Below are 55,695 nucleotides of genomic sequence, written 5' to 3' on the forward strand. Positions count from 1 at the left end.
CCGCAGGTTCATCCCGCCCCGGCCCGTGTGCCCCGTGCCCGTGGCCTCCGACACGGTCGGGGTCGGCAACAGCGCCACCACGTTCGGCAGGCCGTCCGCGAACCCCCGACCACGCGAGTCGCGGGCCCCGGGGGTCGGAAGGCCAGGCCAGGACGAAGACCCGGTTGCGCTCGTGGGCGGCGCCGACGTCGGACGCGCGCACGCTCGTCCATTCCGCATCGAACCCGAGGCCGGCCAGGTCTCCCAGAACGGCTCCGAGAGCGCGAAGAGCGAGGGCCGTCCGGTCGCCGGGTCCAGATCCGGCGCTGCGGGTCCCACTCCAGCAGCGTCGCCTCGGTCGGCTTTCGCCGAGAGGAGGCCTTGGACATTCTCGATCACCACCAGGGAGGGCCGGAGTTCACGGACGGCGCGGACGACCTCGACCCACAGGCCGGAGGCGGCACCGGGGACGATCCCGGCCCCCTTGCCGGCCAGGCTGACGGACTGGCAGGGGAAACCGGCGGCCACCACGTCCACCGGCCCGGCCTCGACCCAGTCCACGGTGCGGATGTCGCCGAGGTTCGCAACGGTCGGGAGGTGGTGGGCGAGGATCGCCGACGCGCCCGGGTCGGGGTCGGCCACCCACGCCAACTCCCCACCCAGCACGGTCCGGATGGCCATGTCCAGGCCGCCGTACCCGGAGCACAGCGACCCGATGACCGGCCCGCTCACCTCGGTCCGCCGAGCAGATCGGTGACCAGGTGGGCGTGGGCGTTGGCCCAGATCGTCAACTCCTTGACCACGGTCATGGCCTCGTCCGTCATCCGCAGGCAGTGCCGGCCGTCGGTGGGTTCGAGCAGCACGTGCCCCGGCACGGGCAGGAACAGGGTGGCGGTGGTCAGGAGCAGGGCCTCGTCGATGTCGGGCTCGAAGAGGCGCCGGAAGGGTCCGCGGTCGGTGCTCCACCGGTCGGGCTGCCAGTCGCCCAGGCGCCGGTCCGGGCGGTGGGCGAGGGCGGTGTGCCGCAGGGGCACCTCGACGCGCAGGGCCACGCCCTGGTCGTCGGCGGCGGGGACGACGGTGATGGCGTGCAGGTCGGGGCGGATGCGCACGTAGCCGGGGGACATGATGGGGCCGGTGGCGATCTGCCAGGCGCTGCACGCGAACTCGGCGGCGGTGAGCGGCTGTCCGTCCTCGTGGAGCAGGTGCTGGTGGCGGGCGAGGTAGGTCGCGTAGCGCGACCAGCCGCCGGAGGCGTGCTCGCGGTCGTACTCGTCGTCGACAACGGCGAGCGTGCCGTGGGTGAACTGGGGCATGCTGGAGTCCTCTGATCTCACGCGAAGGGATCGGACGGGCCCCGCAGCGCCGTCTCTCTGCCAAGATTCGGCGGCTGCTGCGGGGCCCTCTGTGCTGCTCGGGGATGCGGTCCGGCTAGAACGGGGGCTCGGTCGAGCCGCCGACCGGGGCACCGCCCCATTCGCCGCCGGGCGCGGCCGGGGCGGCGGTGGACCACTGGTCGGCCGGGCGTGCGGCCGGGGCGCCGCCGCGCTGGGCCTTGGTGACCTTGGCGGTGGCGAAGCGCAGGCTGGGGCCGACCTCGTCGACGTCGAGGCCGAGCATGGAGCGGTTCTCGCCCTGCTCCGTCTGCCAGTTGTGCTGCACCAGGCGGCCGGTGACGACCACGCGCATGCCCTTGGTCAGGGACTCGGCGGTGTGCTCGGCCATCTCGCGCCAGGCGGTGGCGCGCAGGAACAGCGCGGTGCCGTCCTTCCACTGCCCGGTGGCCTTGTCGTAGGTGCGCGGGGTGGAGGCGACGGTGAAGCGCGCCATCGCCACGCCCTGCGGGGTGAAGCGCAGCTCGGGGTCGTCGGTGAGGTTGCCGACGACGGTGATCGGGGTGTCTCCCACGGACACGGTGCCTCCCAGGGCATCGGTGGTGTCGGGAGCGGGTCTGCCCGTCCCCCGCACCGCCCGGACTCCGGCCGCCGGCTGCGGCGGTGGTCCGGGCGGCACGGCGGTCGGCACAGGCCGGTCAGAACTCGCCGGTCTGGTGGGCGATGTAGCCGGGGCAGTACGAGTCGGGGCAGTCGCAGCCGGCGCAGTCGTTGCAGAGGTTCTCGCCGCACTCCTGGCACCACTCGTGGCCGGGGCAGTACGGGGACGCGCAGTCGTCGCAGTAGGGCACGGGTTCCTCCGTTCAGCGGTTGCGGTTGGTGACGTTGACGTGCACGTTCACGGGGCCCTGCCCGCCCCGGCCGCCGGCCCCGGAGCTGTTCTTGAGGAGGTAGAGGGCGCCGAGGGCGGCGACGAGTAGGGCGAGGCCGGTGGTGGCGGCGGCGAGGGCCTGGAGGAGGAAGCCGAGACCGAGGCCTGCGCCGCCGATGCCGATGCCGCCGGCGAGCAGGCGGGCGGGCCACGGGTCGCGCGCCGGGTGCTGCTCGGTGGCCTGCTGCTGTGCGGGCGGGGCGGGCAGGTAGACCACGGTCGGGGCGAGGGGCTGGGCGGGCACCGGGGCCGGGGCGTAACTCTGGTGGAGGGCGGGCGGGTTGGTGAGCGCGGCGGGGGCGGCGTAGTAGGGGGTGCCGTCGGGGCCGTAGGCCACGGGAGCGGGCGTGGGCTGAAAGGGCGTGGTCACGGGCTTGTCCTTCTGGTCAGTGGAGGGATCCGAGGGCGGTGGCGATGGTGGTGATGAGGTGGTCGATGGCGGTGTGGAGGCCGGTGGAGGCCAGCGCGTAGCCGAAGAGGGCGGCGACCACGGCGGAGCCGACGCGCACGTAGTGGTGGCGCATGAGGAAGAAGAGCGCGATGCCGCTGAGGGCGGTGAGGGAGACGGAGAGGATCACGGGCGCACTCCAGGGGTCCGGGTGGGCGTGCGGTGGCTGTCAGCGCAGGTTGCTGAGGGCGTTGCGGATGCTGCCGAGCTTCACCGGGCGTCCGCCGTCGGCGTTGACGGCTTCCAGCAGGGCGTGGGCGTCCATGTCGCTGTCGGCACCCTCCAGGGCGGCCTGGACGCGGTCGGCGACGGTCAGCCGTGCGGCGCTCTGCGGGCGGCCCGGTGCGGCCGGTGTGCTGGTGTGGGATCGGCCGCCGCCGCCCTCGTCGCTGTCGGGTTGGGGGAAGGCGGCGTTGTAGGCGTCGGCGCCGTCGAGTTTTTCGGCGTAGGCGCGGCCGGCGGCGGGCCAGGAGGCTTTCTCCAGGACGGCGTGCGGGCCGTCGCCGTACAGGGCGAGCATCTCGGGGTCCAGGCCCTCGGTGGGGGTGGTGGAGCCGACGTTGAAGGCGCGCATCTTGGCGCCGGGGTAGGGGCCGGAGAGGTGGTAGCCGGTGCCCTGGGTGCCGGGGCGGTCGTTGTCGGCCTCGGTCTCGAACTGGGAGACCAGGCGGGTGGCGCCGGCCTTCTTCGGGATCGGGGCGAGCTTCTGTCCGGCGGGCATCAGGCCGTCAGCAACAAGTTGCTGCATCATCCTGGACGTCCAGCGCAGGAGCAGGACTTCGCCCTCCTTGAGCATGGCGCGCATGGTGTCGGACCCGCCGAGTTCGTCCAGCTGGCTCGCCTGGGCGAGCAGGGCGATGCCGACGCCCAAGCTCCGGCCGGTGCGGCCGATGTCCTTGATGTAGAAGGTGGCCAGGTCCCGGTAGGGCGCGCCCCGTTCCAACAACCTGTTGGCCTCGTCGATGACGACGTAGAGCAGCGGGTCGGGGCGATCGCGCAGGAACTTGGAGCGGCCGGCCGCCGCGTAGCGGGCGGCGCGCTCGCGCATGACGCACCAGGCGGTGTGGAGCTGGGCCAGGACGCCTTCCTGCGAGTACACCGCCCAGTCCACATGGCCCCGGGCTTCGGGAGCGGACTGGCCCTCTTTCAGGTCGCCGTAGAGGGTGGCGATCCCGGAGCGCTTCATCGCGGCCAAGAGGATCTGGCCGAGCGTGGACTTCCCGGCGCCGGTGGTGCCGAACAGCAGCAAGCGCTGGGCGGAACCGGAGGCAGGATCGTAGAGCTGGACGTGGACTCTGCGGCCGTTGTGGTAGAGGCCGATCCAGATCCGGCCGCGTTCGTCCATCTCCAGGAACTCGGGGCCGGGCAGGCGGACGTCGGCGAGCGGGTCGGTGGGGTAGATGGTGACCAGGGCCTGGCTTCCCATGGCTTCGATGGCGAGGCGGGAGGGGTCGTCGATGCGCATGGCGTCGGCGAGGCGGACCGGGTCGTAGGTGATGATGTCGCCCGGCGGCGCTTCGAGGGTGAGTTCGTAGATGCGGCTCACGCGTCGATCTCCCGCCCGGCGTCGGTGTCGACGATGCGGATCCCGGTGATCGTGGTGCCGGGCATGCCCTTGGGGGCGATGTGCTGGGTCCAGTGCGCGTACATGTCGGCGGCGTCCTGGGGGGCGTGGCCGACGGTGAGGCGGCGGACTCCGGCGCCCCGGCCGGGCATCTTCGTGACGGTGATCTCCTCCTCGTCCCAGTCGATCAGGGCGGACAGGCGGGTGGTGGAGATCGTGGGGACCGGGGTGCCGTGGTGGGCGGAGCGGATGACGGCCCGCATGGACTGCGGGCCGGTCCGCTCGATCTGCTCCAGGACGGTGCCGGGGGCGACTCCCCCGTCGACGGCGGCGTGTTCGGACCACCAGACGGCGAGCGGGTGCCGGTCGCCGGCCTGGTCCAGGCCGGTCGGCGCCTCGTGTCGGGCCTGCTCGACGGCCTCAGGGGTGAGGGAGGGCTCCCGACCGGCCATGACGCGGGCCATGCGGGCGGGGCGGATGAACCAGACGGCGGCGGCCCAGACGGCTCCGGCTGCCAGTTCCCACCAGTGCAGGCCCGGCACCAGGCGCTCGACGACGAGCACCCCGGCCATCGTGACGGCCGGGGCGAGGTAGAGGGCGGTGGCGGTGTCCCGGACGTGGTCCCTGGGGAGGGTGGCGGACCAGATCAGGCCGTAGGCGATCGCGGCTCCGGCGCCGCCGACCGTGGCCGGGAGGAAGTCGGTGGTGACCGCGCCGGCGGCGAGGCCCGCGGTGCCGGTGAGGGTGGCGGCGCGGCCGAGGTGACTGCGGGCGGTGGCGACACGCCCGCGGATCGGGCCGAGGGACATCATCAGCGTGCTCTCCTTCGCGTTCCGGATCGGGCGAAGGGGCGGCGGAACCGTCCAACGGGGCGGCGCCGCCGCCCCGTTGAGGGTCAGCGGTTGCTGTAGAAGGTGCGGTCGGCCATCTCGACGGGCATGGCGTTGGCGGCCTCGGCGACCGACCCGTAGTCGGCCTCGTGGTCGGCGGCGGCGGCCTTGAACGAGACGCTCAGGTCGGCGAGGTCGGCGGCCATGGCCTCGGCCTCTTCCAGGACCGAGCGCATGACGGTGGCGGCGTCGTGGTGCTCGGCGACGGTGTCGCGGTCGACGGCCAGCGCGGCGGCCTGGTCGGCGAGTTGGTCGACCGCCCGCGCGCACTTCTCGACGTACTTGTAGGCGCTGGTGACGACGTCGGACACGAGCGCCAGCTTCACGCCGGTCTCGACGAGTTGGGCGATGACGATGCCGTAGCGCACGGCTTCGGTGAGGGCCCGGCCGGCGGTGGCGAGGGCCGACCCGACTCCGCTGCCGGTGCTGTCTCGGTCGGTGGGCGCGGCGGACTCGGTGAGCGGCTGACTGCTGGTGACCTGCTCGGAGCTGGTGCTGTCGGACACGGTGCCTCCTACTCGTTGTGGTAGTCGCGCTCGGCGGGGGCGGTGTGGCCGGCGTCGCGCACGGCGTCCGCCAGCGGCTTGTGGCGGGCGGCGGCGTTGTCGCCGGCGGCGGTGATGGCCTCGGCGGCGGCCGGGATCTTCTCGGCGATCGCCTCGGCGCGGGCCTTGACCTTCGCGGTCTTCTCCATCAGCTTGACGACGGCGGGCGCCAGGATGCCGGGCACCTTCAGGTCGAGGACCTTGGCGTAGAGCCGCTCCAGCTGTCCGGTCAGCTCTTCGCAGTCGGCGGCGGCCTGCTTGGCCTCGGCGGCGCCCTGGGTGATCTCCTCGCCCATGTCGGCGTCCGCCTCGATGACGTCGTAGATCGTCAGCTCGGCGTCGACGTACTGCGCGCCGCGCGTGGCGCGCGGCAGGGGAATGCTCACTAGCTGTCCTCCAACAGGCTTCGGGGGTGGGGGAGATGGGGGCCGTGTGGTGCCGGGCCGGGCGTGGGCGGTGCGGTGCGGCGCGGGAGGCAGGGCCGCCTGGCCACGGCCGAGGGCGGCGGGCGGGCGGGGCTTGCGGGGGCCGCCGTCGGCGCGTTCGACCGTGATCGTCTCGCCCTCGGTCCAGGCCCAGCCCGGCGGCGGAGCGAACCCGCCGCCCGCTCCGGTGGCCGAACCGGCGGGCGGGGTGGTCTCTTCGGTCCGCCAGGTGCGGTACCGGCGGAACCACCACGCGTCCCAGGTGCGCTGTCGCCGGCGGTCTCGGCGGGGGCGTTCGCGACTGGACCGGCCCTGTCCGGGACGGCTCCGCCAGGGCCGGGCCCCGGTCGCGCCGCCCGGCGTCACCAGCCGCCGCTTACGGCGCGGGCGCTTCGGCGGCTTCACCCGGCCCCGCCGGGCACCACCACCGCCGGGCTTGGCGCCGGCGGTGGTGCCCGGCGCGACGGCGAGATCCGTGCCGGGCGGCCCCGCCGGTGTGGCCCGGTCCTCCGGCGCGGCCGGGTCACCCGGGCTGTCGGGCTTGGGCTTGCGGCCGTTGAGGATCCGGTCGGCGGCCCGGGCCCGCAGCGCCGCGCGGATCGTCGTCGGCGTCGAGCCGGTCGAGGACTTGTGGGCGCCGGTCGGCTTCCATGAGCCGCTGGTGATCCGGTCGGCGACCCGGCGACCGGCGGCCCCCCGGATCGTGTCCGGCCCCGCCGGGGACCGCTCCGGCTTGTCCGGACGGTCCTTGGGACCGTGGGTGATGCGGTCGGCCATGCGGCGGCGGGCCGCTCCCCGGATCGTGTCCGGCCCGGCGGGCTGCCGCAGTGGACGTCCCCCGGAACGGTCCGGGGCGGGGGAAGAAGTCACCCCGCCGCCACCTGAATTCCCGCCGCTGGAAGGCCGATTCTGGCGCCCCGTCGACCCGGAGCCCTCCAAGGCCCTTCTACGGGCCTCCCGCACCCGATCCGCCCCCGGGCTGCCACCGCTCCCCGAGGGGCCGTCAGAACGGCCGTGGCGGGGCTTCTCGGGCGCCTTGCTGCCCGGTGTGCCGCCCGGGGTGGTGGGGCTCTGACGGAACGTCGCCGGGACCTGCGGGCCGGTGTGAGGCGAATGCGGCGCCGAATGGCGCGTGCTCCGCCCGAATTCCGGACCGGACTGCACCCGGCCCCGGGACGCCGGTCCGGGAATGTGCGTCCGGGAATCCACAGCCTGTGGATTCCCGGCAGAGGTGGAGGGCGTCCGCTGCCGCTCCACGGTCTTCTGGTGTTCGGCGCGGGCTTTCATGTAGGCGACGAAATGGGCGGCGCCCCGCAGCGCGGCCACGGTGATCCCCGCCATCATGACCGCCGACATCGCGGCGACATTCGCCGGGCCGCCCGCCGAAAGCGGCGGCCCGGCCGGTGCGGGGTATTCGCTTTCGCGGGAAAGCTCGGGGTTTTCGGGGATCGACAGGGACGCGGGCGGGGCCAGGTCGGTGGCGAGCGGCGCCAGCGCCGGAGGGCCGGCGGGCGGCCGGTCCTCGGCCACGACCCCCGGCACCGTCAGCCGGGGGAACCCGAGCACGGTCCCCTCGTTGTCGGCCATCGGGCCTCCAATCGGGTGTCACGCTCCGTCACGGGTCCGGGGGTCCTCACGCGTACGCGTGCACGCGTACGTGGGACCCCCGGATTCACGGAGCGGCGTGATGATGATGAGCGCGAAGCGTCACCAAGGGAGCGTGCTCAGGACGCGGCGTGGTGCTGGGTCCAGGCGCTGAGCATCCGCACCAGATCGGCCCACGACTCCTCGTCGGCGCCGGCCAGGGTGCGGGCCAGGTCCCACAGCACCCGGGCCCGGTCGGCGTTCGTCGTCGTCGCCGCCAGGCGCTTCTGCCAGTAGGCGACCTGCCCGGGGGAAAGCGCCATCAGGCACTCTCCTTCAGGAAGTCGAGGAATGCCGGAGACTGCTTTTCTCCGGAATTCCCGTCCGCCTTCTCGGAAAGCGCGGAAGAAATTCCGTGGAGGGTAGCGGCGGTGTCCACCGTGTCTGCGCTCCGGGCCGCCTGGATTCCCGCCTTGCGGTCATTCCTCAGGGCCTTCTCGGCGGCGCGGGCCTCGCGCTTCTTCGGCAGCTCGACGTAGCGGCGGTTGTATTCCGTGTCGAGCTTTCCGGCGGCGTTCACCGCCTCGCGCAGGTGGTGCTCCAGATCGGCGAGCGGCCGGGTCGCGAGGTAGGCGCGCATGCGGCGCTGGCCCAGCCAGTCGCCGTCGATGCGCACCGACTCCAGGTCGGCGCGGTACTCGCGCAGCAGGGCCTGGACCTCGTCCGCCATCTGCCGCAGCCGCTCGCGCTGCTGGGCGGCGTAGATGGCGGTCCCGCCCGGGGCCGTCAGGTGGTCAGACGTCCACCTGTTCGTGCTGTTCATGGTGTTCCTCCCGTTCCGGTCTCGTTTCGGGTGGCGGTGGGTCAGGCGGAGGCGACGAGCGCGGCGAGGGTCTCGGCGGCGTGGTGCCAGGCCTGGTCGAGGCAGTAGCTGCCGTTCATGCCGTGGTCGGCCAGCCGCGCGAAGTCGCCCTTGCCGGTGGCGTCGGCGAGGCGGCGCAGGGGCTCGCGCCGGTCGGCGACGTAGTGGGTGACCGCGCTGAGCGCGAGGGCAGCGGCCACCGGGCCGGGCCGCAGACGGATTCCGAGCAGGCGGGCGCCGCCCAGCAGAGCGGCGCCCTGAACGGCGACGTAGGAGGCGACGTGGGCGGCGCAGGCCTCACGCCCGGCCACCCCCGGCAGGCCCTTGGTGGTGGCCTGGTGGTCGGTCTGGATCCAGTGGTCGGCGACGTCCGCCGCCGATCGGAGAAGGGCGTAGGCAGCGGCGAACCGGGCGGCTCGGATGCTGTTCATGGTGTCTCCGTTCCAGGTCAGTCGGTGTAGCCGAGGTCGGTGGGGTTGGCGCCGTTGCGGATGGCGGCGGCGTCGGCGCGCATGTCGTGGGCCTGGCCGCGCAGGATGCGGGCGGCGGCGGACGCCTGCCGGCGGGTGAGGTCGTCGTTGGTGGGGTCGGCGGCGACGGCGTCGCCGGAGCGGGCGGCCTTGGTCTTGTCGGCGGCGCCCCGGTCGAGGGCGGCGGCGAGGGCGTTGGCGTCGGTGCGGTTCATGGAGGACTCCTGGTCAGCGGTCGACGACGGGCTTGTCGAGGTCGCGGTGGGCGAGGCTGACAGTCGCGCCGGTCTTGGCGAGGCGCTTGGCGAGGACGCTGGCGACGGTGGCGGCGCGGTGCCGCCCGCCCGCGCAGCCGACCGCGATGGTCAGCGGCGCGTCGGACGGACCGGCGTCGAACGAGTCCGCCACCAGCGCGGCACCGGCGATCAGCTCCCGGACGCCCGGGGTGGCGAGCACGGCCCGGCGTACCGGCAGGTCGTGGGCGCTCTGGTGACGCAGGGCCGGGTCGATGTGCGGGTCACGGAAGTGGCGGCGCAGGTCAAGGGTCAGGTGCGCCTCGGGCGCGGCGCCGTGCAGGTAGCCGAAGGAGACGACGGTGATCTCGGTGACGGACACGTCCTGGACCCCTGTCAGCCCTGGTGCTTGCGGCCGGAGACGGTGTGGGCGGTGACGTCGAGGCGCCCGGTGCCGGTCAGGGTGATGTCGCCGGAGACCGTGCGGACGGACACGCTGCCGGTGGCGCGGGTGCCGGCGGTGAGCCGGACGTCGCCGGAGACCGTGTCGATGTTGGCGGTGTGGCCCTCGTGGACGCCGATGCGCACGTCGCCGGAGGTGGACATGATCTCGGCGTCGGCGCCGATGCGCTGGGCGGTGACGTCGCCGGAGACCGTGGTGACCGTCAGGATGTCCGCGGAATCGACGCGGACGTCGCCGGAGGTGGAGGTGGCGGCCAGCAGGCGGTGGTGGCCGGTGGCGGTGAGGTCGGCGGAGATGGTCTTGAGGGCCATGGCGCGGGCGGTGGGCGGCATGAACACGGTGGCGGTGACCGGGCTGACGCCGACGTGCACATCGCCGGAGGTGATGACCCGGCCATCGATGATCATCGTGTTCCTGGTTCCGACGGAGTGGAACACGACGTTGCGGCCGCGGGCGGTCATGGTGATGCCGCCGCTGTCCACCTGCGGGACGTCGATGCTCAGGGTGTCGCGCCCCTCCTGCACCCAGACCTGGTTGACGGCGTCGGCGGCGGGGCCGTGGTCGTCGTCGGTGGCGAGGATGACGGTGATGGCCGTGGCGTTGGGGTCGGTGCAGACGCGGACGTCGCCGGTGGGCAGGTCGAGGACGAGCTTGGTGGCGTCGGTGGCGCGGAAGGTGCGGACGGTGCGGACGGTGCTCATGGCTTCTCCTCGGGGGTCAGCGGGTCTGCTGGATCAGGGAGCCGATCAGCTCGGGGCGGTTGGTGGAGCCGAGCGAGCGCCCGGCGAGGGTGAACAGGTGCCACCAGCGCACGGAGCCGTCCTCGTTGCTGGTCTGGGCGCACATGAAGCCGTGGAGCGGGAAGACGTCCACGACGCGGGTCTGCTCGAACTCCGGCTGCGGGGCCGGGATGCGGTCGGTGCTCATGACGGGTCCTCTCGTGGTCTCAGGCGGCGTCCGACGCGGTGGCCTCGTCGGCCTCGGCCGGGACGGAGTGCAGGGCGGGACGCTCCGGGGCGGTCGTGCGCAGTTCCTGGTAGCGGGCGGCGACCCAGCCGGCCGACCAGCCGGTCAGCTCGGCGGCCCGGCGCTGCGGGACAGCGAGCTTCACGCAGGCCTGGATCTTCAGGCGGGCCTGGTCCTCGGGCAGGCGCACGTCCGTGGCGGGCGCGGTCAGGAGTTCCTGCCGCTGCCGCTCGGCGTCCTGAGCGGCGGCCTGCTCACGCTCGTGCTCACGGCGCTCACGCTCGCTCGCCTCGTGCTCACGGCGCTCACGATCGGTCCGCTCGGCGTCATCCAGGCGCCGCTGTTCCTGGCGCTCGTCGTCGGCCATCCGCAGCTCGTGCTCTCGCTGCTGGGTGGCCATCCTCTCGTCGTGCTCACGGCGCTCACGCTCGCGCTGGTCGGCCCGCTCCTGCTGGGCTTGCCGCTCCTCGCGTTCCTCCTGCTGGCGCTGCTCGGTGCGACGCTCGCGTTCGGTCTGCTCATCGCGCTCATGGGCCTTATGGGTGGCCAAGGCGGCGGCGATCGCCCGCCGGTAGGCGAGTGAGGTCTCTGCCGTGACGATCAGCAGCAGCGGCGCCACCGAGTGGACCGCCACCCCGACCTTGTCGTGGTCCAACGCGGATTGACCCACGTTGAGCAGCACGGTCATGGCGCCGGTCATCCAGCGCAGCACGACCGGCCACCAGCCGCCGTCGCCGCCGAGGCGGGCGAGCGTGCTGTCCAGGCGGACCACGATCACCACGGCCGCGTCCACGACCAGCGGCAGGATCGGGGCCGTCCACTTCCAGCCGTCCGGGCTGTGCTTGGACATGAGCGGGGTGACCGTGAGCATGCTGTAGATGACCGCGCCGAGCGTGATCGTCCACGTCCCCACGGCCAGCGCCACCTCGGCCGAGCGGATCTGTTCCTTGCTCATCGGCGCGCTCACTGCGACCACCGCCGGGTGCGCGGTGAGCGCGTCGTGAGCGCGGTGAGCATCGGGGCGGTCATCGGTGAGCACCCCCGGCGGCGGCGCGACGCTCGCGGGCCGTGTCCTGTCGGCGGCGGTGCAGCGCGGCGCGCTCGGCGGCGTTCAGTCCACCGAAGATGCCGTGCTTCTCGTGGCGCTCCAGGGCCAGCTCCAGGCACATCGTGCGCACCGGGCATCCGGCGCAGAACATCTTGGCGCGGCGCTCGGCCCACGCGGCCGCCGCACGAGCGACCTCCAAGTCCGGGGCGTCCTCGTCGACCTCCGGGTAGAAGAGGGTGCTGTCGACGCCGGCGCAGGCGGCGCCGCGCAGGTCGCCCCCGCCGTCCGGGCGGTACTCGGCGAGCACGGTGACCGCCGGGCCGGCGGTCAGGTGCGGGGTGCGGGTGGCGGTGAGGAACTGCTGCCGCTTGAGGGTCATCACGCGGCCGCCTTCCAGGTCAGGACCCGGCGGCGCTCGGCCGTGCGCATCAGGGCGGACGCGAACCGGGCCGCCGGCCCGTCCAGGTCCTTCAGGACCGCCCGGGCGACGTCGAGCCGGACGATCCGGTCCTCGTCGGAGCTGTCGGCGCTGCCGTCGAACAGCTCGACGTCGACGCCGAAGCCGAAGTCGACGCCGGTCCCCCACGCGAGTTCCGCGAACTCGGCGGGGGTCGCGGCCTCCTGGCCTGCGACAATGAGTTTCATGGGTTCACCTCGTCCAATCTGGGGGTGAGCCCGCAGGGCCGCCGCGCGTTCCTTGGCCGGAGCGCGGCGGCCCGCTTCGCGGGCTCAGCTTCTCGTCGTTCACGAGCAGCCGCGGAACCCGACGCGTACCCGCCGCCACGTGGGCGGTCGGCACGCGCCGGGGACCGTGATCGCTGGTAAGCGACCGGGATCGGTGAGCCCCGCCCGCTGGTTAGCGGCGGGGCCGGATACAGCTCTGGGGCATGCCCATGGGCGCGCCCTCCTCGGCTCAAAGCCCTTGGTGGGGCCGATGATTGGGGGTTGCCCGTCCTACGGGCGTCAGGTCTCTCGGGCCTGGTCCGGTGCTTCCTCTCTGCTCAGCACTAGCAGGGCGGCGCACCCCGGATCGGGGTGCTGCGTGGCTCGCAGCCGCCGGCGACATCACCCGGTCGCCCCGGGGGCGGTCTGTCTCATCCCGCCACGTGCTTTGAGACTCCGCTGGTCCACTCGACTCGCCATCCAGCCGTACGTAATCGGTCTGGTCAGCGTCCGTCCGGCCCCACACCCCCGAAGGGATGGCATGCCACGCGTAGGGGGAGAGCGCGTGTCGCGGTGGTTCAACTCCCCGGCGGGCCCAAGCCCCCTAGGTGCCTTCCGCAACCGCCGCCCTCGCGTCGGTCTCGCACGATCGATATGAAGCCGGCGCCTCACGGCGGACGACGATTCTCAAGGAACTGCGCTTCCCTGGCCGACCCTCGCGAGCCGACTTCCGGACGTACTTGTGCAGCTCAGGGCAGCCCAAAGAAGGGCCTCAGGAGCTGATGGTGTTCGCAACGGCCCCACTTGATCTCGGGTCCGCTCTGCTGCGACAAGCCTGCTCCGACGCACAGCGCCAGACCAATGACGGCCTGTCATATGAGGCCTTCCGCCGGGGCGTTGCCCTCACAATGAACATGGTGCACTTAGTGCGCCAAGTTGGCAAGCGCTTCGCCGCAACGAGCCTGCGGCACACTGGTGCACTAAGTGCGAGACGTCGACTGGAGGATCACTGGTGACCGAGTTCCAAGGCGAGCCGGCCTATCTCCAGCTAGCCGATGACCTGCGGGAACAGATCCGCAGCGGCAAGCTGGCCGCAGGTTCCGCACTGCCGTCAACGCGGAAGCTGATGGACGACTACGGCGTGTCGAGCACCGTCGTGAAGGCTGCTATCTCGCTGCTTCGCGCCGAGGGCTACGTGGTCGGACATCAGGGCAAGGGGGTGTTCGTCCAGTTCCCGCCGCGCTTGGCGGGGCACTCCCGGGGCGCCGCCGACTGGGCCGTACCGGTGCTGCAAGCCGGCAATGCGATCGAGCAGGCACTCCGCAGCTTGACTCACGCCGGAGGCGAGGCCAAAGGCGCCGAAGCGGCCCTTCACCGCTGGCGGGACGCGTTCGACGCGCTTCCCGACAGCGTGAAGAGCCGCCTGGCGGAGTAGGTCAGAGCCCGCCGCGGCTGGTCGCCGCCCACCCGTCTCGGATCAGGTCCTGGAGGCCGGACCGCTCGGGCTTCCATCCGAACTCGGTCGTGATTCGGGTGAGGTCGGCGACCAGCCGGGGCGGTTCTGGCTGCGGAGGGCGGTGAACCACCGGCACCGGCCGCCCAGTGACCTGCTCCACGGCATCGACAATCTCGCGCATGCTCGCCGGAGTCGCGCCCACGTTGTAGGCCCGGTACGCGAAGTCCCCAGCGCGCAACGCCAAGACGTACGCGCGGGCCAGGTCATCCACATGGACAAAGTCCCGGACGGCACTCCCATCGCCGTTCATCTCCAAGTGCGGGTAGCGGCCGGCCGCCACGGCAAGCGCCTTCGGGATGATCCGGGACTCATCGGTGTCCCCCACCCCACCCACCGAGCCTGCGATGTTGAAGCACCGCAAACTCACCGCCTGGACGGTGCCACGCTCCCCCTCGCGCTTGAGCAGCTCATCCGCGGCGAGCTTCGAAGCACCGTACGGGTTGCTCGGAGCAGGCACGACGTCCTCGCCGATGGGCTGCTGCTCAGGGGCACCGTAGATCGCGGCCGTCGAACCGAGCACGACCACCGGGCGATCCACGGCAGCTCGACCGGGCAGCGCGGCCAGCAGGGTCGCGGTGCCGTTGACGTTGACGTCGTGGTACTCGTCAGGCATCTCGAAGGACTCGCGCACCCGCGTGAGCGCGGCCAGGTGGCAGACGGCGTGCACGCCGCGCACGGCCGACGCAACGGCCTGCTCGTCGCGAATGTCGCCGTGGACCACCTCGGCCACCGGCAGCTCGGGGAGCGGGGCCCCCGGTGGCCGATGGGTCAGGGCAACCACCTCGTGGCCCGCCTCGGCGAGACGTCGGACAACGGCGTTGCCGACAAACCCGAAGGCGCCCGTCACGAGTACGCGCACGGATTTCCTCCTCAGTTCAGGATCAGTCCGCGATGCTGCCACGCCAGGTCGAGGCACGCGGCGGCGGCAGACGCGAGCGGTTCATTGTCCAGCAGGTGGCGAACGTTGGCCGCGGTGAAGTCGATCCCCTTGGCGTTGCCTGCGCCGGCAATGACGCTGCCCTCGGTGTTGCGGGAGACCATGCCGGAGAACACCGAGTCGTAGACGTCGGCGTCGATGACCACGACGCTGAGGATCTCGCCCGCCAGCGTGAGCGGGTCCAAGCCGATCCCGAAGCAGTACGGTCGGACCTTTCCCGCGCGTCGGGCCTCGTTGAGCGTGCGGAACGGCTCGACCCCGTCGTAGTCGATTGGCTCGCCGCTGCTGCCATCGGCCTCGGGGTCGCCCAGGAACTCCTCCGCGTACTCCCGGAGCACGTTGCGCCAGAGGTCGAAGTCGTTCGACTGGTCCCATGGCATCACCGAGGACGGCTGGAACACCCCGGCGGGCATGATGTGGTACGTCCCGCCGGCCAACGCCACGTTGCTCGCGGCCCGGTGGTGCAGCGGGAACGACGCCGTGCCATCCGGCGCCAACCGGATGGTCAGGGTGTCGATGGACGGCAGCAGCGGACGACGACCGAGGTCGAACGGGTCGCCGACCAGCGAGCGGAACGGGAGTGCGTCCCAGTCCGGCTCACCGATCCATGCGGGGTCGCTGCCGGTCGCCAGCCACGCGCCCGCCAGCTCATGGGCCACGCCCTCGCAGACGTCTGCCATGTCGAAGTAGGTCGTGTAGCCGAACGACAGCTTGGGCCGGCCGTCGACCTGGGTAACGTCGAGCAGCCGGAAGCTCGGCCGGTTCACGAATAGCGACGGCCGGTCGACCATACGGATGGCCTGCGAGTACCGGGCGAACCGCCCGCCGGTCGCAGCCAAGGGCCGGACGCCCTCGGACTCGACTTCAGCACCCACGACCTCCGGCGGAACCGTCTGCGTCATCCACGTGAGGTCGATGTCACCGAAGTCCAGGGGGCTCGGCCACATCCACCCGGCCCGCGTGAGCACCGGGCTGGTTCCTGCCCGGTCCACGCCGGGGTAAAGCCGGGCGGCGGCCTTGGTGAGCTGACTCCGGTGCCGGTTCAGGTCCCGGCGAGTCATCCGCCAACGGCGCTGTTCCTCGACCGCGACCTGCGGGCCGCTCTCGTCGCTGGGAACCGAGACGACGGCTGCCTCGGCGGCCGGCAGCAAGCCCAACTCGTCCTCGGGCAGTCCCAGCACCTGGGCCAAGCGCCGAAGCTCGTCCATGTCCTTGATCACCCGCTTCCCGCGCTCCAACAACGAGACGTACGACTGGTCGTAGCCGAGCAGGTCGGCGAGGTCCTGCTGCTTCAGCTTGTGGAGCGCGCGGTAGGCCTTCAGAACGTCGCCGAGGTTGGACCCGTCCGGCGGCGCGGTGCGCTCAGCCGAGGTGGAGAGCCAGCTGACAGGCTCGGCCGTCGCGGCACCCGGAGCGACCGGGCCGGCGGGTCCGATCGCCCGGCGGCACGGGCTGCACACGGTGTCGGTGTTGCTGCGGCTCAGCCGGGCGCCGCATCGGGCGCAGACGGCGGGCGTCTTCGCTGCAATGGTCATGAGGCATCTACCCCTTCAGGGATCGGCCGATCACGGGCCGGAGAACATTCAACTGCACCTGCGGCGCAGGAGATCTGTGTTTGATCAAGACGGATAGCCCCGACTGAGGCGCCGGGAGAATCTCGGGAGAAGATCTTGAGATTCACCCCTTGCCGATCCGGCGAGAACCAACGAATACCAACGCTCTGACCAGGGCGTTCGCGCGTCTGCGCAGGTCGGCCGCCGCCCCGGACCTCATTCGGGACGAAGAGGCCGTGGGTTCAAATCCCGCCACCCCGACCCACTGCAGAGGCCCTGCCGGAGAAATCCGGCAGGGCCTCTGTCGTTGTGCCCGGCCCACCGGGTGACCGTGCCTCAGCCGACCCGGCGACGGGGATCCGTCCGAGCACCTTCCTCCTTCCGTGGCGTTCCGCCGATCCGGGCCCGCGCGTGGTTCACCCGCGTCGTGGCCGGGGTCCGGTCAGAGGACGGTGGTGAGTTCGGTGCGGGAGGTGATGTCGAGCTTCGGGTAGGCCCTGTAGTGGTGGTGGGCGACCGTACGGGGGCCGAGGAAGAGCCGGTCGGCGATGTCGCGGTTGGTGAGGCCCTGGGCGGCGAGGCGGGCGATCTGGAGTTCCCGGGGGGTGAGGGGGGGACTGCGGGGTGCCGGCCGGGGTGCCGCCGGCCCCGGACGCGGACACCCCGCCGGTGCGGGCGGCGGGCAGCAGGACGACCCCGCTCGGCCTGGAACCGACGGGCGGCCGGCAGCAGCGCGTCCAGTGAGGCCCGGTCCAGCCACTGGTTGTCGTCCAGGAGGCACAACAGCGGCTGGTCGGCGGCGAGTTCGGTGAGCAGTCCAAGTGCGGCGAGGCCGGCCGGCAGCCGGTCGGCGCGCGCCCCGCCGCCCGCCGGGCCGTCACCGGCCGCGCTGCCACCGGTCTCGCTGCCTCCGGCTCCCCCGTCGGAGAGCCCGAACGCCACCTCCAGCGCCACCGGTCAAGGCGCCACCGCCGGCACCCCGCCGGTCGACACCCGGCTGTTCCGCAGCCGTTCCTTCAGCGCCGGTCTGCTCGCCCAACTCGCCTTCTGGCTCGGCCAGGGCTCCTTCTTCCTGGTGCTCGCCCTGCACCTCCGGTTCGGCCGTGGTCCGGACGCCCTCGGCGCCTGGCTGGTCTTCACCACGCCCGCCGACGCCCGGGTGGGCGGGCCGAAGCCCGCCCGCCCGTTCCCTTCCCTCCCCCCGATCGGGTTGGATGGTCGGATGAGCGAGGAGAAGAGCGCCGTCCCGGCGTGGGAGCAGAGGTTCAGGGCGGCCCGGGTGTCGCTGCCCGACTGGGCCGAGGACGCCCCGGACCGGGCGCTGTACGTGTCCAACGCGACCGGCACCTACGAGGTCTACGCCTGGGACCGCGCCACCGGCGCCCACCGCCAGGTCACCGACCGTCCGAACGGCACCACCGACGCCGAGCTGTCCCCCGACGGCGACTGGGTCTGGTGGTTCGACGACCACGACGGCGACGAGTTCGGCGTCTGGCGCCGCCAGCCGTTCGCGGGAGGCCCCGACGAGGAGGCCGTGCCCGGCCTCGCCGCCTCCTACTCGGCCGGCCTGGTGCTCGGCCGCGACGGCACCGTGGTCGTCGGCCGCTCCACCGACGAGGACGGCACCACCCTGCACCTGCACCGCCCCGGCAGCGCCGAGCCGGTCGAGATCTACCGGCACGAGGAGTACGGCGGCGTCGGCGACCTCAGCCACGACAGCACGCTGCTCGCCATCGACCACACCGAGCACGGCGACGCGATGCACGCCGCGATCCGGGTCGTCCGGATCACCAGGGAGGGCGGCGTCGAGACCGTCGCCGAGCTGGACGAGGTCACCGGCCGGGACGAGCCGCGCGGCGTCGCCTGCCTGGGCTTCGCCCCGGTCGAGGGCGACACCCGCCTGCTGGTCGCCCACCAGCGCACCGGCCGCTGGGAGCCGATGATCTGGGACGTCGCCACCGGCGTCGAGACCGCCCTCCCGCTGCGCGACGAGCAGGGCCGCGAACTGCCCGGCGACGTCTCCGCGCAGTGGCGCCCCGGCGCCGGGGAACTGCTGGTGGAGCACGAGTACGAGGCGCGCAGCGAGCTGTTCTCGTACGGACTCGCCGACGGCCTGCTGACCCGCCTGGACACCCCGCGCGGCACCGTCGGCGGCGCCACCGCCCGCCCGGACGGCACCGTCGAGTACCTGTGGTCCTCCGCCGCCGAGCCCTCCGCCGTCCGCTCCACCTCCGGGACGGTCGTGCTGCGGGCGCCCGGCGCGGTGCCGCCCGGTTCGGTGCCGGTCGAGGACGTCTGGGTGGACGGCCCCGGCGGGCGGGTGCACGCCCTGGTGCAGCGGCCGACGACGCCCGCGCAGGGCCCGTACCCGACCGTGTTCGAGATCCACGGCGGCCCGACCCACCACGACAGCGACTCCTTCGCCGCCGGCCCGGCCGCCTGGCTGGACCACGGCTTCGCGGTGGTCCGGGTCAACTACCGCGGCTCGACCGGCTACGGCCAGGCCTGGACGGACGCGCTGCACGAGCGGGTCGGCCTGATCGAGCTGGAGGACATCGCGGCGGTCCGCGCCTGGGCCGTCGACAGCGGGCTCGCCGACCCGGCCCGGCTGGTGCTCACCGGCGGCAGCTGGGGCGGCTACCTGACCCTGCTCGGCCTCGGCGTCCAGCCCGACAGCTGGGCCCTCGGCGTGGCCGCCGTGCCGGTCGCGGACTACCACACGGCGTACGCCGACGAGATGGAGGCGCTCAAGTCGCTGGACCGCACGCTCTTCGGCGGCACCCCGGAGGAGGTCCCGGAGCGCTTCACCGCCTCCTCGCCGCTGACCTACGTCGAGCAGGTGCGGGTGCCGGTGTACATCAGCGCCGGGGTCAACGACCCGCGCTGCCCGATCCGGCAGATCGACAACTACGTCGAGCGGCTGGAGCGGCTCAGCAAGCCGCACGAGGTGTACCGCTTCGACGCGGGGCACGGGTCGCTGGTGGTGGAGGAGCGGATCAAGCAGCTGCGGCTGGAGATCGACTTCGTCCGGCGGCACCTGGGCGCGGCGCCGGCGGAGGCCGCTGCGAGCGGCGCCGGAGGGGAGGCGTGAGACGCCTGCTGATGCTCGCGGGGGCGGCGGTCGCCGGGGCCCTGGTACTCACCGGTTGCTCAGGCTCGCAGCAGAACGACGCCTCCTGCCCGCCCCCGGCGGGCCCGGTGGTGCCGAGCCCCTCGGCGGTCGTGCCCACGAGCTCGGCCGCCACGCCGCCCGCCGCACCCGCTGCCACACCGCCCGCGGCACCGCCCGCCACCGCGACCAAGGCGAGCGCACCGGGCGCGGGGAGCACGGGGAGCACGGTCGGTGGCGGGGCCGCGGGCACGTCCGTGCTGCTGACGGCGTACGAGCCGACCGACCCGGACGGCACCGTCGAACTCGCCAAGGGATCGAAGGGGTCCAGCGGCTCCAAGGGTTCCTCGGGCTCGAAGGGCTCCAAGGGGTCGAAGAGCGGTCGCACCGTGCACCACCACATCGACCACTACGACTCCGACGACGACCACGGCGGCAGCGGTAACGGCAGCGGCAACGGCCACTGCCACAGCGACCCGACGCCGCTTCCCAGCGGCTCGTCCTCGCCGACCCAGTCGCTGCTCCCGACCCAGCCGGCCCTCCCGACGCCCACTCCGACGCCGCCCCCGCCGGCGGTCAAGCCGACGCCGGCGCCGGCCCTGCCGACCAAGCGCTGAGCCGGGGGCGGAGCGGGACTCCGCCGGTCAGTCCAGGACCGGGTCCAGTCCGAGGGCCCGGTCCTGCTCCGCCTCCGCCTCGCGGCGCACCAGGCGGAACCACATGAAGACGACGAACCCGGCGAAGACGAACCACTCCAGGGTGTAGCCCAGGTTCTGGAACGCGCGCAGGGTGAGCCCGTCCCCGCCCTGCGGCTGCACGCTCGGTACGGAGGCCAGCCCGGCGGGCACGTCGTCGGCGGCCACCCAGCCGTCGTACCAGCCGTCGTACTCCAGCACGTTCAGCAGCGACGCCCGGTTGATCATGCCGAGCTGCCCGGCGGGCAGGCCGCCCGCCACCGCGCCGTTGCTGCCCACGGCCTCGTTGGCCTGCAGGCGACCGGTCACCGTCACCTCTCCGCCCGGCGGCGGCCCGGCGACGGCCGGGGCCCCGGCCGCCCAGCCGCGCACCACGGCGACGGCGTGTCCGTCGGGGGTGCGCAGCGGGGTGAGCACGTAGTAGCCCTGCTTGCCGTCCACCACGCGGTTGGGAACGAGCAGTTGGTGTTCGGTGTCGTAGCTGCCGGTCACCGTGACGGTCCTGCCGACGGTCTCGGTGGTCACCTGCGGGGTCGCCTGGTTGAGCAGCGCGTCGAGCGGCCGGGCATCACTCGAAGCGGTGATCGCCTGCTTGGTCTCCTGGTGCGTGGACACCCGGTCCTCGAACCGGCCGAGCTGCCAGGAGCCCAGGAACAGGCAGACCGCCACGGCCGCCACGGCCACGACGGTGCCGCCGAGCCAGCGCGGAGTCAGGAGGAACCGGTACACACCCCCACGGTATCCACTCCTCACACCCGGCCCGCCCCCCGGGCCCCGAACCCGGCGGCCTCCGGCCCGCTACGACCCGCCGAGCACCGCCGGCACCGCCGGGCACCGCCGGGCGGTCACCCCGCCGTCGGTGAGCCCGACGGCTGCGGCGCCGGGCCGCCCAGGCCCTGGACGCCGCCGCGGTAGACGGTGCCGCCGCACGACACGGGCAGGGTCGCCGTGGCGACCGCCGGGCTGCCGGGGGCGGGGGTGTGGGCGATGGTCACGGTGGGCGCCGCGGTGGGCGGGTTCCCGGTCGGGCTGGCGCTCGGGCTGGGGGCCGTGGTGGGTTCCGCCGACGGGGACGAGGAGGCCGGCGGGTTGGCGCTGGGCGCGTCGCTGGTGACGGAGGCCGGGGCACCGGACTCGACGGCCGGGACGTCCGAGCGCAGGGCCACCTGGTTGACGCCGTTCGACGCCGGGGTGGTCAGGGGACCGGAGCCGGTGCAGGTCCGTTCGGGGACCCAGGCGAACGGCACCCGGTACCCGGCCCGCGGCGCGAGCACCGGCGGCTCCCCGTCCATCGCGGGCAGGTCGGCGGCCGGGTCGCCCGGGGCGTGGTCGGCGGAGTGGACGCGGCCGCGGTCGCCGCCGCTGACGGCGGTGACCGCCACCGAGCCCGGCCCACCGAGCCGGCAGCTGTGCCCGGAGACGTTGTAGACCGTGAAGGAGCCGTAGATCCGCCCGGTACCGTCGGCCGCGCCGACCTGCGAGACGCCCTCGCCGAGGTCCGTCCGGGTGCAGAGCGGGACGATGCCGCCGCCGTCGGCGCCACCGGTGCCGGAGGGCGCGACGCCGCCGTCGGTGTGCGTCAGCCCGCCGCCGGGGGTGTGCGGGGCCGTGGCCGAACCGGACGGCGACGTGGCCCCGCCGGTACCGCTCGGGTCCCCGTGCGAGGCCCCGCCGGTGCCGCCGGCGCTTCCGGTGACACCGCTGGAGGAGGTGGCGGCCGGGCTCTTGGCGTCCGCCGATCCGGGGCCGACGGAGAGCCCGAGGTGCTCCCCCTCGTGCAGGACGGGCAGGCCGATCGCGACGACGAAGGCGAGCGCGGCCACCCCGGTCCAGGCGCCGCGCCGGGCGGCCTGACGGCGGGGCACCGCCCGGCGGATCCGCGGCAGCGCCTCGGACGCGGGCTGGATGCCGGAGACGGCGCCGTGCAGCAGTTCGCGCAGTGCCCGTTCCTCGGTGGACAGGTCCGGCAGCTCCGGGGTCAGGGAGTCGGACTCGGACGACGACGCGTTCGCGGCGCCGGGCGCGTTCGGGGCGGGCACGTTCGCGGCGGGCACGTTCGCGGCGGGCACGTTCGCGGCGGGCGCGTTCGGGATGGAGGCGTCAGGCCCGTTCGGGTCGGAGGCGCCGTCCGCCTCAGCCATGTCCGGCCTCCATCTGGACGCGGAGGGCGGCGAGTCCACGCGAGCCGTAGGCCTTCACCGAGCCGAGCGAGATGCCCAGGGTCTCGGCGACCTGCGCCTCCGTCATGTCCACGAAGTAACGCAGCACCAGAACCTCCCGCTGACGGCGTTGCAGACCACGTAGCGCGGCCTTCAACTGGTCGCGCTCCAGGGCATCGTAGGCACCTTCTTCTGCACTGGCCATGTCAGGCATGGGCTTCGGCAGCAGTCGCAGCCCGAGGATGCGGCGGCGCAGCGTGGAGCGGGACAGGTTGACGACCGTCTGCCTGAGGTAGGCCAGGGTCTTCTCGGGCTCGCGCACCCGGCGCCGGGCGGCGTGCACCCGGATGAACGCCTCCTGGACGACGTCCTCGCAGGTCGAGAGGTCGTCGAGGAGCAGCGCGGCGAGCCGCAGCAGCGAGCGGTAGTGCGCCTGGTAGGTCGCGGTGAGCAGGTCCTCGCTGGTACCCGCGTCGGTACCCGCGCCGGAGTCCGCCGCACCGGGTGCGGCCGCCGTCATCTGGTCTTCTTCCGGCCTACTCGCAGGCCACGGGGCGCGCGACGGGAAGGACACCGCGGCTCTCGCCGGGATGCCCGCCCTTGCCCCCACCATCACGTTCGCCACGCACGTTGGACACTCGATCCCCTGTCATGGTTGCCCGGCCCGGGGCCCATTCTTCCGCATCGGCGGAAGCGGGCTCCAGGGGATTCCCACGGGATTCCGGACAGATTGTGTCGAGGAGCGGACACAGGTATGGACAGGTGGGGAAAACCGGCGCCTACTCGGCCGGTTGGCCCGCCGTCAGCTCCGCCGCCACCAGCTCGGCCAGCTGCACCAGGTTGAGCGCCGCGCCCTTGCGCAGGTTGTCCCCGCACAGGAAGAGGTCCAGCGCGTCCGGTTCGTCCAGCGCCCGCCGGACCCGCCCGACCCAGACCGGGTCCGTTCCGACCACGTCGTTCGGCGTCGGGAACTCGCCCGCCGCCGGGTCGTCGTAGAGGACCACGCCGGGCGCGTCCCGCAGGATGTCCTGCGCGTGCTCCTGGGTGACCTCCCGTTCGAACCGGGCGTGCACCGCCAGCGCGTGGGTGCGGACGACCGGGATGTGGACACAGGTCGCCGAGACCTTCAGGGCGGGCAGGCCGAGGACCTTGCGGGACTCGTCGCGGATGCCCATCTCCTCGGCGGACCAGCCGCCCTCGCGCAACCCGCCGGTCCAGGGCACCGCGTTGAACGCGAGCGGGGCGGCGAACGGACCCTGATCGGCGATCAGCGCGCGCAGGTCACCGGTCTGCCGGCCGACCTCGGCGCCCGCCACCAGAGCGGTCTGCGCGCGCAGCGCCGCCTCGCCGGCGCGGCCCTCGCCGTCGGCGGCCTGGTAGGAGGCGACCACCAGCTGCGCCAGCCCGTACTCGGCGTGCAGCGCGCCGAGTACGGCGATCATCGCGAGGGCGGTGCCGGCCGGACTGGAGACGATCCCGCGCGGGCGGATCCGCAGCGCGGCCGCGTTGACCTCGGGGACGACCAGCGGCACGTCCTCGGCGGTGCGGAAGACGGCCGAGTCGTCGATCACCACGACGCCCTTGGCCGCCGCGATCGGCGCCCACTGGGCGGAGACCTGGTCGGGGACGGCGAACACCGCCACGTCGACCCCCTCGAAGGCCTCCTCGGCCAGCGGGACGACCCGGACGGACTCCCCGCGCACCACCGCCGTACGGCCGGCCGAGCGCGGGGAGGCGACGAGGCGGATCTCGCCCCAGACGTCCTGGCGGAGGGAGAGCAGCCCGAGCAGCACCTCGCCGACCGCGCCGGTGGCGCCGACGACGGCGAGGTTCGGACGCCAGGTCATCGCCCGGCGTCCCGGCCCGGTGCCCGGGTCATCGCCCGGCGCTCCCGCTCCGCTCCCGGGTCATCGCCCGGTGCCGCCGTAGACGACGGCCTCGTCGCTCTCGCTGTCCAGGCCGAAGGCGCTGTGCACGGCCCGGACGGCCTCCGGGACGTCATCCGCGCGGGTGACCACCGAGATGCGGATCTCCGAGGTGGAGATCAGCTCGATGTTGACGCCCGCGGCGGACAGCGCCTCGAAGAAGGTCGCCGTGACCCCGGGGTTGGAGCGCATGCCGGCGCCGACCAGCGAGATCTTGCCGATCGCGTCGTCGTAGCGCAGCGACTCGTAGCCGATGCCCTCCTTGACCCGGCCCAGTGCGTCGATGGCCTTCTGGCCCTCGGTCTTGGGCAGGGTGAAGGAGATGTCGGTCAGGCCGGTCGACGCGGCGGAGACGTTCTGCACCACCATGTCGATGTTGACCTCGGCGTCGGCGATGGCGCGGAAGATGCGCGCCGCCTCGCCCGGCTTGTCGGGCACGCCGACGACCGTGACCTTGGCCTCGGAGGTGTCGTGGGCGACTCCGGAGATGATGGCCTGCTCCATCTCGCCCCCTTCGGGCTGGTTCGGGTTGTCGTTGCTGACGATCGTCCCGGGAAGACCCGAGAAGGACGAGCGTACGTGAATCGGGATGTTGTAGCGACGGGCGTACTCGACACACCGATCGAGCAGGACCTTGGAGCCCGACGAGGCCAGCTCCAGCATGTCCTCGTAGGCGATCCAGTCGATCTTGCGGGCCTTCTTCACCACGCGCGGGTCGGCGGTGAACACGCCGTCCACGTCGGTGTAGATCTCGCAGACCTCGGCCTTGAGCGCGGCGGCGAGCGCCACGGCGGTGGTGTCCGAGCCGCCCCGGCCCAGCGTGGTGATGTCCTTGCTGGTCTGGGAGACGCCCTGGAAACCGGCCACGATCGCGATGTTGCCCTGGTCCAGGGCGGTGCGGATGCGGCCCGGCGTCACGTCGATGATGCGCGCCTTGTTGTGGACGGAGTCGGTGATGACACCGGCCTGGCTGCCCGTGAAGGACTGCGCCTCGTGCCCCAGGGATTTGATCGCCATGGCCAGCAGCGCCATGGAGATGCGCTCTCCAGCGGTCAGCAGCATGTCGAACTCACGGCCGGCAGGCAGCGGTGACACCTGCTCGGCGAGTTCGATGAGCTCGTCCGTCGTGTCGCCCATCGCGGACACCACGACGACGACCTCATGGCCGGCCTTCTTGGCGTCAACGATTCGGCGGGCCACGCGCTTGATGCCTTCGGCATCCGCAACGGATGAGCCGCCGTACTTCTGCACGACAAGGCCCACGTGCGCTCCTCGACTCGAAGTCTTTTCCGGGGGCTACGGGCCCCCGTACCCCCCTGGGGAGAGGGGGGTGCGGTCGTCGTCAGTCTACCGAGCAGGGGTGCCCCGACTGGCGCTTTCCATATGGTGAGACGGTAGTTTCAGCACGTGAGCGGCCGTGTGGGTGGCTCCGCCGCCAGGTCTGCGGGCGATTCGGCGCGGTTCCGAAGAATCGGCGGATCGGGGGGCGGCGATCCGGCCGGATTTCCTTTTCCGGCCGGGCCGCTGAGGCATCCGTCACAATCCGGGCCGGCCATTGCGGAATTCCGCCTGTCGCCTGCCGCCTGTCGCCTGCAGACGTTCCTGTACCGGCTGCGACCTGCTGCCTAGCGGCCCAGACCGAGCTCGGCCGCCATCAGGTCGCCCGCCTGCTGCTCCAGCTGCTCGTCGGTGAGCCCGTCGTCGTCGGTGTCCGCGCCGTCCGGCACCGCGCCGATCGGGCTGTCCAGCCGGACGTGGGCGATCAGCGACTGCAGGGCCCGCAGCACCGCCGTACAGGTCGTGCCCCAGTTGGAGAGGTACGAGAACTGCCACCACCACAGCGCCTCGCTGACCCGGCCCTCGCGGTAGTGGGTCAGGCCGTGCTGGAGCTCGCTGACCACACCGGCCAGGTCGTCCGAGATCCGGAAGGCGTTGGGCTTCTCCGGCGGACCGTACGGGTCGAAGACCTCGTGGTAGACGTCGATCGGCGCGAGCAGCTCGGCGAGGCGCTCGCGCAGCTGCTCGCCGTCCGGCTCGGGGCCCGCGTCGGGCTCGAAGCGGTCCTCCGGGAGGACGTCCTCGATCGCGCCCAGTCGGCCGCCCGCCAGCAGCAGCTGCGAGACCTCCAGGAGCAGTAGCGAGACCGCGCTGCCGGGCTCGTCGCCCTTGGCGACCTCGGTGACGGCGAGCACGAAGCTCTCCACCGAGTCGGCGATCTGCACGGCGAAGTCGTCCGGCTCCGAACCGTGGCCGTGGGTGTGCGGGGCATGGACCTCCGCGTGCGGGGCGTGGGCCCCTGCGTGCGGGGCGTGGGCCCCGGGTTCCCCGTGGGACTGCTGGCGGGGGGTGTGGGGCTGCTGGTTGATCGTCCGGTCAGACATCGAGCAGTCGTCTCCCTTCGAAGGCGCGGCCGAGGGTGACCTCGTCCGCGTACTCCAGATCCCCGCCGACGGGCAGGCCGCTCGCCAGACGGGTCACCTTCAGGCCCATCGGCTTGCAGAGCCGGGCCAGGTAGGTGGCGGTCGCCTCCCCCTCCAGGTTGGGGTCGGTGGCCAGGATCAGCTCGGTGACCGTGCCGTCCGCGAGGCGCGACAGCAGCTCGCGGATGCGCAGGTCGTCCGGGCCGACGCCCTCGATGGGGCTGATCGCGCCGCCTAGCACGTGGTAGCGGCCGCGGAACTCACGGGTGCGCTCGATGGCGACGACGTCCTTGGGCTCCTCGACCACGCAGATGACGGCGAGGTCGCGGCGGGGGTCCAAGCAGACCCGGCACTGCTCGGCCTCCGCGACGTTGCCGCAGACCACGCAGAAGCGGACCTTGTCCTTGACCTCCAGCAGGGCGTGCGCCAGCCGGCGCACGTCGGTCGGGTCGGCCTGCAACACGTGGAAGGCGATCCGCTGGGCGCTCTTGGGCCCGACGCCGGGCAGCCTGCCCAGCTCGTCGATCAGGTCCTGAACCACGCCCTCGTACAACGTCGCGCCTTCCCTCGGATGGTCGGTGGTGCCGGTCGTCCGGCGGTACCGGTTGGTCGGTGGTGCCGGACGGCCGTGATGCCGGTTGGTCGGTGGTGCCGGACGGCCGTGATGCCGGTTGGTCGGTGGTGCCGGACGGCCGGCGTACCGGCTCGCCGATGGCACCGGATGGCCGGTGGTGCTCCGGTGCCATCATCCAACGAATCGGGCGTCGGACACAGCGCCCGACGCCCGACTCCCACATAAATCACATGGGTCTGTCGTCTGAACTTCAGACCTTCTGGAACTCGAAGCCGAGGTTAGAACGGCAGACCGGGGATGCCGCCGCCCAGGCCCTGGGTCAGCGGGCCCATGCGCTCGGCCTGCATCTTCTGCGCGGTCTGGCTGGCGTCCCGGACGGCCGCCAGGATCAGGTCGGCCAGGGTCTCGGTGTCCTCCGGGTCCACGGCCGCCGGGGCGATGGTCAGCGCCACCAGCTCACCGGCGCCGGTCACCGTCGCCTCGACCAGGCCGCCGCCCGCCGTACCGTTCACCTTCGTCTCGGCCAGCTCCTGCTGGGCCTTCGCGAGATCCTGCTGCATCTTCTGCGCCTGCTTCAGCAGCTGCTGCATGTTGGGCTGGCCACCACCGGGGAACACGGCTGTCTCCTTGCTGTCACGGCTGTCTTGCGGTGCTTCGTGCGTCACCGCCGAGCCTACGTGCTGCCCGCTGCTCCGGGCCCCGGAAAGGGGCCCGGTTCAGGGTCCGCTCAGGGGCTCCGCTCAGGAGCCCTGGTGGTGGATCTCCTCCAGCACCGTCGCCCCCAGCTCGCGGATGATCAGCTCCTGGCCGGAGAACACGTCCTCCTTGAGGTCCGGGTCGTCCGCCTCCGGGATGTCGTCCTCCGGGGCCACCGACTGCACCGGACGGGCCGGCGCCGCGGGCGGCGGGGCCTGCACCGGCGCGGGCTGCACGGGCTGCACCTGAACGGGCGCCGGCGCGGCCTGGACCGGCGGAGCCTGCACGGGCGCCGGCGCGGGGGCGGGCATCGACGGCGCGGCGGCCGCCGGATGGGCCGGGGCTCCCCAGCCACCGCCGCCCTGGGCGCCACCACCCGGCGCACCGCCACCCGGGCCTCCGGCGCCGCCGGACGGGTCCACGATGCACTCGATCCGCCAGTCCACGCCCAGCGCGTCGGCCAGCGCGGAACGCAGCACGTCGTCGCTGTTGCTGCCGACGAAGCTGTCCCGGGCGCCGGCGTTGATGAAGGACACCTGGAGCACGCTGCCGTCGAACCCGGCCACCTGGCCGTTCTGGCTGAGCAGGATCCAGGTGAAGCGCCGGCGGTTCTTCACCGCCTCCAGGATCTGCGGCCACAGCTGCCGGACCTGCGCGGCCCCCTGCTGCGCGGAGGCCGAAGGCTTCCCACCCGGAGCCGCCGGGGCGGGGGCAGGAGCGGGCACGGGAGCGGGAGCCGGCGCCTGGGCCGGGGCCGGGACGGCCTGCGGCTGCGCCACAGGCGGCGCCGCGGGAGCCGCGGCGGGGGCACCGCCGGCGGGGGCACCGCCGGCGGGCGGGAAGCTGCGCGGGATCGGCCAGGCACCCGGCGCAGGCCCGGCGGGCTGCGGAGCCGGTGCGGGCTGCGGAGCGGGTACGGGCTGTGCGGCCGGCATCGGGGCGGGAGCCGCCGGAACCTCGGCCACCGGCGCGACCGCCATCGGGGCCGCCATCGGCATGCCCACCGGAGCCGCCAGCGGCGCGGCGAACCCGCCCGCCGCGGCCCGCCGCTCCAGCTTGTCCAGCCGCGCCTGCAGCGACAGCTCGTCGCTGTACGCGCCGGGCAGCATCACCCGGGCGCAGATCAGCTCCAGCTGCAGCCGGGGCGCCGCGTTGCCGCGCATCTCGGTCAGCCCGGTGTTGACGAGGTCGGCGGCCCGGCTCAGCTCGGCCGCGCCGAACGCGTCCGCCTGCGCCTGCATCACCGCGACCCGGTCGGCCGGGGCGTCGATCAGCCCCTTCTCCCCGGCGTCCGGCACGGTGGCCAGGATCACCAGGTCGCGCAGCCGCTCCAGCAGGTCGGTGACGAAGCGGCGCGGGTCGTGCCCGCCCTCGACCACCCGGTCGATCACCTGGAACACCGTCGCCCCGTCGTGCGCGGCGAAGGCGTCCACCACCTCGTCCAGCAGCGCGGAGTCGGTGTACCCGAGAAGCGCCGTGGCCATCTGGTACGTGACGCCGCTCTCCGCGGCCCCGGCCAGCAGCTGGTCCATGACCGACATCGAGTCGCGCACCGACCCGGCGCCCGCCCGTACCACCAGCGGGAACACGGAGTCCTCGACCTGGATCCCCTCCCGGCCGCACACCTCCGCCAGGTAGTCGCGCAGCGTGCCGGGCGGAACCAGCCGGAACGGATAGTGGTGCGTCCGGGACCGGATCGTCCCGATCACCTTCTCCGGCTCGGTGGTCGCGAAGATGAACTTGAGGTGCTCCGGCGGCTCCTCGACCACCTTCAGCAGCGCGTTGAAGCCGGCCGAGGTCACCATGTGCGCCTCGTCCAGGATGAAGATCTTGTACCGGCTGTGCACCGGCGCGAAGAACGCCCGCTCGCGCAGCTCGCGCGCGTCGTCCACACCACCGTGCGAGGCGGCGTCGATCTCGATCACGTCGATCGACCCGGGCCCGCCGGTCGCGAGGTCCCGGCAGGACTGGCACTCCCCGCAGGGCGTCGGCGTCGGCCCCTGCTCACAGTTGAGGCAACGGGCCAGGATGCGCGCGCTCGTCGTCTTGCCACAGCCGCGCGGCCCGCTGAACAGGTACGCGTGGTTGACCCTGTTGTTGCGCAGGGCCTGCTGAAGCGGGGCGGTCACGTGCTCCTGCCCGATGACCTCCGCGAAGGTCTCGGGGCGGTAGCGGCGGTACAGGGCTAGGGACACACCACCGACGATATCGGGACGGGCCGACAAACGCGTCGCCCCTCACCCCCTACCGGGCCCCGGGAACGCAAAGACCCCCCGTGCACCCGCCAGAGCCCTCCTACCCTTGCTGCCTTCCGGCCCTGGGGGGGTTCAGAGAGATAACGCCACACGAGGGGCTGACCCCCACACTACCGGATCCACGCCCCGACGATCCACAGGCCACCCCCACCCTCCCGCCTGCGGGATAGGTGGTCGCGAGCACCCCGAAACATGTACTAAGCTCTCCCTCGGAGGATTCGCCTAGAGGCCTAGGGCGCACGCTTGGAAAGCGTGTTGGGGGCAACCCCTCACGAGTTCGAATCTCGTATCCTCCGCCTTCACGAAGGCCCGGACCGCATCACGCGGCCCGGGCCTTCGTCGTTCCGTGGTCCCGGATTTGTTCGATCCCGCTGCGGCCCGTCATCCGACCGTCAGCCGATCCTCGTCCCGTTCGCCGGGTGCCAGCAGGCGGCGCAGGGCGGTCGGGGTGTGGCCGAGGTGGCGGCGGAGGGTGCGGGTGAGGTGGGCCTGGTCGGCGTAGCCGAGGTCGGCGGCGAGGACGCTGAGGCTGGTCTCGCCGGCCTCCAGGCGGTCGAGGGCGCGGCCGATGCGCACGCGGTGGCGGTAGTGGGTCACCGAGACGCCGAGTTCTCGCGGGAAGGCGCGGCTCAGGCGGTAGGGGGAGGCACCGAGCAGGTCGGCGAGGGACATGAGGCTGACGGAGGCGGGGTGCTCGTCGGCGATCGCCTCGCGGGCGGCGGTGACGAGCGCCCGGTCGCGGGCCGAGGACCCCGCCGTGGGCGTCGGCCCGGGCACCGTGCGGGTGACAGCGCTCGCGAGCAGGGTCAGCAGTTCCTCGGTGACGGCGTAGTCGACGTCCCCGGAGCGGGCGGCCGCGAGCATGCGCCGGTGGGCGAGGTCGAGCGGGGGATCGACGTAGACCGTCCCCGCCGAAGGCCCGTTCCCGTCCCCGGCCAGGGAGCGCCAGAGCGCCGGCGTCACGCTGATCGACGTGCAGTGGTCGCCGCCCGCGGGATGGGCGAAGCTCTCCTCCTCCCCGGGGGTGCCGACGTAGGCGAGGCTCGTGTCGAGGTCGACGGCCGCCCCGGCGGCCCGGCGGCGGAAGCGGCCGCTCCGTACCAGCACCATGCGGTGGTAGCCGCGGACCTCGGGAGGTGACCAGCGGGTGTGGTCGCTGCGGCAGGCGACCGCGCTGATGTCGAAGCCTGGCCGGGTGGCGACGGGTTGGACGGAGAGCACGGTCCGTACGGTACGGGGCGGGTCCGACAACCCCACCCCCGCAAGGATGTTCAAGACCCGGGCGGGGCGGCCGGGCGAGGCTCTTCCCCGAAGCCCGCGGGGCTTCCGGTCGTTCACGATCTCGCGATGTCAGGAGTCCGCTCATGCCCGCTCTCGAACAGCTCACCACCGTGGTCGTCGACTGCGCCGACCCGGTCGCGCTCGCCGACTTCTACCGGAAGGCCACCGGCTGGGAGCTCACCCACAGCGACCAGGACTTCTGCTCCCTCAGCGCGGGCAGTGCGGGGCCGGGACTGGCTTTCGTCCGCGTCGAGGGCTACCGAACGCCGGGGTGGCCCGAGGGGAGCACCCACCTGCACCTCGACTTCACCGTCCCCGACCTGGACCGCGCGGTCGGGGAACTGCTCGCCCTCGGGGCCTCCCGGCCCGCCTTCCAGCCGGGTGAGGGTCAGTGGGTCGTCCTCACCGACCCCCAGGGCGGCCCCTTCTGCCTGATCCCCGCCACGACCGCCACGGCCCCCACGGCCCCCACGACCGCCGCCAACTGACCGTCCGAGACGAACGGAGAATCCCCGTGGCAACCATTCACCGAGCTGTCCCGATCGACGCCACCCCCGAAGAGATCTGGGCAGCGATCCGCGACTGGGGTGAGGTCCACCGCAGACTCGCCCCCGGCTTCGTCACCGACACCCACGTCGAAGGCGACGTCCGACGGGTGACCTTCGAGGACGGCACGGTGGTGCGCGAGCTCATCGTCTCGCTGGACGACGACGCCCGGCGCATCGCCTACGCGGTGGTGGACGGCTCCCTGAACGTCTTCCACCACCACGCCTCCATGCAGGTGTTCGCCGACGCCGGCGGCCGCGGCCGCTTCGTCTGGATCACCGACGTGCAGCCGCACGGCCTGGCGGAGCCCATCGCCGCGATGGTCGACCAGGGAGTCCGGACGATCCGCAAGACGCTGGAGGCCACTGCCGCCCCCGCTTCCCGATGACGTCGGGGGCCGATGTCCGGGCGCCGATCCGCGGCTTCGCCTCCGCGGCAGACTGACGGGCTCCTCCGGGCCACGCGCCCGAGAAGCCGCGGTCTCGGTTCGGCTCTCGTGTCCTCCGCCTCCACGAAGGCCCGGACCGCACCACGCGGCCCGGGCCTTCGTCGTCGCCCGCCGCGCGTTCCGGACGTTCCGGCAAGCGGCACGCGGGGCCGCCCCGGCCTCCTCGGGGTGTTGCGGACATGCTCAAAGCGCCCCTAGCGTGAGTGGCCCCGTTGATCCACTCACACGGAGAGGCACGCCTTGATGATCCGTCATGTCAGAACCGCGGCACGAGCGGTGCTAGCAGCCGGCCTGCTCGTCACCGGCGCGCTCGCCGGTGCGCCTCCGGCGGCGGCCGCCACGGCGCCGACGGCCCTGACCGCGTCCGACTACACCCTCACCGCGGACTACCACCGGTTCGACACGCTCAACTCGGCCCTCGTCACGACGTTGGGCACCTCCGCCGTGCACACGGTGATGGAGAACGCGAACCACACCCGGCAGGCGCTCCCCTCGTCCTTCTCCGTCGCCGGCCTGTCCACCGGCTTCCGGTTCGACGACGGCGACAACTCCGACTGCCAGAGCGTCCCGCAGGGCATCACGACGAGCCGGGACGCCGTGGGGACGGCGAACAGCGGCAACTACGACGGCCACCAGCTCGTGCTGGTGAGCTGGTACACCAAGGACGGCTGCGACGGCGCCCAGCAGCGCAGCCGGATCACCCTGGCCGACTGGGACGCCACCTACCCCAACACCTACCGCAAGATCCTCCTCGTGGAGCCGACCGGCACCGCGGATGCGCCGGACTTCAAGGACATCCCGATCCACGCCGGCGGCGTCTCCTGGTACGGCGACTACCTCTACGTCGCCGACACCGGGCGCGGGATGCGCGTCTTCGACATGCGCAAGATCCTGAACACCGACACCGGTGGCACCGCCGACCAGATCGGCCGCCAGTCCGGCACCACCTACTACGCCCACAACTACGCCTACGTGCTGCCCCAGGTCGGCACGATCACGGCGCAGACCACCGCCGCCGACAAGCTGGTGTGGTCCTCGGTCTCCCTCGACCGGGTCAGCAAGTCGATCGTGATGGCGGAGTACACCTGCCAGTCGGGCTGCACCGACTACCCCAACCGCCCGCCGAGGGCCGTCCGCTTCCCGTTCGCGACCGGGGCGACGACGTTCGCCGCGACGACGACCGCCAGCCAGGCCCTCCAGCTGCCCTGGTACAGGCTCAACGGCGTGGCCTCCCACAACGGCCGGTGGTGGTTCAACTCCTCGGGCCAGAAGCAGCTCTACTACTGGACCCCGACCGCGGGCCCCTCGACCTTCGCCTGGGTGAGCGGCGGCGAGAGCCTCTCCTACTGGGAGGACGCCACCAACCCCGACCTGCTGTGGTCGCTGCAGGAGACCACGGGCGGACGCAACGTCTTCGCCGTGACCCAGAGCACCTACGGCGGCGGCTGAGCCCCGGGCGCGTGACGTGGCTGGTCGGGCCCGCGACCGGTCCCCACGCCCCCTTCGTCGTGTTCCAGGGGTGTGGGCTTCCACAACCACGGCTCCCTCTCGGGAGGGAGCCGCAGCCCCGCCGGAATCCGCCGTGCTCGCCGCGCTGGTTGACTGGGGCCGTCGACGAACCGGAGAGGCAGTCACCGCGACGACCCTCCTGACCCGCACGGCTGCGGTGCCGGCCGCGGCGGCGCAAGAGACGGGGCCGGCCGACATCCGGGCGGCCATCGAGGCGCTGCCGGGGCTGCGGATCCTCAAGGACCAGCCGGCCACGGCCGGGTTCCATTCCTTCGTCCTGACGCTGCACCAACCCGCCGACCACCGGCACCCGGAGAAGGGCGGTCTCGAGCGGCCCCTCACGCTCCTCTTGGGTTCTATGGGTCGTTGCAGCACCCCAGTTCAGGGGATGCAATGGAGTTCGAGATCCGGGACCGTTCGGTTAACCGGGGGAGGCGTCTGACCGAGGAACGGCGCGTCTACCTTCAGCTCGTGCAGCAAGGTATGAACAGCAGCGAAGCGTGTCGGATCGTCGGGATCAACACCCGGACGGGCAAACGGTGGCGCAACGGCCGCGCCGTGTCCGGCAGGACTGCGGGGGCGCCACCGATCACGTCGGTGGCGCCCCCGCCGGGCCCGTCGCGGTATCTGCGTGAGGAGGACCGGATCCACATCGCGGACCGGCTGCGGGAGAAGGCCACGGTCCGGGCGATCGCCGCCGAGCTGGGCCGCAGCCCTTCCACGGTCAGCCGCGAGATCCGGCGCAACCGGCACCCCGACAGCGGCGCCTACCGGCCGCACGCCGCGCAGGCCCGCGCCGACGCCCGCCGGCCGCGTCCCAAGCTCGGCAAGATCGCCCGGAACCCGGAACTGCGGGCCTTCATCCAGCACCGCCTGGACAGGAAATGGAGCCCGGAGCAGATCTGCCACGCTCTACGGGACACCTTTCCCGAGCGGCCGGAGATGCACGTGGCCCACGAGACCGTCTACCAGGCCCTCTACGTCCAGGGGCGGGGCGAGTTGCGCCGTGAGCTGGCCGGCTGCCTGCGCTCGGGCCGTGCCCGCCGCATCCCCCAGCGGCAGGCCAACTGCCGCAGACCACGCTTCATCGACCCCATGGTGATGATCGGCGAGCGTCCCGCCGAGGTCTGCGACCGGGCGGTGCCCGGCCACTGGGAGGGCGACCTGATCATCGACAAGGACGGCTCCTCGGCAATCGGCACCCTGGTCGAACGCGCCACCCGCTACGTGGTGCTCCTGCACCTGCCGCATGGCCGCACCGCCGAGCACGTGCGCGACGCCCTCGTGGACACCGCCCGAACCCTGCCCTCACACCTGATGCGGTCACTGACCTGGGACCAGGGCGCAGAGATGGCCTCCCACGGCTCCTTCACCGTCGCCACCGGTATCCCGGTCGACTTCTGCGACCCGGCCAGTCCCTGGCAGCGCGGCTCGAACGAGAACACGAACGGACTGCTGCGGCAGTACTTTCCCAAGGGCACCGACCTGTCCGTCCACAGCCCGGAGCACCTGACCGCAGTCGCCGCCGAACTCAACGGACGCCCACGCAAAACGCTCGGCTGGGAAACCCCAGCCGAGCGCCTGCATAAACTCATCGCGGCCTGATCAAACCGACCACGTGTTGCAACGACCCATAGAAACCGCCCCTGCGCCAGGGCCGACCGTGCTGTACGCCGGCGGCTACACCGTCTCCACTGCCCAGTTCCGGCCGGAGCCCACCGAGCCGCTGAACGCCAACCAGGTGAGCACCGGGCAGCGGTTCTTCGGCGCTTCCCCGCCCGACCCCGCAGACTGGAACGACCTCAACATCCAACAGGCCGCCGCCGACCACCACCACGTGGTCGAGGCGTTGTGCCAGGTCTACCCGGGCGACCTGGATGCGCACCGGCGGCAGCAAGGGCGGCATGGCCGTCTACCACCGCCACTTCTATCCGCAGGACGCCGCCGGCTCGGTCGCCTAATCCGCGCGCCCAACAGCACCGACGACCGCGAAAACTCCGCCTACCTCGACTTACTGCCCACCGTCGGCACCCCTGAATGCCACAGGGCTCTTCAGGTCGCCCAACTCCCGGTCTACACCGACTCGGTGGCGAACCAGTTCGTCCCGCACTTCTACCAGAGCACGCAGCTCGGGTACAGCCCAGTCAAAACGGCCCACCTGGCCGGCCTCCTCCACTACCCCGGCGCCACCAAGCCGCGGACCTTCGTCCCCCGCGACATCCCTCTGCGCTACAAGCCACAGGCGATACGCAACGTAGACAGCTGGGTCCGCCCCCACGGCAACCGGCTGATGTTCGCCAACGGCGCCACCGACCCGGCCGTGGCCGAGCCGTTCCGGCTGGGACTGGGCACCCGGGACTCCCACCTCTTTCAGGTCCCGGGAGGCACCCATACGGCACGCATCGCCCAACTCCCTGCCGCCGACGCCGCCACGGCCACGCTGCGCCGGTGGGCGGCAACTTCGTGGCAGGCCGCAACACTGCGGGACGGACCTTGACCGTGCTCGCGCCTCCAACGAACTGGGCTTCCTATTCAGTTCAGGACGACATCTGTGCCAGGTCTACATCCGCCGAAGCTCGGTTGCTGGTGCATCTCGATCTTCTGCTTGCTCCGCACCGTTGTCCGCCTGCATGACCTCGACGCGGAACGACAACCGCTCCAGGATGCAGTCGGAGAACTGGGAGGCAGTGTTCTGGTCGCGCCACGGGTAGGTCCGCAGACGCGCAGCCGGGTGCGGTCGTCGATGGCAGTGAACCGGTAGCACTTCGCCCGGCGGCCGGTCGTGGGCGCCATGTCGGTAACCGGAGCCGGCCCCTGGGACGCGGTTTGAGCCGGAAGGCCGATCGGTTCGATGAGCTTGACATCGATCGGGACACGGCCGCCGGGCAACTGCTTCTCGTGGCAGGTACGGCGCTTGTCGTAGCGCCGGAACAAGGGCAGGCTGTTCAGGCCCAACCTCTTGAGATGCGGTAGACGGCGGGGCAGGCGATGTCGATGTCGTGGTACTGCTTGAGGCACATCTGGATCAGCCGTCCCTTGCGTCGACGCAGAAAACCAGCCCATGACTCGGACACGTCGCCGCCGGGCCGACGTCGAGAACCCATGTGCCCAGCAAGGATCCACCTGTGACTCGGTCACTCAGCTCGGAAGGCCGGCCAGAGCATAGGTCAGATGCCATCTGAGACAGCGTTTGAGATCTGACATGGGACGATCGGCCGGTGCCTCGACTCGTGAACCGTGACCGCTCTCTTGAGGAACTTGAGCGCGACCGCTGGTCGGCCCCGTCGGGCGGCGAAACCCGGCTGATGGCGACCGTGCGCGAGCTTCGAGGCAAGCCGATCGGCGGCCTGACGGTGGAGGACATGCGGCTGCTGATCAGGCAAGACGTGGGCCTTGCCTACCTTCTGCCCTTGGCGGTGGATATCCTCCGGGCCGATCCACTGGCGGAAGGCGACATGTACGAGGGCGATCTGCTGGCCGCCGTGCTCACCAGGAGTGCGGAGGTCTGGAGCGAGATCCCCGACCTCGAGCAGGAAGTCCGCCTGATCGTCTCGGAGTCGGCCGACGTCCCGCAGGCCCTGAAACGAGAGGTTGAGGGGTTCTTGACTCGGTAGCCCCGACACAACTGCCTTCGGCGAAGGCCAGCAGGCTGTCTACGGGACGTGCCGCACGAGCGGTCGTGGGCCGGGGCGCGTCGCAGCACGGCCCCGGGTGAGCCGGCGGACCATGACGCCGATCACGGCCCAGCGAATCATCGTCTCAGAGTGGGCAGGGCTGGTCTCGTAGTCCCGGGCGAGGCGCCGGTGGGCGGTGGGCCAGGAGAAGGTGCGCTCCACCGCCCACCGCTTGTGCTGGACCTGGAAACCGCGCTGGTCCGGGTCTTTGCGGACGGTTTCCAGGTCGCGGCCGAGGATCTTGGCGGTCCACTCGGCCAGGCGGCCGGCGAAGCCCTGATCGGCCCATACCTTCTTGACGCCGGGGTGGTCGAGCCTGGTCCACAGCAGCGGCCGCTTCGCGCCGTCGCGGTCCTGAATGCTCGCTGCAACGACGTGGACAGCCAGGAGCAGGCCGAGGGTGTCGGTGACGATGAACCTCTTGCGACCCTTGACCTTCTTGCCCGCATCGAAGCCCCTGGTGGCGGCGGGGACGGTGTCGGCGGTGCGGACGGACTGCGAGTCGATCAGCCCGGCGCTCGGCTCCGGGTCGCGGCCGTCGGCTTCACGGACCTTGCCGCGCAGGGCGTCATGGATGCGCTCGACGGTGCCGTCGTCGTGCCACCACGTGAAGTACCAGTACACCGTCGGCCACGGCGCGAAGTCCTTCGGCGGCTGCCGCCAGGCACAGCCGGTCCGCACCACGTAGAAGATCGCGTCCACGATCCGCCACCGCGGATGCTTCTCCCGCCGGCCACCCTTCGGACCCACCCGCGCCGGCGGGAACAATGGCACCACCAGCGCCCACTGCTCATCCGTCAGGTCCGACGGATACCCACCTCCAACACCACTCACGGTGAGCTCAACGAACCCTTCAGCAACGGGACACGGCAGATCTCAAACACGATCTGAGCATCAAATCTCGAGATAATCCCGCCCACACATGCAAGGATGGCGTCCCTTCCTCATCGACGAAGCCGGGTACCCATGGCCAGCAATGATCTTGTACTCATTGATCAGATCCTTGCCGAGCGGCAAGCTCAGCGTGCCACGCCACTGGCCCATGATGTCGCGTTTGAAACATTTGCGTGCGAGCAGGCCTTGTATGATCGCGGGCTTTCTGACGAAGAAGTCGAGTCTGGGGTGATCGGCGGCAACAACGACGGGGCGATCGACGGCGTTTATGTCTTCCTAGGCGACCGCCTCCTGGAGGAGGACAGCGACGTCTTCGACGACTCTTTCTCCACAGCCAGCGTGGAAGTCGGAACTAAGCTCACACTCTGGCTTGTACAGGCAAAGACAACCACATCATTCACAGAAAACGCCATCGACCTCGTAGCGTCTTCCTCTGCGCGACTGCTTGATCTCAGCGCCGATGAAAAATCCCTCGGAAAGCTCTACTCTGAAGCCGTCATCGCACGGGTGCGCCTATTCAGAGACACGTTGCGCAAGCTGGCCACTCGCCACCCCAAGGTGGAGGTTCGTTTCTCGTACGTCACCCGTGGAGAAACCAGCGGGATCAACACGAAGGTGCTAGTAAAAGCGAAAGACCTGGAATCGCAGTTCGGCTCACTTCTTTCTGGGGCATCGGGCGAGGTTGAGTTCCTCGGCCCAGTCGAGCTTTGGAAACGCGCCAGCACCCGGCCTTCCTACACCCTCGAGCTTCCCTATCAGGAGAGCATCACTCACGACACCAGTCATATCGCTCTCGTCCCCATCAGAGATTACCTAGGATTCCTTGGCGACGGCTCAGGAAGCCTGCGGAGGCATATTTTTGATTGGAACGTCCGCGACTATCAGGGAGATGTCGAAGTCAATAAAGAGATTGTTGCATCTCTCTTGAGCCCGGATTCACCAGAATTCTGGTGGCTCAATAATGGCGTCACAATCATTTGCTCCAAGGCCTCAGCCGTCGGCAAGAAGCTAATCCTTGACGATGTACAGATCGTCAACGGCCTTCAGACTTCTTTCAGTATTTTCAATACGCTCAGCCCTCTTCTCGCCAGCCAGCCGGAGCATAGTGCATTCAGTCGCCTTGTGCAGGTCAGAATTCTGGTCACCGAGGATCCAGTAGCGCGCGATTCCGTGATCCGCGCGACGAACCGGCAAACCTCCGTGCCTGTGGCCTCCCTGCGCGCGACGGACGACATCCAGCGGAAGATCGAGTCATACTTCCTTGATCATGACTGGTTCTATGATCGCCGAAAGAATTTCTATCGAAACATTGGGAAATCCTCAGAACGAATCGTCAGCATCCCCCTGCTCGCCCAGGCGACGATGGCCATGGGGCTCGGCCAGCCGGACTACGCTCGTGCCCGTCCGTCGAGCCTCCTGAAGGCCGACCATGAGTACCAAAGGGTTTTCTCTGAAGAAACCCCTCTGCCCGTCTACTTGTGGCTCGCACAGACTCAGCACAAGATCGACGCCTTCCTCCATTCGGAAGCAGCTGCAATTGCCGGCCCGGAACGGACTAATCTTCGTTTCCATTTCGCCATGCTGACATCCGTTGATCTCATGGGCAAGCGCCTATACAACCCCAAGCAGTTGCGCCCGCTGGCCGAACGAGGAGAATTCCCTCAGGAGGATCGGATGGTCGCTCTACTCGCGGCATTGCGCGATCTCTTCACCCAATTCCAGAAGAAAGAGGGCGCGGGACCCGACAAGGCTGCGAAGAGTGCAGGATTCGCCACCTATGTGTTGAGTGAATTGAAATACCTCTAAGCCATTATATGATTTCATGCACCGAGATCCTGAGCAGCCGCATCGGGGGCTAGCTCCGCCCCAGGTTCGGAGCTCGAACGAGGATGCGCGTGTAGGCGCTGGTCCGCACTAAGCGGTGCTGTGCCAATCCGGCGCCTACGCGTCGACGCTCCCGAGGGCCCCGCTGTTCTTCATGCGGGCGAAGGTGGGCTCGACGCAGGTACGGCGCGTCGGCTCAACGTCCCCGTGTCGCGGTCTCGAACCGGATGCCGCGTGCTGCCTATGATCCCGATCCATAGCGCGCTGATGCACAGCCCGACCAGCACGGCAGTCGCGACTCGACAGAAACCGGACCGCCACCGCACACCTGCGTCGACCGTTGCTCAGCCTGCCGCTGCCACATCCGCATACCGCAGGTGCCGACGCCGGGTGGTCACATCCACAGCCCCATGAACGTGGCCACTCTAGCTGGCCCGAAAGGCCAACCCCCGGCGCGCCACTGCTGTGACTCTCTCCGCGCCGGAGCGTTCAAGTCAATAAAAAAGTTATCAAACTCGATCACTAAAAGACGAGAGTCGACAAATATGGCCAATTCCTGCAGTTTCGAAGCCCTCGAGGAAGAGGTATGCCATCCTCTGCGACATGTCCAAACCAGAGGCGAACGCAGGCCCAACGTTCCCGACACCTCGAGTTGTCCTAGTAACACCAGAAATAGCCGATGAGATCCTGACGAGCCGAAACCCCAATAATCGTCCGGTCGATCGAAGCCTCGTGAATCGCATGGTCGGCGAGATTGCGTCCGGAACTTGGCAGGTCACTCACCAGGGAATCGCCCTAGATGGTTCACTGGCCGCTGGGACACTCATCGATGGTCAGCACCGGCTCCACGCAATTCGCAAGTCCGGGATTGCGACTCCCCTACTTGTTTTCGAGAACGTTCCTCGAGAGACGTTTTCCGTCCTCGACACCGGCAAGCGCCGGAGCGGTGGCGATGTTCTGGCTCTGAGTGGCGAACGGGACACCACCCTGTTGGCCGCCACAATTCGCCATGTCCATCTCTTCCGAGTGGACCCGGACAGCTCATGGTCCGGCGTGAATTCGCGAATCAGAAACGATCACGTCTTGGACATATTCCACGCCCAAGCAGATGAGTTTCGAAAAGCAGCGATGACTGGGCGAGTTCTCAGCAAAGAGGTTGGACTCATTCCAACAGCGGCATCAGCAGCCTACTTTCTGACTGTCGAGTCGGCGCCCGCCGCACGCATCGATGACTGGATGGACGGGCTGACAACGGGTGCCAATCTGAGTGCCGACGACCCTCGGCTATCGCTGATCAAGGTCATCAATCACCTACAGAAAGGCTCGTCTGCCCGCCGACGAACCGATGCCCGCGGGCAGATCGGCCTCTACCTGAAGGCTTGGAACGCCTGGGTCACTGGCAGACCGGTCAAGAGCTTGCGACTGCAAAACGGGGAAAAGATGCCGCGCCCCGTGCAGCTGCTTCTCTGAAGCCCCTCACGAGGTCAGATCTCGTGTCTTCCACCTTCGCGATGGCCCAGACCGCTTCACCGGTCGGGGCCATCGTCTTGCCTCGCGGTACAGGACAGAGATGCGCCGCCCCAATAGCGCGAGCATCCCATAGTCTCGAGCGCCATCAATGGGATCCCTTGAACGGCGGCGGTCGGTGGTGGGTGTCCGATTCGTTCAAGACCGGGTGGGTGACGGGTGCCTAGCGTGGCGTGCATGGACAGCACACGTGTACCGCGGTTCGCCTTCGTCGGGTTGGCCGTTTCGGATGTGGCCGCGTCGGTTGCCTTCTACCGGCGGTTGAGGGTGGGGTTTCCCGAGGGGGCGGAGGGGGAGCCGCACGTCGAGGGCGAGTTGCCGGGCGGGCCGCTCCTGGTGCTCGATGCCGAGGCCACCATTCGGTCGTTCCACCCCGGTTGGCGGCCGCCGAGCGGCGGTACCCGGACGGCGCTGGCGTTCCACTGCGGGAGTCCCGCGGGGGTGGACGCGTTGTACGGGGAGTTGACCGGCGCCGGGTACCACGGGGAGTTGGCGCCGTGGGACGCCTTCTGGGGGCAGCGGTACGCCGTGGTGCACGATCCGGACGGCAACGGGGTGGATCTGCTCGCGCCCCTGCAGGGGAGCCAGGGCGACACCCCCTAGCAGCGCAGCAGCGCGGTCACCGGCAGGCCCGCCAACTGCCGTACGTCGCGGGCCAGGTGGGCCTGGTCCGCGTAGCCGGTGCGGGCCGCCGTGTCGGCCAGCGGGACGCCGCCGCGGGCGAGTGCCAGGGCGCGCTGCATGCGCAGGATCCGGGCGAGGGTCTTGGGACCGTAGCCGAAGGCGGCCAGTGAGCGGCGGTGGAGTTGTCGTGCTCCGAGGCCGACCGTCTCGGCCGTCGCGGCGACGGAGCGTCCGGCGGCGAGCGAGGCGGCCACGGCGCGGACCAGTGGGTCCTCGGGCCGGGCCTCGGCCGCCAGCCGCAGGGCCAGGGCCTCCAGTGCGGCGGCCGGGTCGGGCGCGGCGTCGATGCGTTCGGTGAGGCACCGGACCTCGGAGGAGGGCCGCAGGTCGGCCAACTCGACGCGGCGGTCCAGGAGTTCGTGGGCGGGGACGCCGAGCAGCGCGGGGGCGGCGCCGGGGCGGAAGCGTACGCCCGCCCAGGGGCCGCGCAGTGCGGGGTCGGGGTGGAAGGCGTGGGTGTCCGGTCCGGCGACCAGCAGCCGGCCCTCCGTCCACAGCAGGTCCATGCAGCCGTCGGGCAGGACGGGTAGGGCGGGCAGGACGGCTGTCGGAACGGGCGCCCGGGCCGCACCCGTACGCCCGACGGCGCGCTTCGTCCACACGACCGCGCCGGGCAGCCGGGACGCGCGCTCCTGGTACGTGGAGGACGAGTGCACGGCGTGAGGCTACGCGCCGCGGGCCGGGGACGCGCGCACGCCGATGGCCCCGGCCGCGTTGGGGCGGCCGGGGCCATCGGCCCGGAGGGGGGAGGTCAGCCGACCGGCGAGGACGCGGGCTCCGCCGGCTCCTCGGCCCCCGCGTCGGGGCCCTTCCGCCCGTCGCGCATCAGCACCAGGGTGAGTGCCGCGGCCGCGACGACCGCGAGACCGCCCACCGTGAAGGTGGTGGAGGTGGCGGTGTTGAACGCCTCCCGGGCAGCCGCGACCAGCCCGCCGTCCCCGGTGGAGCCGGCCACCGCGAGCGCCCCGGTGATGTCGTGGCGGGCGGCGTCGGGGGCGGCGTCGGGCATCGCACCGGTGTAGGTGCTGGAGAGCACGGTGCCGAGGATGGCCACGCCGAGCGCCGCGCCGGACTGCTGGATGGTGTCGTTGAGCGCGGAGCCGACGCCGGCGTGCTCGCTGGGGATGGCGCCCATCAGCGCGTTGGCGGCGGCCGGCATGCCGAGGCCGGAGCCGATGCCGAGCACCAGCATGGCCAGGGCGACCTTGGTGAAGCCGTCGCCGACCGAGAGGGTGGCCAGCAGCCCGAAGCCGCCCGCGATGATCAGCATGCCGATCGAGGTGAGCACCCGCGCCGGGACCTTCTTGCCGAGCACCGCGCCCAGCGCGTTGAACACCAGCGAGGCGATGGCCAGCGGGATGAAGGCGAGGCCGGTGTCGGTGGGCGAGAACTCCAGCACGAACTGGAGGTACTGGGTGAGGACCAGCATCAGTCCGCCGGTGGCGAAGGTCAGCAGGACGAGCGAGAAGCTGGCGCCGGTGAAGACCCGGTTGCGGAACAGCTTCAGCGGCACCATCGGCGAGTCGGTGCGGACCTGCCGGACGGCGAAGCCGACCAGCGCGGCCACGGCGAGGAGGAGCGCGCCGAGGGTGCTCGGGCTGGTGAAGCCGTCCCGGGGCACCACGATGATCGACCAGACCAGGGCCGCCATGCCGACCATCGACAGCACCATGCCCAGCAGGTCGGGACGGCGCCACGGCCCCTTGGACTCCGGCATCAGCAGCATCGCGGCGAGGATGGCGACCGCCGCGATCGGCACGTTGAGCAGGAAGACCGCGCCCCACCAGAAGTGCGCGATCAGCGCGCCGCCCAGCACCGGACCGCCGACCAGGCCGATCATGGCCACCGCGGTCCAGGCGGCGATCGCCTTCGGGCGCTCCTCGTCGTCGAAGACGGTGATCAGGATGGAGAGCGTGCTCGGCATGACCAGCGCACCGCCGACGCCCATCAGGACGCGCCCGGCGATCAGCTCACCGGGGCTTCCGGCGTACGCCGCGACCAGTGAGGCGGCGCCGAACAGCACGAGGCCGACGATCATCACCTTCCGGCGTCCGAAGCGGTCGGAGAGGCTGCCCGAGGTGAGCAGCAGGCCGGCGAAGACCAGGATGTACGAGTCGATGATCCACTGGATGTCCTGCGCCCCGGCCTTGAGGTCCTCCGCGATCGGCGGGATGGACACCGTGAGCACCATGTTGTCGATCACCAGCACCAGGCTGCTCAGGCAGAGCACGACCAGGATGAGCCAGCGCTGTGGATGACGTTCCACGGCGTTTCCCCCTTTGGACTGCGGATGAACTCCGGATCGGGCGCGGGCCGCTGGCCGCGCGGAAGTCGTCGCGGGCACACCGACCTCCGTCCCCAGGGGTACGGTGTGCGCCGCCCCGAACACTGTACGGACACCGCACACTGTTCGCAACGGCGCACGCCGTTCGATCTCCGCACAATGTTCGGAGTTCCGCACATCGTTCGGTCTCCGCACACCGTTCGCACCGCCGTACACTGTTCGCAGCAGCCGGTGCGGGCTGCGCCGGACCGGACCGGGTCCGGACGACTGGTGAGGAGGGCCCACATGGCGGCCAAATCAGAGGACGGTACGACCCCGGGCATCCCCCTGCCGTGGAGCCGGCCCCAGCGACGGAGGGAGCAGCCCACCCTCAGCCGCGAGCAGATCGTCGCCGAGGCCTTCGCGCTGCTGGACTCCGACGGCATCGAGGCGCTGAGCATGCGCAAGCTCGCCGCCCGACTGAACGCCGGCGCGACCTCGCTCTACACCCACGTCGCCAACAAGGACGAGCTGCTCGCCCTGGTCGTCGACCAGGTCTTCGGGACCCTCCCGCAGCCCCGGGCCGAGGGCTCCGAGGACCCGAAGGCCTGGCGCGCGACGGTCATGGAAAGCGCCGAGAGCATGCGCGCGGCCATCATGCGCCACCCGTGGATGGTCTCGGTGATCGGCGACGTCGGGATGATCTACCTCGGCCCCAACTGGATGCGGCTCTCCGACGCCCTGCTGGCCGTGCTGGAGACGGCCGGCTTCGAGGTCGGCCAGGCGAACGACGCGATGAACGCGGTCATGGGCTACACCATCGGGACCGCCGCCGTGGAGGCCTCCTGGGTGAACGCGCTGGCCCGCAGCGGCCAGGACGAGCAGGAGTGGATGAACCAGCTGCTGCCCGCCGTCATCGAGGCCACCAGGGACTTCCCGCGGCTGCACCGGCTGTACACCACCGAGGTTCCGGACGAGGTCGCCGCGGGCCGGGACAGCGGCTTCGCCCGCGGCGTCAACGTCATCCTGGACGGGGTCGAGACGGCTCTGGCCGCCAGCCGCCAGGCCTGAGCACGCCCCCCCGGGGGGGATCGACTCCCCTCGGGGGATCGACTCCCCTCGGGGGATCGACTCCCCTCGGGGGGGCAGGCATCTTCGCCCTGGGGGTGCTCAACTCCCGCTGAGCGCCTGCACCTCCGCGTACCCCGGCACCGGACCGACCGGCTCGCCCGCCGCGACGGCCGCCGCCGTGGCCACCGCCGCCGCCAGTGCCGCGCGGTACAGCAGCGAGCCGAGGCTGACCCGGGCCACCCCGAGCGCGGCCAGCTCGGCGAGGCCCGGGCCGGCCGGCGTCCAGAGGATGTTGAGCGGGACGGCGAGCGCGCCGACCAGCCGGCCGATGGCCGCCGGATCGGACAGCCCGGGGACGAACACGCCGTCCGCGCCCGCCTGCTGGTAGACGTCCAGGCGCCGGAGCGCCTCCGTCTCGGGGGCGTCCTGCCCGCACCAGTAGGTGTCGGTGCGGGCGTTGACGAACAGCTCCGGCACGGCCGCCTTCACCGCCGCGATCTTCGCGCCATGACGGGCGGACGGGGTCAGCGAGCCGTCCGCCCGACCGTCCTCCAGGTTGATGTCGACCACCCCGGCCGTCGCCAACTCAACGGCCAGCTCGGCGACTTCGTCCGGATCGTCACTGAAACCGGCCTCCATGTCGACGCTGAGCAGGAAGTCGGCGCAGCCGAGCCGACGCGCCAGCCGTACGGTCTCCGCGCGGGTGGCGGCGGCGCCGTCGGGCAGGCCGGCGACGGCCGCCACGCCCAGGCTGGTGGTGCCGATCGCGGGGTGGCCCTGGGCGGCGAGGGCGAGGGCCGAGGCGTGGTCCCAGGCGTTGGGCAGCAGCAGCGGGCGGCCGGGGCGGTGGTGCAGGGCGGCGAAGGGGGTCATCGGGTCGTCTCCATCTGGTCGTTCGTACGGTCTCCGGCGACGCCGGCCGGGCCGGCGGTAGCGTCCGTTGGGCCGGCGGTCGCGCAGGACGTGCTCCCGACCGATTCCGCGTAGTAGTACCCCGCCTCGGCGACGTGCCGGACGAGCTCCCGGAAGCTCCAGCCCGTCCCCGGCGAGTCGTCCAGCCGTTCGTCCGGCAGCACGGCGATCCGCTGCGACCAGATCGCGGCCAGCCGGGTCAGCCGGCTGCGGGCCTCGTCCAGGTCGGCGATGGTGAACGGGGCGAGGTCGGCGGGGGTGGTGACGCCGGAGGCGTGCCAGTGGTCGGGCTCGGTCGGCCGGCCGGCCAGTCGGGCCTCCAACTCGGCCAGGTGGTCCAGGAGATGGTCGGCGATGCGGCGAACCGCCTTGTGCGGGGCGTAGGTCCGCCCGTCGGCGTTGACGATCGGGCGACCGTCCCAGGCCGTCCAGTCCGCCGCCAGCACGAGCACGTGATCGACCATCGCCGGTACCAGCGCGGCGAGTTCACCCTTTCCGAGGTCCCGTACGGACGGCTGCGCACCAGCGGGCGCATCGGTGTCCGCCGGATCGGAGGCGCCGTACAGGATGCCCTCGGCGATGACCAGGGCCTGCGAGCGGCCCGGGCAACTCCTGGGCGGCGCACCGAAGGTGAGCGCGACACCCTCGGGCGCGCCGGACTGGGCGGCCGGGATGTCGAGCAGGACGAGCGTCCCGGCCGGTACCGCGACCCCGCCGAGCTCGGTCGCCCGGACGGCGAGCCGACGCATCGTCCGGATCGGCGGGTCCGCGCGCAGCACGCCGGCCAGACCGTCCTCGTGCCGGCGGGCACCCTCGACCAGTGCGGCGGTGGCGTCGCAGGCCTGGACGAGCAGGCCGATCCGGTTCGCGGCGGTCTCCTCGTCCCCATCCCCCATCGCGGGCAGCAGCCGGGTGACCGCCGCGTCCTGCGCCGGGGAATGCGGACCGTCGGCGAAGTACGCCCGGGAGACGGTCGCGACGTCCCGCGCCACCGCCTCCGGGTCGGCCAGGCCGAACTCCGCCGCGAGCACCCGGACCACCCGCAGCCGGACGTCGGGATCGAAGCCGGCGGCCGCGGCCACCCGCAGCCGGTCCGGGTCGAGCCGCTCCAGGTCGGCCAGCACCAGCGCCCGGCGCCGGTCGTGCGGCGCACCCGAGCTGAACCGGGCGACGGTGGAGCGCAGCCAGGCCACCGTGCCGGGGGCGCCGCCGGGCGCCGCGGGTTCGGCGGGCGGCGGGACCAGCGCAGGGTCGGCCAGCGCCGCCGTGACGTCGTCGTAGCGGGAGAAGGTCACGGTCGCGGGGCCGGCGACCGCCGTGGTTTCGCTCATGCCGCCATCGTGGCCCCGGGTCGTTTCGGCGCCGGCCGAACCGTGCCGGGGCGATCCTGGAGGCATGTCCCCGGCTCCGCTCCCCCACGCGGCCCCGCCCCGGCCCCCGCACCCGGCCGCGCCAGAACCTCCACACCCGGCCGCGTCAGACCTTCCGCACCCGACCCCACCCGCGATCAGTCCCTCGAACACACCCCCGTGCCCCGACCATGGAGGCATGACGCTAGCCGCCTTCGCCGCCCTGCTCGCCGACCCCACCCGCGCCGCCATCTGCACCGCGCTGCTCGACGGCCGCGCGTGGACCGCCGGCGAGCTGGCCCGGCACGCGCGCGTCGCGCCGTCCACGGCCAGCGAGCACCTGTCCCGGCTGATCGCGGGCGGCCTGCTGGCCGAGGAACGGCAGGGCCGGCACCGGTACGTCCGGCTGGCCACGCCCGCGGTGGCCACGCTGATCGAGGACCTCACCGTCTTCGCCGAGTCCGGCCCCGGCCGCGCGACCGCGCCCCGGACCCTCGGCGAGGCCACCCGGCTGAGCGCCGAGGCCCGCGCCCGCACCTGCTACGACCACCTGGCCGGCCGCCTCGGCGTCGCCGTGTCGGACGCGCTGCTCGCTCGCGGCCTGGTCACCGAGGAGGGCGGGCTGGCCGTCACCGAGCGCGGCCGGGACTGGCTGGCCGCGCAGGCGATCGAGCTGCCGCCGCGCTCGGGCCGCCCGGGCGGGCGCCCGGTGGTGCGCGGCTGCCTGGACTGGACGGAGCGCCGCCCGCACCTGGGCGGGGCGCTGGGTGCGGCGCTCTGCCGGGCCGCCCTGGACCGTGCCTGGGTGGAGCGGATCGGCTCCGGCCGGGCGCTTCGGGTCACTCCGGACGGCGGTCGGGCGCTGCGCGAGCTCCTCGGCGTCGAGTTGCCCTGAAGCGTCGAGTGCCTGGTGGCGGGGCATCCACCCGCCACCACCCGCCACACGACCGCCCCCGTCCCGCTCAGCCCATCGTCTTCGCCCCGTCCAGCGACTCCCGGATGATGTCCGCGTGCCCGGCGTGCTGCGAGGTCTCGGCGATCAGGTGCAGCACCACCCGCCGGGCCGACCAGGCCGTCCCCGGCGGGAACCAGGGCGTGACCGGCAGCTCATGGGCGAGGCCGAGGTCGGGCAGGGTCCGGATCAGCTCGTCCGTCTCGTGCGCCACCCGCTCGTACTCGGTGAGCAGTCCGGCGAGCGTGTCGCCCTCCGCCATCCGGAACTGGGCCACCCAGGCCTCCGCGTCGCCGGGGCCGTGCTCCCCCTCCTTGCCCCGCATCGCCTCCGCTCCGCCGGTGACGAACCGCGCCCAGCGCGCCTCGACCGCCGCCACGTGCTTGATCAGTCCGCCGAGGCTCAGCTCGCTGACCGTGGCGCGTTCGGCCGCCTGCGCGTCGGTGAGGCCCCGGACGGTGCGCCGCAGCAGGCCGCGGTGCTTGTTCAGCGTCTCGACGAGCTCCTCGCGCTCACCCATCGGCAACTCCCCTCGTTCGCACCGTCGTTCAGCACGCTACCCGCCCGCCCCGTCAGGCCTCCACCGTCTTCGGCTGATCGCCGACCGTCCGTCCGAGGTCGATCAGCCCGAAGGCCGCGCCCTGCTGGTCGCCGACCGCCGCGAACCGGCCGAACGGGCTGTCCATCGGCCCGAAGTACACCTTGCCTCCGCGCTCCGTCAGCCGTCCGATCGCGGCGTCGGTGTCGTCCACCGCGAAGTAGACGCTGACGTACGAGGGCGCCTCGGGCGGCAGGAAGTCCCCTTCCGCGCCCATCCGGCCCAGCACCGGCCGGTCGCCGACCTGGAACAGCCGGTAGTCGAAGTCCCCGCCCTCCATCTTCCGCACGCCGTACGGGAACACGGCCGGGAAGAAGGCGTCCGCCTTCGCGGGCTCGCGGGTCACCAGCTCGGCCCAGCTGTAGGCGCCGGGCTCACCCTGTTTCTCGAAGCCCTCGTGCCGCCCGGCCTGCCAGACCCCGAACACCACGCCCGCCGGGTCCTTGGCGATCACCATCGTGCCGAAGTCGCCGACCTGCAGCGGCCCCATGGCCACCTCCCCGCCGTTGGCGCGGATCCGCGCCGCGGTGGCTCCGGCGTCCGGCGAGGCCAGGTACAGGCACCAGGCGGACCTGGCCTCCGCGCCGGGCATCGGCGGCACGATCGCGGCGACCGCCTTGCCGCCCGAGTACGCCTGGGTGTAGTTGCCGAACTCCGACGAGCTCTCGCCGAAGGTCCAGCCCAGCACGTGGCCGTAGAAGGCCTTCGCGCCCTCCAGGTCGGTGAACATCGCGTCGGCCCAGCAGGGCGTGCCCTCAGGTAGCGCGGCCATCTCTCTGCCCTCGTGTGTGGCGAAGTGCGCGCGCCGGGAGGGCGCGTGCCGCCCCCGGTTCGCCAGCCTAGCCACGACGCGACGCACCCGCACGGGATGGCCCGCGCGGGTGCGCCGTGCGACGTCAGCCGTTCGCCGACAGGCGCAGCGAGGCCGTCCCCAGGCCGGTCGGGCCGAGCGGCACCGGGGGCACCGCCGAGGCCGTGGGCACCGAGGGCGCCACCGGCACCGCCGGCCCCGTAGGCGCCTCGGCGGCCGCCGCCGTGGCCGCCCGCCGGGCCCGCGAGGCCTCCGCCAGGTCCCGTCCCGCGCCGAAGTGCCGCTCCAGGTCGGCCGTCCCGTACCGCCGGCAGCCCTCGTGCCAACTCAGGATGCCCGCGAGCCAGTTCTGCAGTTCGCCCACGTATCCGTCGAGCAGTTCCCGGGCCGCCTGCTCCAGCCCGAAGTCCGCGTACATGACCGGGAGTTCCTTCTGCGCGACGTGCTGGAACTGGTCCAGCCGCGAGTGCATCAGGTCGTCGACGATCCGGACCGCCGATTCGTAGTCGCAGTTGAAGAAGTTCTGCACCACCAGGACGGTGTTGTGCAGCTCGCCCTCGTACTCGACTTCCTTCTGGTACGAGAAGAGGTCGTTCATCATGCACGCGTAGTCCATCGCGGAGCTCTCCAGCGCGCGCATCGAGCCGTGGTCGTACACCTCCGGCGGCACGGACTCCCCGTGGCCGAGGCGGGAGAGGCTCGTGGTGAGCTCGGAGCCGAAGGTGGAGCGGCGCATCTCCAGGTAGTCCACCGGGTCCGGGATCCGGTTCTGGATCTGGTTGGCCAGCTCCCAGATCCAGCTGTCCAGCATCGCCTCGACCGCCGTCCGGAACCGGCCCCTGGCCTCGACGGTCATCGGGCCGGCGGTGCGCTCCCAGATGTCGGCGAGGCCGCGCTCCAGCGCGTTGGCGGGCTCCGGCGCGGGGGTGCCGTCCACCGGCATGAACAGCGACAGCCGCGCGTTGGCGGCCTTGGCGCCGCCCAGGTCACGGGTGTGCCCGAAGGCCCGGGGGTAGTAGTCGTCGGCCCAGGTGCCCCAGGCCAACCAGGCCGAGGCGATGTCGAGTTGGTCGGCCGTGGCGTCCGGGTGGATGCCGGCCGCGCAGAGCGGGAGGTCGTAGTCGCGCATCGACGCGGCGTCCCAGATGCCGGACGCGGGGGCGCCCGGCTCCGCCGAGAGCAGTCCCATCCGCTCCGCCCACTCGACCACGCGCTCCCGGGCGCCGTCCAGGTGGGGGCTCAGCCGGAGTTCGTACGGCAGCCTGAACTCGGGCAACCTGGAGGGCCCGACAGCCCGGTACGGCACGTGGCCGTACGACCGCGCCCGCCGTCCCTCCGGGCCCGCCGCGCCCCTGGCCACCGCCGTCGCGCGCTTCCCCACCGAGGCCGCCGCGACTGCCGGGTCTGCCGGGGCCGTCATGGCGGTGCTGCGCAGGATGTCCAGTGCCGAGGTGCCGATGCCCCCGATCGCGTACTGGTCCCACCAGTTGCCGCCCCCGGACCCGCCCGATCCGGGCGCCACCTCACCGCCCGAACCCCCGGCCGCCCCACCACCGTTCATGTACCGGCTGGAGCGCAGGTGCCACTCGTGCCCACCGGACTGCCAGTCCTGGAGGCCCTTGACGTACGCCATCACCCGGGCGCGGCCCGCCGGGTCGAGCCCGGTCTCCGCGAACAGCACCGGCAGTTCGGTGAACACGGTGTTCTCGAACTGCTGGAGCCGTGAGGTGAGCAGGTCGTTGACCGCCTCGGCGGCCTCCTGGGTGGAGCACTCCAGGAACCGCTCCAGCACCAGGACGCCGTTGCTCAGCTCGCCCTCGTCCTCCACCTCCCGCTGGTACGAGAAGATGTCGTTGCGCAGGTGCACGCTGTCGGAGAAGGCGTCCATCAGCACCCGCAGCGCCCGCGAGCCCGACACCTCCTGCGGCACCTCGGCGTCGGCCGCGTACTCGACCAGTTGCGCGGACCAGGGCGCGCCGCCGACCTTGCGGCGCATCTCGATGTACTCGACCGGGTTCGCCACCCGGCCCTCGCCGATGTTGGCGAGCTCCCACAGCGACTCGTTCAGCAGGTTCCGGGTGCTCGCGGCGAACCGGATCCGCCAGTCCTCGCCCATCGCCGGCACGGTGCGCCGCCACAGGTCGGCCAGCCCCGCCTCGACCGGGTTCTCCGGCTCGGGCAGCTCGGCGCCCGGGTCGGCCGGCATGAACAGCGGCAGCCGGTCGAGGTGGGCCTTGCCCGCCTCGCGGTCGTTGGTGCGCTTGAACATGTCGAGGAAGTAGTCGTCGAAGAAGAAGACCCACACGTACCAGTCGGTGACCAGCGACAGCGCCTCGGCCGACGCGTCGGGGTGGGTGTACGCGCAGAGCAGGCCGTAGTCGTGGGCGTCCAGGTCGGCCTGATCCCAGATTCCTGATCCCTCCAGCATCCCCATCTTCCGGGCCCAGGCGGTGGAGTGGGCCCGTGCCTCGTCCAGATGGGGGTTGAGGCGTGCCGGGTGCGGCACGTAGAAGGACGGCAGTTCGAACGGCTGGGTCACGGCGGGCGGGCCTTTCTGGACGCGTCGGGTGAACCAAGAATGACCCGCCGTCAGGTCACCGCATCGGCACAACCAAAATAGTCATATGAAATGACTCGCCATGCCCACCCGAATCCACCCACCCGGCCGAGCGCCCTCCCCGCCCCGCACACCCCGACAACCGCCCCCACACGCAAGGCCCGTAGGGGCGGCCCCGGTTCAGGACGCGAGGCCGAGGGCGAGGGAGGCCGCGGCGGGCGCCAGGTAGAGGAGGGGGAAGGGGACGTGGGCATAGGCGCGGGCACGCAGGACGGTGAGCACGGCGCCGAGGAAGTAGAGGACCACTCCGACCGCGGCCGCGTAGCCGACGGCCGGGACGGCGAGGCCGGCCAGCAGGCCGAGGGCGCCGGCCGCCTTGGCGACGCCGAGCCAGGGCCACCAGGCGCGCGGGACGCCGTAGTCGGCGAGGGGCTTCACGACGTACTCGGCGCCGGCGAAGACGGAGTAGGCCGAGAAGCCGACCATGAGGGCGCCGAGGACGGTGACGACGGTGTGGGCGACGGACATTGGAGTGCTCCTCATTCGACGGCTGTTCGGTTCGACACTCCCCTGACCCGGGACACCCGACGGATGTGACGGACGCGGGCAAAAAATATTCCGCGCCACTCCGCCGTTGTCCTCGACAACCGCTCCGCCAACGAACTATGCAGCTCCGGCAAGGCCTTGAAGAGACAAGACTTCCCCGGTCACGGGCGTGTTGACTGCGTACGGCAACGCCGCTTCCACCAGACTGGGCGCCGACCCGACGTCAACTCCGAGGAGGGCAAGCCCATGGACGTCACCGTTCGGCTCGCACAGCAGCCCGAGGCCGACGAACTGCTCGGACGCAGCGCGCTCGCCGCGCTCGTCGGCATGCTGCTGGACCAGCAGGTCCCGATGGAGTGGGCGTTCACCGGCCCACTGACCATCGCCCAGCGCCTCGGCCACGACGACCTGGACGCCCACGAGATCGCCACCTACAACCCGGAGGAGTTCGTCGCGCTCCTCTCCGCGAAGCCCGCGGTCCACCGTTACCCGGCCGCGATGGCCAAGCGGGTGCAGCAGCTCTGCCAGTTCCTCGTCGCGCAGTACGACGGCGACGCCGCCGCGCTCTGGAAGAACGTCCGCACCGGCAAGGAACTGCTCAGCCGCCTCAACGCCCTGCCCGGCTTCGGCAAGCAGAAGTCGCAGATCTTCCTGGCCCTGCTCGGCAAGCAGTACGGGGTACGGCCGGAGGGCTGGCGCGAGGCGGCCGGGGTGTACGGCGAGGAGGGCGCGCACCGCTCGGTGGCCGACATCACCGGGCCCGAATCCCTCACCCTGGTACGGGAGTTCAAGCAGGAGGTGAAGCGCGCGGCGAAGGAGGCCAAGGCCGCCGCCAAGCCGCGCACCACCACCCGCGCGTCCGTCGCCCCCACCGCCGCCCCGACCGGTGCGCGCTGATCACCGACCGACCGAACCGACTGGCCAGACCGATCAGACCGACCCGACCGGCCGGACCGACCCACCCGACCGCCCACCCCGTCGGCCGTACGCCGACCGGGCCCTCCCAGAGCGCGACGCGGGCCCCGGCCGCGCCGCGCGACCGGGGCCCGCGCACGGGAGCACTCCGTCAGAGCAGGACCGGCTCCTGCTCCTCCGCGGTGGAACCGGCCGAGCCGTCGGCACCGACCGATCCGGCCGCCGACCCGGCCACCGCCCCGGCTGACCCGGCCGCCTTGCGCCGCCGCGGCAGCGCGAACATCAGCAGGAACACCACGAGCAGCACCCCGGCGACCCACCACATCGCGTGCACGAAGGCCCCGCCGAACGCCGTCCCGAGCGCCTCCGGCGCGACCACGTCGTCCATCGCCCCGAAGAAGGCCACCGAGACCAGGCCGAGCCCGAGCGCGTTGCCCACCTGCTGCACGGTGTTGATCAGCCCGGACGCCGAACCGGCGTGCTCGCGCGGCACCTCCGCCAGCACCGCGTCGGTGATCGGCGCGACGATCAGCCCCATGCCGAGGCCCATCACCACCAGCGGCAGCGCCATCTGCCAGGCCGTGATCGCCGTCCCGTACCGGTCCGCCTCCCAGATGTAGACGAGCACGCCCGCCGCCATCACCAGCGCGCCGGTCTGCAGCACCTTCCGCCCGAACCGCGGCACCAGCTTCTGCACCGACAGCCCGGCCGCCGTGGAGACCGCGATCGAGAACGGGATGCCGGTCGCACCGGCCTTGAGCGGGCTCCAGCCCAGCCCCACCTGCATGTAGAGGGTCCAGACCAGGAAGTAGATGCCGAGCGCCACGCCGAAGGCCAGCTGCACGCAGATCCCGGCCGCGAAGGACTTCACCCGGAACAGCGCCAGCTCCACCAGCGGCGAACCGTCCCGCCGCGTCTTGACCCGCTCGTACACCACGAACAGCGCGAACACCGGCAGGCTGCCGGCCATCGACAGGTAGCCCCACAGCGGCCAGCCGGCCTCCCGGCCGTGCGTCAGCGGGTAGATCAGCATCAGCAGGCCGAGGCTGGCCAGCGCCACGCCCACCAGGTCCAGCTTCAGCGCCTGGTC

At 71.8% G+C, this 55,695-nt stretch carries 59 protein-coding genes, 1 tRNA gene and 1 other RNA gene (2 of these 61 running past the window's edge); 17 read left to right on the forward strand and 44 right to left on the reverse strand.

All coding sequences use genetic code 11. The features are described 5' to 3' along the window. The 20 genes from ACGF13_RS02920 to ACGF13_RS03015 all read right to left on the reverse strand — a co-directional run. On the reverse strand, positions 1–711 hold the 5' portion of the coding sequence (locus ACGF13_RS02920) for a DNA cytosine methyltransferase (protein WP_392868284.1). 213 nt of this gene lie to the left of the window's left edge; only the first 711 of its 924 coding nucleotides appear in the window; its start codon is at positions 709–711; its stop codon lies beyond the left edge, outside the window. Further along, positions 708–1,295, reverse strand: a complete 588-nt coding sequence (locus ACGF13_RS02925) for a hypothetical protein (RefSeq protein WP_392868287.1) — start codon at positions 1,293–1,295, stop codon at positions 708–710. Before ACGF13_RS02925 ends, ACGF13_RS02920 begins: the two co-directional genes overlap by 4 nt. Positions 1,296–1,410: 115 nt before the next feature. After that, positions 1,411–1,893 carry a single-stranded DNA-binding protein gene (locus ACGF13_RS02930; protein ID WP_392868290.1) on the reverse strand — a complete coding sequence of 161 codons (483 nt, stop codon included), beginning with the start codon at positions 1,891–1,893 and terminating at the stop codon, positions 1,411–1,413. 118 nt (positions 1,894–2,011) lie between these two features. After that, entirely contained in the window at positions 2,012–2,164 is a 153-nt protein-coding gene (locus ACGF13_RS02935) for a hypothetical protein (protein ID WP_392868293.1), read from the reverse strand. A 12-nt stretch (positions 2,165–2,176) separates the two neighbouring features. Further along, positions 2,177–2,614 (reverse strand): hypothetical protein, encoded by a 438-nt coding sequence (locus tag ACGF13_RS02940; RefSeq protein ID WP_392868296.1) that lies wholly within the window; start codon positions 2,612–2,614, stop codon positions 2,177–2,179. 16 nt (positions 2,615–2,630) lie between these two features. Beyond that, positions 2,631–2,822: a hypothetical protein gene (locus tag ACGF13_RS02945; RefSeq protein WP_392868298.1), complete on the reverse strand. Its 192-nt coding sequence runs from the start codon at positions 2,820–2,822 to the stop codon at positions 2,631–2,633. 39 nt (positions 2,823–2,861) lie between these two features. Further along, entirely contained in the window at positions 2,862–4,238 is a 1,377-nt protein-coding gene (locus tag ACGF13_RS02950; protein ID WP_392868301.1) for a transfer protein, read from the reverse strand. Continuing rightward, positions 4,235–5,068, reverse strand: a complete 834-nt coding sequence (locus ACGF13_RS02955; protein ID WP_392868304.1) for a hypothetical protein — start codon at positions 5,066–5,068, stop codon at positions 4,235–4,237. The genes ACGF13_RS02950 and ACGF13_RS02955 overlap by 4 nt, the downstream gene beginning before the upstream one ends. A gap of 83 nt (positions 5,069–5,151) precedes the next feature. After that, positions 5,152–5,652 carry a hypothetical protein gene (locus tag ACGF13_RS02960; RefSeq protein WP_392868307.1) on the reverse strand — a complete coding sequence of 167 codons (501 nt, stop codon included), beginning with the start codon at positions 5,650–5,652 and terminating at the stop codon, positions 5,152–5,154. A gap of 8 nt (positions 5,653–5,660) precedes the next feature. Then, the gene (locus ACGF13_RS02965; RefSeq protein WP_392868310.1) at positions 5,661–6,893 is read right to left on the reverse strand and encodes a hypothetical protein; all 1,233 of its coding nucleotides are present in this window, start codon (positions 6,891–6,893) and stop codon (positions 5,661–5,663) included. A gap of 947 nt (positions 6,894–7,840) precedes the next feature. Continuing rightward, positions 7,841–8,023, reverse strand: a complete 183-nt coding sequence (locus ACGF13_RS02970; protein WP_392868313.1) for a hypothetical protein — start codon at positions 8,021–8,023, stop codon at positions 7,841–7,843. Further along, complete coding sequence (locus ACGF13_RS02975) at positions 8,023–8,523, reverse strand: hypothetical protein (protein WP_392868315.1); 501 nt, start codon at positions 8,521–8,523, stop codon at positions 8,023–8,025. The genes ACGF13_RS02970 and ACGF13_RS02975 overlap by 1 nt, the downstream gene beginning before the upstream one ends. Before the next feature lie 41 nt (positions 8,524–8,564). Beyond that, a complete protein-coding gene (locus tag ACGF13_RS02980; RefSeq protein WP_392868317.1) occupies positions 8,565–8,993 on the reverse strand; it encodes a hypothetical protein in 429 nt (142 codons plus the stop codon). A 17-nt stretch (positions 8,994–9,010) separates the two neighbouring features. Continuing rightward, positions 9,011–9,247, reverse strand: a complete 237-nt coding sequence (locus ACGF13_RS02985) for a hypothetical protein (RefSeq protein WP_392868319.1) — start codon at positions 9,245–9,247, stop codon at positions 9,011–9,013. Positions 9,248–9,260: 13 nt separating this feature from the next. Continuing rightward, on the reverse strand, positions 9,261–9,647 hold the full coding sequence (locus ACGF13_RS02990) for an ATPase (RefSeq protein ID WP_392868321.1): 387 nt from the start codon (positions 9,645–9,647) through the stop codon (positions 9,261–9,263). Positions 9,648–9,661: 14 nt separating this feature from the next. Further along, the gene (locus tag ACGF13_RS02995) at positions 9,662–10,429 is read right to left on the reverse strand and encodes a DUF4097 family beta strand repeat-containing protein (RefSeq protein WP_392868323.1); all 768 of its coding nucleotides are present in this window, start codon (positions 10,427–10,429) and stop codon (positions 9,662–9,664) included. 16 nt (positions 10,430–10,445) lie between these two features. Then, complete coding sequence (locus tag ACGF13_RS03000) at positions 10,446–10,655, reverse strand: hypothetical protein (protein ID WP_392868324.1); 210 nt, start codon at positions 10,653–10,655, stop codon at positions 10,446–10,448. Positions 10,656–10,674: 19 nt separating this feature from the next. Further along, positions 10,675–11,649, reverse strand: coding sequence for a DUF2637 domain-containing protein (locus ACGF13_RS03005; RefSeq protein WP_392868326.1), 975 nt, complete (start codon positions 11,647–11,649; stop codon positions 10,675–10,677). A gap of 70 nt (positions 11,650–11,719) precedes the next feature. Further along, complete coding sequence (locus ACGF13_RS03010) at positions 11,720–12,121, reverse strand: WhiB family transcriptional regulator (RefSeq protein ID WP_392868328.1); 402 nt, start codon at positions 12,119–12,121, stop codon at positions 11,720–11,722. After that, a complete protein-coding gene (locus ACGF13_RS03015; RefSeq protein WP_392868329.1) occupies positions 12,121–12,387 on the reverse strand; it encodes a hypothetical protein in 267 nt (88 codons plus the stop codon). The genes ACGF13_RS03010 and ACGF13_RS03015 overlap by 1 nt, the downstream gene beginning before the upstream one ends. Before the next feature lie 1,030 nt (positions 12,388–13,417). Between ACGF13_RS03015 and ACGF13_RS03020 the strand changes: the two genes are divergently transcribed. Beyond that, positions 13,418–13,840 carry a GntR family transcriptional regulator gene (locus ACGF13_RS03020; protein ID WP_392868331.1) on the forward strand — a complete coding sequence of 141 codons (423 nt, stop codon included), beginning with the start codon at positions 13,418–13,420 and terminating at the stop codon, positions 13,838–13,840. A 1-nt stretch (position 13,841) separates the two neighbouring features. On the opposite strand, the gene ACGF13_RS03025 is transcribed toward ACGF13_RS03020, so the two are convergent. The 3 genes from ACGF13_RS03025 to ACGF13_RS03035 all read right to left on the reverse strand — a co-directional run bounded on the left by ACGF13_RS03025 (position 13,842) and on the right by ACGF13_RS03035 (position 17,192). Then, positions 13,842–14,780, reverse strand: a complete 939-nt coding sequence (locus tag ACGF13_RS03025) for an NAD-dependent epimerase/dehydratase family protein (RefSeq protein ID WP_392868333.1) — start codon at positions 14,778–14,780, stop codon at positions 13,842–13,844. 11 nt (positions 14,781–14,791) lie between these two features. After that, a complete protein-coding gene (locus ACGF13_RS03030) occupies positions 14,792–16,393 on the reverse strand; it encodes a helix-turn-helix domain-containing protein (RefSeq protein WP_392868335.1) in 1,602 nt (533 codons plus the stop codon). A 460-nt stretch (positions 16,394–16,853) separates the two neighbouring features. Beyond that, entirely contained in the window at positions 16,854–17,192 is a 339-nt protein-coding gene (locus tag ACGF13_RS03035; protein ID WP_392868337.1) for a LuxR C-terminal-related transcriptional regulator, read from the reverse strand. 441 nt (positions 17,193–17,633) lie between these two features. Here ACGF13_RS03035 and ACGF13_RS03040 point away from each other — a divergent pair, with 441 nt between their 5' ends. Beyond that, entirely contained in the window at positions 17,634–19,502 is a 1,869-nt protein-coding gene (locus ACGF13_RS03040) for a S9 family peptidase (RefSeq protein ID WP_392868774.1), read from the forward strand. Continuing rightward, complete coding sequence (locus ACGF13_RS03045; RefSeq protein WP_392868339.1) at positions 19,499–20,137, forward strand: hypothetical protein; 639 nt, start codon at positions 19,499–19,501, stop codon at positions 20,135–20,137. The genes ACGF13_RS03040 and ACGF13_RS03045 overlap by 4 nt, the downstream gene beginning before the upstream one ends. A 27-nt stretch (positions 20,138–20,164) precedes the next feature. Here the strand turns inward: ACGF13_RS03045 and ACGF13_RS03050 are convergent, their stop codons facing one another. From ACGF13_RS03050 to ffs, 10 genes are all read right to left on the reverse strand, one after another. Continuing rightward, on the reverse strand, positions 20,165–20,944 hold the full coding sequence (locus ACGF13_RS03050; protein ID WP_392868341.1) for an SURF1 family protein: 780 nt from the start codon (positions 20,942–20,944) through the stop codon (positions 20,165–20,167). 116 nt (positions 20,945–21,060) lie between these two features. Continuing rightward, positions 21,061–22,356 carry a hypothetical protein gene (locus ACGF13_RS03055; protein WP_392868343.1) on the reverse strand — a complete coding sequence of 432 codons (1,296 nt, stop codon included), beginning with the start codon at positions 22,354–22,356 and terminating at the stop codon, positions 21,061–21,063. Continuing rightward, positions 22,349–22,894, reverse strand: coding sequence for a SigE family RNA polymerase sigma factor (locus ACGF13_RS03060; protein WP_392868345.1), 546 nt, complete (start codon positions 22,892–22,894; stop codon positions 22,349–22,351). Before ACGF13_RS03060 ends, ACGF13_RS03055 begins: the two co-directional genes overlap by 8 nt. Before the next feature lie 259 nt (positions 22,895–23,153). After that, positions 23,154–24,221 (reverse strand): aspartate-semialdehyde dehydrogenase, encoded by a 1,068-nt coding sequence (locus tag ACGF13_RS03065; protein WP_392868347.1) that lies wholly within the window; start codon positions 24,219–24,221, stop codon positions 23,154–23,156. 60 nt (positions 24,222–24,281) lie between these two features. Beyond that, the gene (locus ACGF13_RS03070) at positions 24,282–25,562 is read right to left on the reverse strand and encodes an aspartate kinase (protein WP_316522622.1); all 1,281 of its coding nucleotides are present in this window, start codon (positions 25,560–25,562) and stop codon (positions 24,282–24,284) included. Positions 25,563–25,924: 362 nt separating this feature from the next. After that, positions 25,925–26,680 (reverse strand): DUF5063 domain-containing protein, encoded by a 756-nt coding sequence (locus ACGF13_RS03075; protein ID WP_392868349.1) that lies wholly within the window; start codon positions 26,678–26,680, stop codon positions 25,925–25,927. Continuing rightward, positions 26,673–27,272: a recombination mediator RecR gene (gene recR / locus ACGF13_RS03080; protein ID WP_350575393.1), complete on the reverse strand. Its 600-nt coding sequence runs from the start codon at positions 27,270–27,272 to the stop codon at positions 26,673–26,675. The genes ACGF13_RS03075 and recR overlap by 8 nt, the downstream gene beginning before the upstream one ends. Positions 27,273–27,571: 299 nt before the next feature. Further along, on the reverse strand, positions 27,572–27,910 hold the full coding sequence (locus ACGF13_RS03085) for a YbaB/EbfC family nucleoid-associated protein (RefSeq protein ID WP_392868351.1): 339 nt from the start codon (positions 27,908–27,910) through the stop codon (positions 27,572–27,574). A 123-nt stretch (positions 27,911–28,033) separates the two neighbouring features. Next, positions 28,034–30,184 (reverse strand): DNA polymerase III subunit gamma and tau, encoded by a 2,151-nt coding sequence (locus ACGF13_RS03090; protein WP_392868353.1) that lies wholly within the window; start codon positions 30,182–30,184, stop codon positions 28,034–28,036. Positions 30,185–30,253: 69 nt separating this feature from the next. After that, positions 30,254–30,344: signal recognition particle sRNA small type (gene ffs, locus ACGF13_RS03095), an RNA gene on the reverse strand. A gap of 111 nt (positions 30,345–30,455) precedes the next feature. Here ffs and ACGF13_RS03100 point away from each other — a divergent pair. Next, positions 30,456–30,540 (forward strand) — tRNA-Ser (locus ACGF13_RS03100). A gap of 85 nt (positions 30,541–30,625) precedes the next feature. On the opposite strand, the gene ACGF13_RS03105 is transcribed toward ACGF13_RS03100, so the two are convergent. After that, positions 30,626–31,465, reverse strand: a complete 840-nt coding sequence (locus ACGF13_RS03105; RefSeq protein ID WP_392868355.1) for a helix-turn-helix domain-containing protein — start codon at positions 31,463–31,465, stop codon at positions 30,626–30,628. A gap of 143 nt (positions 31,466–31,608) precedes the next feature. Here ACGF13_RS03105 and ACGF13_RS03110 point away from each other — a divergent pair, with 143 nt between their 5' ends. The 7 genes from ACGF13_RS03110 to ACGF13_RS03140 all read left to right on the forward strand — a co-directional run bounded on the left by ACGF13_RS03110 (position 31,609) and on the right by ACGF13_RS03140 (position 37,642). After that, on the forward strand, positions 31,609–32,013 hold the full coding sequence (locus ACGF13_RS03110) for a VOC family protein (protein ID WP_392868357.1): 405 nt from the start codon (positions 31,609–31,611) through the stop codon (positions 32,011–32,013). Positions 32,014–32,039: 26 nt separating this feature from the next. Next, entirely contained in the window at positions 32,040–32,459 is a 420-nt protein-coding gene (locus ACGF13_RS03115; RefSeq protein WP_392868359.1) for an SRPBCC family protein, read from the forward strand. 303 nt (positions 32,460–32,762) lie between these two features. Next, complete coding sequence (locus tag ACGF13_RS03120) at positions 32,763–33,968, forward strand: hypothetical protein (RefSeq protein WP_392868361.1); 1,206 nt, start codon at positions 32,763–32,765, stop codon at positions 33,966–33,968. Between the two features lie 133 nt (positions 33,969–34,101). Further along, positions 34,102–34,470, forward strand: a complete 369-nt coding sequence (locus ACGF13_RS03125) for a hypothetical protein (protein ID WP_392868363.1) — start codon at positions 34,102–34,104, stop codon at positions 34,468–34,470. A 41-nt stretch (positions 34,471–34,511) separates the two neighbouring features. Continuing rightward, a complete protein-coding gene (locus tag ACGF13_RS03130; protein ID WP_392868365.1) occupies positions 34,512–35,633 on the forward strand; it encodes an IS30 family transposase in 1,122 nt (373 codons plus the stop codon). A 58-nt stretch (positions 35,634–35,691) separates the two neighbouring features. Further along, positions 35,692–36,525, forward strand: a complete 834-nt coding sequence (locus ACGF13_RS03135; protein WP_392868367.1) for a hypothetical protein — start codon at positions 35,692–35,694, stop codon at positions 36,523–36,525. A 733-nt stretch (positions 36,526–37,258) separates the two neighbouring features. Next, a complete protein-coding gene (locus tag ACGF13_RS03140) occupies positions 37,259–37,642 on the forward strand; it encodes a contact-dependent growth inhibition system immunity protein (RefSeq protein ID WP_392868368.1) in 384 nt (127 codons plus the stop codon). Between the two features lie 39 nt (positions 37,643–37,681). Here ACGF13_RS03140 and ACGF13_RS03145 read toward each other — a convergent pair whose 3' ends face one another. Continuing rightward, positions 37,682–38,536, reverse strand: coding sequence for an IS5 family transposase (locus ACGF13_RS03145; RefSeq protein WP_392868370.1), 855 nt, complete (start codon positions 38,534–38,536; stop codon positions 37,682–37,684). Between the two features lie 132 nt (positions 38,537–38,668). Between ACGF13_RS03145 and ACGF13_RS03150 the strand changes: the two genes are divergently transcribed. The 3 genes from ACGF13_RS03150 to ACGF13_RS03160 all read left to right on the forward strand — a co-directional run bounded on the left by ACGF13_RS03150 (position 38,669) and on the right by ACGF13_RS03160 (position 42,550). Further along, positions 38,669–40,402, forward strand: coding sequence for an AIPR family protein (locus ACGF13_RS03150; protein ID WP_392868372.1), 1,734 nt, complete (start codon positions 38,669–38,671; stop codon positions 40,400–40,402). Positions 40,403–41,023: 621 nt separating this feature from the next. After that, on the forward strand, positions 41,024–41,890 hold the full coding sequence (locus ACGF13_RS03155; RefSeq protein WP_392868374.1) for a hypothetical protein: 867 nt from the start codon (positions 41,024–41,026) through the stop codon (positions 41,888–41,890). Positions 41,891–42,124: 234 nt separating this feature from the next. Beyond that, positions 42,125–42,550, forward strand: a complete 426-nt coding sequence (locus ACGF13_RS03160; RefSeq protein ID WP_392868376.1) for a VOC family protein — start codon at positions 42,125–42,127, stop codon at positions 42,548–42,550. On the opposite strand, the gene ACGF13_RS03165 is transcribed toward ACGF13_RS03160, so the two are convergent. Continuing rightward, positions 42,547–43,287: a helix-turn-helix domain-containing protein gene (locus tag ACGF13_RS03165; protein WP_392868378.1), complete on the reverse strand. Its 741-nt coding sequence runs from the start codon at positions 43,285–43,287 to the stop codon at positions 42,547–42,549. The genes ACGF13_RS03160 and ACGF13_RS03165 overlap by 4 nt on opposite strands. Positions 43,288–43,382: 95 nt before the next feature. Then, positions 43,383–44,897: an MFS transporter gene (locus tag ACGF13_RS03170; protein WP_392868380.1), complete on the reverse strand. Its 1,515-nt coding sequence runs from the start codon at positions 44,895–44,897 to the stop codon at positions 43,383–43,385. Between the two features lie 303 nt (positions 44,898–45,200). Here ACGF13_RS03170 and ACGF13_RS03175 point away from each other — a divergent pair, with 303 nt between their 5' ends. Beyond that, positions 45,201–45,965, forward strand: a complete 765-nt coding sequence (locus ACGF13_RS03175; protein WP_392868382.1) for a TetR/AcrR family transcriptional regulator C-terminal domain-containing protein — start codon at positions 45,201–45,203, stop codon at positions 45,963–45,965. 99 nt (positions 45,966–46,064) lie between these two features. Here ACGF13_RS03175 and ACGF13_RS03180 read toward each other — a convergent pair whose 3' ends face one another. Together ACGF13_RS03180 and ACGF13_RS03185 are read right to left on the reverse strand one after the other, a co-directional pair. Further along, the gene (locus ACGF13_RS03180) at positions 46,065–46,838 is read right to left on the reverse strand and encodes an isocitrate lyase/phosphoenolpyruvate mutase family protein (RefSeq protein WP_392868384.1); all 774 of its coding nucleotides are present in this window, start codon (positions 46,836–46,838) and stop codon (positions 46,065–46,067) included. Then, on the reverse strand, positions 46,835–48,208 hold the full coding sequence (locus ACGF13_RS03185; protein ID WP_392868386.1) for a hypothetical protein: 1,374 nt from the start codon (positions 48,206–48,208) through the stop codon (positions 46,835–46,837). The genes ACGF13_RS03180 and ACGF13_RS03185 overlap by 4 nt, the downstream gene beginning before the upstream one ends. Positions 48,209–48,425: 217 nt before the next feature. Here ACGF13_RS03185 and ACGF13_RS03190 point away from each other — a divergent pair, with 217 nt between their 5' ends. After that, complete coding sequence (locus tag ACGF13_RS03190) at positions 48,426–49,121, forward strand: ArsR/SmtB family transcription factor (protein WP_392868388.1); 696 nt, start codon at positions 48,426–48,428, stop codon at positions 49,119–49,121. 67 nt (positions 49,122–49,188) lie between these two features. On the opposite strand, the gene ACGF13_RS03195 is transcribed toward ACGF13_RS03190, so the two are convergent. The 4 genes from ACGF13_RS03195 to ACGF13_RS03210 form a co-directional block, all read right to left on the reverse strand. Further along, a complete protein-coding gene (locus tag ACGF13_RS03195) occupies positions 49,189–49,698 on the reverse strand; it encodes a DinB family protein (RefSeq protein ID WP_392868390.1) in 510 nt (169 codons plus the stop codon). Positions 49,699–49,750: 52 nt separating this feature from the next. Next, positions 49,751–50,548: a VOC family protein gene (locus ACGF13_RS03200; RefSeq protein ID WP_392868392.1), complete on the reverse strand. Its 798-nt coding sequence runs from the start codon at positions 50,546–50,548 to the stop codon at positions 49,751–49,753. A 124-nt stretch (positions 50,549–50,672) separates the two neighbouring features. Further along, positions 50,673–53,126, reverse strand: a complete 2,454-nt coding sequence (locus tag ACGF13_RS03205) for a germacradienol/geosmin synthase (protein ID WP_392868394.1) — start codon at positions 53,124–53,126, stop codon at positions 50,673–50,675. A gap of 198 nt (positions 53,127–53,324) precedes the next feature. After that, entirely contained in the window at positions 53,325–53,672 is a 348-nt protein-coding gene (locus tag ACGF13_RS03210) for a DoxX family protein (protein ID WP_392868396.1), read from the reverse strand. 264 nt (positions 53,673–53,936) lie between these two features. Between ACGF13_RS03210 and ACGF13_RS03215 the strand changes: the two genes are divergently transcribed. Then, the gene (locus ACGF13_RS03215; RefSeq protein WP_392868398.1) at positions 53,937–54,587 is read left to right on the forward strand and encodes an HhH-GPD-type base excision DNA repair protein; all 651 of its coding nucleotides are present in this window, start codon (positions 53,937–53,939) and stop codon (positions 54,585–54,587) included. A gap of 169 nt (positions 54,588–54,756) precedes the next feature. On the opposite strand, the gene ACGF13_RS03220 is transcribed toward ACGF13_RS03215, so the two are convergent. Then, positions 54,757–55,695 carry the 3' portion of an MFS transporter gene (locus tag ACGF13_RS03220; RefSeq protein ID WP_392868400.1) on the reverse strand. It continues 588 nt past the right edge of the window, so 939 of the gene's 1,527 nt are visible here — the last part of the coding sequence; its start codon lies beyond the right edge, outside the window — the gene reads right to left on this strand; it ends in the stop codon at positions 54,757–54,759.

This window comes from Kitasatospora sp. NPDC048286 (assembly GCF_043201735.1).
Taxonomy (GTDB): Bacteria; Actinomycetota; Actinomycetes; order Streptomycetales; family Streptomycetaceae; genus Kitasatospora.

Excerpts from the sequence above, each read along its gene's own strand:
- ACGF13_RS03190 (WP_392868388.1), top strand. The coding sequence starts at position 48,426 with ATGACGCTAGCCGCCTTCGCCGCCCTGCTCGCCGACCCCACCCGCGCC.
- ACGF13_RS03040 (WP_392868774.1), top strand. The coding sequence starts at position 17,634 with ATGAGCGAGGAGAAGAGCGCCGTCCCGGCGTGGGAGCAGAGGTTCAGG.
- ACGF13_RS03180 (WP_392868384.1), bottom strand. The coding sequence starts at position 46,838 with ATGACCCCCTTCGCCGCCCTGCACCACCGCCCCGGCCGCCCGCTGCTG.
- ACGF13_RS02975 (WP_392868315.1), bottom strand. The coding sequence starts at position 8,523 with ATGAACAGCACGAACAGGTGGACGTCTGACCACCTGACGGCCCCGGGC.
- ACGF13_RS03060 (WP_392868345.1), bottom strand. The coding sequence starts at position 22,894 with ATGACGGCGGCCGCACCCGGTGCGGCGGACTCCGGCGCGGGTACCGAC.
- ACGF13_RS02965 (WP_392868310.1), bottom strand. The coding sequence starts at position 6,893 with ATGGCCGACCGCATCACCCACGGTCCCAAGGACCGTCCGGACAAGCCG.
- ACGF13_RS03055 (WP_392868343.1), bottom strand. The coding sequence starts at position 22,356 with ATGGCTGAGGCGGACGGCGCCTCCGACCCGAACGGGCCTGACGCCTCC.
- ACGF13_RS03075 (WP_392868349.1), bottom strand. The coding sequence starts at position 26,680 with ATGTCTGACCGGACGATCAACCAGCAGCCCCACACCCCCCGCCAGCAG.
- ACGF13_RS02980 (WP_392868317.1), bottom strand. The coding sequence starts at position 8,993 with ATGAACAGCATCCGAGCCGCCCGGTTCGCCGCTGCCTACGCCCTTCTC.
- ACGF13_RS02970 (WP_392868313.1), bottom strand. The coding sequence starts at position 8,023 with ATGGCGCTTTCCCCCGGGCAGGTCGCCTACTGGCAGAAGCGCCTGGCG.
- ACGF13_RS03130 (WP_392868365.1), top strand. The coding sequence starts at position 34,512 with ATGAACAGCAGCGAAGCGTGTCGGATCGTCGGGATCAACACCCGGACG.
- ACGF13_RS03110 (WP_392868357.1), top strand. The coding sequence starts at position 31,609 with ATGCCCGCTCTCGAACAGCTCACCACCGTGGTCGTCGACTGCGCCGAC.
- ACGF13_RS03150 (WP_392868372.1), top strand. The coding sequence starts at position 38,669 with ATGGCCAGCAATGATCTTGTACTCATTGATCAGATCCTTGCCGAGCGG.
- ACGF13_RS03120 (WP_392868361.1), top strand. The coding sequence starts at position 32,763 with ATGATCCGTCATGTCAGAACCGCGGCACGAGCGGTGCTAGCAGCCGGC.
- ACGF13_RS03015 (WP_392868329.1), bottom strand. The coding sequence starts at position 12,387 with ATGAAACTCATTGTCGCAGGCCAGGAGGCCGCGACCCCCGCCGAGTTC.
- ACGF13_RS03195 (WP_392868390.1), bottom strand. The coding sequence starts at position 49,698 with ATGGGTGAGCGCGAGGAGCTCGTCGAGACGCTGAACAAGCACCGCGGC.
- ACGF13_RS03215 (WP_392868398.1), top strand. The coding sequence starts at position 53,937 with ATGGACGTCACCGTTCGGCTCGCACAGCAGCCCGAGGCCGACGAACTG.
- ACGF13_RS03005 (WP_392868326.1), bottom strand. The coding sequence starts at position 11,649 with ATGAGCAAGGAACAGATCCGCTCGGCCGAGGTGGCGCTGGCCGTGGGG.
- ACGF13_RS02985 (WP_392868319.1), bottom strand. The coding sequence starts at position 9,247 with ATGAACCGCACCGACGCCAACGCCCTCGCCGCCGCCCTCGACCGGGGC.
- ACGF13_RS03155 (WP_392868374.1), top strand. The coding sequence starts at position 41,024 with ATGTCCAAACCAGAGGCGAACGCAGGCCCAACGTTCCCGACACCTCGA.
- ACGF13_RS03200 (WP_392868392.1), bottom strand. The coding sequence starts at position 50,548 with ATGGCCGCGCTACCTGAGGGCACGCCCTGCTGGGCCGACGCGATGTTC.
- ACGF13_RS02925 (WP_392868287.1), bottom strand. The coding sequence starts at position 1,295 with ATGCCCCAGTTCACCCACGGCACGCTCGCCGTTGTCGACGACGAGTAC.
- ACGF13_RS03160 (WP_392868376.1), top strand. The coding sequence starts at position 42,125 with ATGGACAGCACACGTGTACCGCGGTTCGCCTTCGTCGGGTTGGCCGTT.
- ACGF13_RS03210 (WP_392868396.1), bottom strand. The coding sequence starts at position 53,672 with ATGTCCGTCGCCCACACCGTCGTCACCGTCCTCGGCGCCCTCATGGTC.
- ACGF13_RS02995 (WP_392868323.1), bottom strand. The coding sequence starts at position 10,429 with ATGAGCACCGTCCGCACCGTCCGCACCTTCCGCGCCACCGACGCCACC.
- ACGF13_RS03010 (WP_392868328.1), bottom strand. The coding sequence starts at position 12,121 with ATGACCCTCAAGCGGCAGCAGTTCCTCACCGCCACCCGCACCCCGCAC.
- ACGF13_RS03175 (WP_392868382.1), top strand. The coding sequence starts at position 45,201 with ATGGCGGCCAAATCAGAGGACGGTACGACCCCGGGCATCCCCCTGCCG.
- ACGF13_RS03000 (WP_392868324.1), bottom strand. The coding sequence starts at position 10,655 with ATGAGCACCGACCGCATCCCGGCCCCGCAGCCGGAGTTCGAGCAGACC.
- ACGF13_RS02955 (WP_392868304.1), bottom strand. The coding sequence starts at position 5,068 with ATGATGTCCCTCGGCCCGATCCGCGGGCGTGTCGCCACCGCCCGCAGT.
- ACGF13_RS03065 (WP_392868347.1), bottom strand. The coding sequence starts at position 24,221 with ATGACCTGGCGTCCGAACCTCGCCGTCGTCGGCGCCACCGGCGCGGTC.
- ACGF13_RS03030 (WP_392868335.1), bottom strand. The coding sequence starts at position 16,393 with ATGACCATTGCAGCGAAGACGCCCGCCGTCTGCGCCCGATGCGGCGCC.
- ACGF13_RS03185 (WP_392868386.1), bottom strand. The coding sequence starts at position 48,208 with ATGAGCGAAACCACGGCGGTCGCCGGCCCCGCGACCGTGACCTTCTCC.